Origin of the sequence: Vibrio sp. CUB2 (genome assembly GCF_001557945.1) — a bacterium.
GTDB lineage: Bacteria > Pseudomonadota > Gammaproteobacteria > Enterobacterales > Vibrionaceae > Vibrio > Vibrio owensii.
In genome coordinates this window covers 230686-288356 of sequence record NZ_LNRB01000003.1, presented here as the reverse complement: position 1 = coordinate 288356, position 57671 = coordinate 230686, and the positions used below count along the sequence as shown (strand labels likewise).

Here is a 57671-nt window from a genome sequence, read left to right as displayed (position 1 = left end):
AAGGAACAGACCGAAGTTTTGGTTACGACCGATGTCTAGCTGGTACTTCAAGCCACTTTCTTCAACCACAGGTCGAGCATCTAGCTCACCCAACAGAACTTCTGAAGGTGCACCGTCAGCGTAACGGTACTGAATCACGATCGTGCGACCTTGTTTCTCTGCCCAAAGAGCAGATTCAGCTAACGCGTTCAATCCTGCTTTTAATTCGCTAAGAAACGTCTCATCCACTTCTTTAAATAGGTTGATGATCAACTGACCTTGTAACCAATCACATGTGATTTGCTCTAAACCTTCGAAGCGGCGACCACGACCGTGAAACAGTCGGCGGATTTCATTGGGAGCTTGTGTTAGCTCGGCTTCTAGATGCTGAAAAAACAGCGGAAGTTGTGATGCTTGCATCGAATTCTCTTATTAGTTTTCTTTGTGATGGTTATTTAATCGTAGGCCAGTTCAGCTCCCACGGAGAGAGCCAAGTGTCGAGACCTTGGGATACCGTTTCATTGTGCCATTTGCTGCCAAGCGCTTTGTGTTCACGCGGATCGCAAACAAAGCAATGTGTTTCATCTTGATATGGGAAACACAGTGAAAATGCATGCAAGTAGCCACGGTCAGCTTCATTGCCTGCATTATAAATAGGATCGCCAACAATACCCGAACCAACGGATTTTAATGCCACGCGAATTTGGTGTGTTTTGCCAGTATGTGGCTTACATAAAAACAAGCGCTCTCCCGGCTCTGCAGCGAGGGAGAAGAATTGGGTAATCGCGGGATTCGTTTTACTGTTAACCAATTTCCATGACGAACGACGAGAGCGTTCCATGTCACCCACTACCAGTCCTTGCTTCTTCTTAGGCTTTTTCGAACCAATCGCAAGGTAGAACTTCTCAACTTCACGATCTGCAAATGCTTGCGACAACGCACTTGCTGCTTTTGCGCTGCGACCCAAAAGCAAAATTCCAGACGTCATTTTGTCGAGACGGTGGATAAGATACAACTGCTCATCACCACTTTGTTTCGCTACTTCTTGCAGCAACATGGTATCACCATCGTCCTTATGTACTGAGACGTTGGGATGTTTATTGATGATCAGAAAATCTGGATGGGTGTGTAGAATGTCGAACATAAAAAACTGGCTCCACGTTTGGAGCCAGAAGTATACCGATTCTAAGCAATTAGGCGAGCTTAAACTTACCCACCAGCGCTTCCAATTCTTGAACTTTACGGTTCAGACCTTCTACGCTTTGCGAGCTGTCATTCGCCAATTGTAATGAACGGTTTGAGATATCGCTGATCGAGGTAATGTCAGCCGCAATTTCTTTCGTCACTGCAGTTTGCTCTTCCGCTGCCGTCGCGATTGAGTTCACCATGCTTTGGACATGCGCCGCACCAGAAACGATTTCTTCCAATGAGTTCACCGCACCCGAGCTTTGACTCACACCAATCTCAACCAAACGACAGCCATCTTCCGTGTAAGTCACGGCCTCTTGAGTGCCCACTTGAATCGCTTGAATGATCTCACCGACCTCTTGTGTTGCCTTTGTTGTGCGTTCAGCCAGAGCGCGTACTTCATCGGCAACCACAGCAAAGCCACGACCAAACTCACCTGCACGCGCGGCTTCAATTGCCGCGTTCAATGCCAGAAGGTTCGTCTGCTCTGCAATGTCTTCAATCACTTTGATAACCGCGCCGATCTTCTCACCATGAGAGCCTAGGCTGTTCATCTGCACCGACATATCCGACATTTGCTGTGATACTTGCTGAATGCTTTCCACCATCTCAACAATCACGTTGCGACCTTGTTCAGCGGTTGATTCCGACTTGCGTGCTTCTTCAAACGTCGCAGCACCTTGCTCGGCAACTTGAGAAATGGTCAAGCTCAACTCTTCTGCCGCAGTCGCGATCAAGTTTGCTTTATCAGATTGGCTGCTCGCACCCGACACAATATCTTGGCTCACAACGGACAGTTCACCGGTAACAGATTTTACTTCTTCCGATACGAGCGAAATTGAACCAATAAGGCTAGTCAATGATGCTTGCATCTTATTTAGGGAAGTCGCTAGGTTAGCCAACTCGTCACCCGATTTATCTTCAATCGGTTCTACCGTTAAATCACCTTCAGCGACACGTTGCGCCAGCTCGTCCAGCTTACTTAAACGAAGAGTAATCGAGTTAGACAACAAGTACGCAATAACCGCGGTTGCAATAAGCGCAATCGAGCCAAGTACATAAATCGTCAGCTCAATGCTGTTAAATGAATCAGAAAGATCCAGTAGCGCTTCACTGGTACTTTGGCGACCATCCGTTGATGCTGCATCAAGGATAGATTCAATCGGCGCTAGGTTAGCGTCATAAAGAGAGCGAAGGCGCGCAACGTTTTCTTCAACGTTTTCTAAACCAAGGTTGGTTAGCACCTGAGATTCAAAATCTTGGGTGAAGTTCGCCATGTAACGTTCCATCTTCTCGATGTTACGGTAATCTTCCCCACCAACCGTCTCAAGACGTTTCACTTCTTCAATTGCGGCTGCGAACTCTAGCTTATTGGATTGGTAATCCGCTTGAGCACCCGCAACATTAACGATGCTACCTAAAGCATCGCGGTACACGTCACCTGCTTCATCAATCAAGATTAAGTAGTTAACGGTTTCAGGAACATCGTCCGTTCTCACCTCATCAGCTACTTTGTGCGAGTTCAACACTTCTAATGTAATGATCCCTATCATCACTAGCATGATTGCCAAAATGCCACCGAAACTCGCGTACAGTTTTTTACGAACAGACATTGTCACTAATAACCTTCCTTACCCTTGTCTTCTATTTTTTAACTTGGTTTATCCACACATTTACACATGCTTTGTAAGGATTATCGGAACGAACAACTGCAACTTTAATACATTTTTTTGTGATCTAAATCTCTTTGCGAGTGATCTCACAATTAATACCCATAATTAATATGAATTAACTCATTCTTATAAATGATAAATATAAAAAAGCGGGAGCCTGTTAAGACTCCCGCTTTCTATCGTTTGTTTAATCTAGATATTTATAGCTTTCTAGAGAAGATACCAGCGACTGCGATGATACCAATACCTAGTAGCATGATTTCGCCTTTACCGCTGTCGAAACCAGACTTGATACCCATGAAGGCTACGATTGCGATAGCAACTGGGATTACGTATTTAACTAGGTTGTACCAAAGACCAAACAGTGGGAAAGATACTTTACCGTCGTTAGTAATTTCTTTCTCTAGGTCAGCACGGTTTAGACGCCAGCCTGCGAAGATACATACCAACATACCGCCAACTGCTAGGAAAATCTTATCCGTTAGTAGGTCGAAGATATCAAATGCGCCCGTACCGAATAGTGTTGGACCAACACCACCAAGTGATAGCGATGCGAACACACACAGTGTCGCCATTAAAACACTTGCAGAGATAACCGCTGTTGAACGCTTCAGACCTTTCTCATCAATTAGGTAAGAAACCACAACCTCTAGTAGAGATACAGAAGACGTCAGTGCCGCTACTGTTAGACCAATGAAGAACATCAGAGCAAATAGAAGACCAATTACGCCGCCCATTTCAGCAAACAGTTGAGGTACAACTACGAATACTAGACCTGGACCTGCTGCTGGCTCCATACCGAATGCGAACATTGCTGGGAACATTGCTACACCCGCTAGGATTGCAACACCTGTGTCCATTGCCGTAACCATACCGGTTGTTTGAACTAGGTTCTCTTTCTTCTTCAGGTAAGAACCGTAAGTCATCATACAACCCATACCTAGACTTAGAGAGAAGAATGCCTGACCTAGCGCCGCTAGAACGACATTGCTGTCTACTTTCGAGAAGTCTGGCATGAATAGGAACTCAAGACCTGCCATTGCGCCCGGTAGCATCAGACCTTTCACTGATACAACGATCAGGATAAGGAATAGAAGAGGCATTAGGATTTTACCCGCTTTCTCGATACCGCCAGAAATACCTTTCATTACGATAACGATGTTTAGGAACAGGTAAACACCCATCCACATTAGCGGTTGAACTGGATCAGAAATGAATCCGCCGAAGCTGTCACCAATGGCTTCAGGAGCACTTAGTAGACCACCACCTACTTTAAAGATGTACGCTAGCGCCCAGCCACCTACTACAGGGTAGAAACCCATGATCAGTAGACCACTTAGTACGCCGATAACACCCGTAAATGTCCAACGACGGTCAGTAGATTTGAAAGCACCTACTGCTGAAAGACCTGTCTTACGACCAATAGCGAATTCAGTAAGCATTACGCTAAAGCCGATAAAAATAACAAATAGAAGGTAGATTGCAACGAACGCACCGCCGCCGCTCTCACCAGCTGTGTAAGGGAATTTCCATATATTGCCTAAACCGACAGCGGAACCCGCTGCTGCCATTACGAAGCCTAGTTTAGACCCCCACGTATCACGTGGTGCTGCTGTATTTGTAGCCACGCTTTTTCTCCAAAATGTATTGTTGTGTTTGCATAGAGATAGGCGTCTAGAATATGTTCGTGTAAAAAATAATGTACACTTTATAAGATGTTTGTATGACGCTCTATGTATGGCAAGTAAAGCAGTTTCAATTTAAAATTGGAACCCCGATCAGCACATTTATCGCACAAATGTATCATTGTTCACGCTAAATGCTGCTTTTTTTGCGCAAAAGTTAAAGTTTCATCCAACTTTTCACACCTCAGTAACACAAACCCCCGTTATAAAATTCATTTCACAACACAAAATCACTTATCCGTGATGGTATGAAAATAGTTTCCCGTTCCGCCATTTACGCTTAATATCCATATTGGGCTTATTACTTTTGGCGTATATGGACAAGTTCTATCACTTTCTCACCCTAGCCAGCATCGGACTTTATTGGTTCCTAGTCGCTGGTGTTACTATTCGTGTCGTATTAAAACGTCGCGCTGTCAGCGTTTCTCTCGCATGGCTCATGATCATCTACATCCTTCCGGTGCTTGGTGTTGCCTGTTACTTCCTGTTTGGTGAGCTCAACCTTGGCCGAAAACGTGCGGAACGTGCCAAAGTCATGTTCACACCGTTCCAACAATGGTTCACTCAGTTAAATGATTGTAACGCGCATGTTCCAGAAGCCATGGGCCGTCACATCTATCGCATCGATGAGTTATGTAACAACCGTCTTGGCCTTCCAGCACTGAGTGGTAACACGCTTTCACTTCAACAATCGCCGGATGAGATTCTCCATTCAATCATTGAAGATATCGAAAACGCACAACACAGCATTCGAATGGTGTTCTACATTTGGCATCCGGGCGGCTTGGCCGACTCTGTTGCTTCTGCATTGATTCAAGCTGCGAAGCGTGGCGTGGATGTTAAGCTGCTGCTCGACTCAGCTGGTAGCCCTCGCTTCTTCCGTAGCCCTTGGTACAAGATGATGAAGGATGCAGGCATCGATGTGGTGCAGGCATTAGAAGTAAAGATGTGGCGTATTTTCCTTCGCCGATTGGATTTACGTCAGCATCGGAAGATCATCGTGATTGATGACGAGATAGCCTATACAGGTTCTATGAACTTGGTTGATCCTGCTTTCTTTAAACAGAATAGTGGCGTGGGTCAATGGATCGATATCATGGTGCGTGTTACAGGGCCAACGGTAAACGTATTAAGCGCTATCCATTGTTGGGATTGGGAAGTAGAGACTGGCGAGCGTCAGTTTCCAAAGCACCCAGAGTGCCGCATTGACAACAGCGATGAGTTTCAACATCCAATTCAGGTGGTTCCATCTGGTCCGGGGATGCCAGAGTACTTAATTTACCAAGTGCTTACGCTGGCCATTAACCAAGCAAATCGCTCTGTCAGAATCACGACGCCTTACTTTGTGCCGAGCACAGACTTATTGGAAACGCTTAAAATGACCGCACAACGCGGTATTGAAGTGGAACTGATCATTCCGCATAAGAACGATTCGATGATGGTCCAGTGGGCTTCACGTGCGTTTTACAGTGAGTTACTTGCTGCAGGCGTCAAAATCTATGAATTTTATGGCGGTTTACTACACACGAAATCGGGGGGGGTTGACCAACAATTCTGTTTGGTTGGTACGGTCAACATGGACATGCGAAGCTTGTGGCTGAACTTTGAAGTGACGCTTGCGGTAGACGACGAAGAGTTCACAAGACAAATGTCGTGGCTACAGGATACTTACATCAGTCAGTCTCATACGGTTGATAAAGTCGAGTGGGAAAAGCGCAGCATTTTTTCTCGATTCCTAGAGCGTGTTTTCTATTTATTTAACCCATTACTGTAATAAATAGATTAAAACCGATAAATCCATACAAAACCGACAGATTCACGCTGTCGGTTTTCTTTATCCCCCTCTTTACTCCTCATGTTCACATGATGCTCTGACGAGCCCTGTCATTTCCATTTTTCCCTTGCAAACCACCCTTGGTCCATGTTTTAAATATTGAAAATCGTAATTTAGACAGGGAATTTTTATGTCAGAAGGCAAAAAGACCAAATTCGTTACCGCAGGTCGAGACAAGAAATGGACTAACGGCGTGGTAAACCCACCAGTACAGCGCGCTTCAACCATCGTTTTTGATACGGTTGCTGAAAAGAACCAAGCAATGATCAACCGTACAAATAAAACACTCTTCTACGGACGCCGTGGCACGAATACGCACTTTGCTTTCCAAGATGCCATGGTTGAGATCGAAGGCGGTGCGGGTTGTGCCCTATACCCATGTGGTACTGCTGCGATTTCTAATGCCATCCTGTCTTTTGTTGAAACGGGCGATCACATCTTAATGGTGGATACCTGTTACGAACCGACTCGCGACTTCTGCGACACCATCATGAAGAAGATGGGCGTCGAGACAACTTACTTTGACCCTATGATTGGTGAAGGTATTCGTGAGCTTATTCAACCGAATACCAAAATCTTGTTCCTAGAGTCTCCTGGCTCGATCACCATGGAAGTGATGGATGTCCCAACGATGGCGAACATTGCTCATGAGCAAGACATCATCGTCATGTTGGACAACACTTGGGGTGCCGGTGTGAACTTCTCACCATTCGAGCACGGCGTTGATATCTCTATCCAAGCTGCAACCAAGTACATTGTTGGTCACTCAGATGTAATGTTGGGTACGGCCGTTGCGTCAGAGAAATACTGGGACCAGCTGCGCGAGCAAAGCTACCTTATGGGACAATGCGTTTCTCCTGATGATGCATACCTTGGTCTGCGCGGTATTCGTACTTTGGATGTTCGCTTACGCCAGCATGCAGAGAACAGCCTGAAAGTCGCACAGTGGTTGGCAAGCCGCCCTGAAGTCGATCACGTTCGTCACCCTGCCCTAGAAAGCTGCCCTGGTCATGAGTTCTTTAAGCGCGACTTTACCGGTGGTAATGGCTTGTTCTCATTCGTATTGAAAAGCTCGTACCCGAAAGCAACTACAGCATTGTTGGATGGCATGAAACACTTCAGCATGGGTTACTCATGGGGTGGTTTTGAGAGTTTGATTTTAGCTAACGAACCAAAGAGCTTTAACAGTTTGCGCACAGTGGCGAATCCAAACTTCGAAGGCACACTTGTCCGCCTTCACATCGGTCTTGAAGATGTTGAAGATCTCATTGTCGATCTTGAAGCTGGCTTCGAGCGATACAACGCACTCGTACTAGAAAAAGAAGCCTCATTATAAGCATTCAGAACAACTATTAAATAGCCTCGTACTGCGAGGCTATTTTTTTGCCCCTCATTATAGAGTTACTAACTCATTGTCTTAATTAGAATTAACTAACATTCTAATATTCATCAATCCAATGTTAATTGAATCTGTTGATTTTCTTTTGAGTAATCACAGATTAAAACAATGTGCCACAAACGAACTTCTCAACCGCAAAACTTATCTCCTATTTTATAAAACTCATAAGAGGTCATACCACAAGGAGATGGTTTTGAAACTCAGATTCATAACAACAATGCTTTTCGTTTTAAGCACCCTACCCTTTGCATCTGCCAACGCCAGTGGTTACACGGAGACTAAATATCCCATCGTTCTTGTTCATGGGTTGTTTGGCTTTGATACCTTAGCCGGTGTCGATTACTTCTATGGCATCCCACACTCTCTGACCAAAGATGGCGCAACGGTTTATGTTGCCCAAGTGTCTGCGACTAACAGCAGTGATGCTCGCGGTGAGCAGCTTTTGGCACAGGTTGAAACACTGCTTGCTGCAACAGGCGCACAGAAGGTCAACTTGATTGGGCACAGTCACGGGGGCCCAACAACACGTTATGTCGCCTCCATACGCCCAGACTTAGTGGCATCCGTTACCAGTATCGGAGGGGTAAATAAGGGCTCTAAAGTTGCAGATATTGTGCGCGGTACGGTGCCTGAAGGCTCTATTAGTGAAGGCGTGGCCGTGAAGTTGGCAGAAGGACTCGTCACACTGATTAACTTACTTTCTGGTGGCACAGACCTCGACCAAGATCCTTTGGCCTCTTTAGAAGCTCTAACCACCGAAGGTTCTTTGGCGTTCAACCAATATTATCCGGAAGGCATCCCAACCAGTGAATGCGGAGATGGTGATTTATTGGCATCCAATGGCGTGTATTACTACTCATGGACGGGCGCTTCAAACTTTACCAATCTGTTTGACCCAACAGACGGCGCAATGGTCGTATTAGGCTTGGCATTTGATGGTCCAAACGATGGCCTTGTTGGGGCATGCAGTACTCACCTAGGTAAGGTGATTCGAGACAACTACAAGATGAATCATCTGGATGAAATCAACGGATTACTTGGCATTCATCACTTATTCGAAACTGACCCAGTCACACTATATCGTCAGCATGCAAATCGCCTGAAACTGCAAGGTCTATAAAAAGGAACTTATCATGAAGAAAGCCGCTCTTGTCATTGTGTCCGTTGTATCACTCGTTAGTGTAGGAGCGGTTTATTTGTTTCAACCTCAGTCAGCGAAGCCAACAAAGGCGCATTCACAACAAGACACTACAGTTGATCTTTCCTCCCAGAAAGACTTCTTTGAGTACTCATTGAGCAGTCTTGGGGAGCAAAGCCTTGAAGAAATCAAAGCCAACGTAAAAGCCGGCGAATCACAATCAAATTCACTGGGTATCAACGCTGAGCTGTTCGAAACTTATCTCGCCTACAAAGAAGCGTTATCCAAGCTAGAACCGTTCGAAGGAAATTCACTGTCATTGATGGAATTGGAACAACTGAACAACGCCATCTTGTCGATGCAGAGCGAATTTTTTACCGACGAACAAATTGATCAACTTTTCGATGAAGAAAATCGCTTACGTCAGTTAGCAATAGATAAACTCGCCATTCAAGAAACTGAATTAGACGCGGATTCTCAACAACAAATGCTCGAAGAAAATCTCGCCTCTCAACCTGAATATATTCAGCAAAGTGAGCGCAATAACGCACTAGTGATTGAACTAAATCAGACCTCGGAAATGTCTGCACAAGAGAAGTATTTGGCTCGTGTTGATTTGGTGGGTGAAGAAGGCGCCGAACGACTACAGGCTTTGGATGAACAACGAGCCTCGTTTAATGCATCACTCAACGATTATTTAGAGAAACGAGCGGAGATCATCAACAATGATTTCCTCGGCGAAGAAGAAAAGAAAACAGAAATCGCCGGATTAAGAGAACAAAGCTTCGAGCAAAACCAATGGCGTCGCGTCGAAGCTTTAGAAAGAATTCATGATAGTGAGTCACCAAACTAGATACTTAAAGTCCAAGAGTCATTAAGGAAAATATCAAAAAACGTAAAGTGTCCGGAATCGCCCATTAAAGACGCCTTGCATTTAAAACCTCACACCTCTGAGATATAAAAAAACCAAGCGTCATTTCTCTAAAAATGTGCTCTATTCAAGGGGTATATGGGCGGCTAAACTCGCTTCTTCTAAGCATTTTTCAACACAAATTGTAAAAATAGGAATTATAAAAACTGTAAATAGATTTAATATAATGCGCATTGATAGGATTCGCTCCTATTCAAACATATCAGATAAGTAAAAATGAAAAGGTTATTTCTAGCATCTCTTGTGTCAGCGACGTTGATTGGTTGTGGTGGTTCAGACGGTGGAGCGTCTCCTCCCACTCCTCCGCCTGTTGATGATAACAAGCCGCTTATTCCTCTAGAGCCTTCAACACCAGTTGTTCCACCTACTGATTTGGTTCCTGTTAACTATGCGCCTGTTGTTTCTAGTGTTCCTAACTTTAGTCTTAGCTCAGATGAGGTTGCCTACCACCAAATAGAAGCTTCTGATGCTAATGGTGATGAACTATATTACACAGCTCGCAGCGGTTCAGAATTTATTACTGTTGATTCGAATGGTTACATGGTTATCCACGGTGATCCTAACTATGCTGGTACACATGAGATTTCTGTGGCGGTGTCTGATGGCTCTTTAACAACTATAACTAACACGTTTGAAGTCCGTGTATCACTTCCAATGACAGATATCGAACCCGCCCCTATTCCACCAACAGAAGATTGCGGAATAGGTGGTGAGTGTTTAGAAGATGAGTTTGAAGTGGATGCTACCTTTGCCGAACTTGTGAATCTAGATCTATCAAATAAAGCTATCAATGAAGTTCTAGCTTTGTGCCAAATGAGTGACGGTGTTTGGTGTGGCATTGATCATGCAAATGACATGTTCTTTGTAGGTTACGGGGCGACTCGTTTCTATCCAGAAACCAGAACTTTCTCTGACTCTTACCAGCTGGCAACGAACGGAAACAAAGAAGGCATTGAGTTTACAGTAAAAGGATCTTCTTTGAAGTACAACTCAGACCAATCTGAAGAATCTGAGCATGTAGTTGAAATCTTTGACGATAATGACGTGTACGCCGTGATGATGTTTGAGACTGACATTGTTGAAATCTATCAAATCATTAACCACGGAGATTCATTCGTAATGAGCGGTGAGATGACCATTGAGAAAACACTGGACGGTGTTTCTATTGAAGATACCCACACTGTGAGCTTCTATGTATCTAATTCGTTAGCTCGAATTGTTAATGTTATTGCTGAAGATATCTACGGCGGAACAAAGGCTTACCACCAAGAGCTTGCTTCTCGTTTAAATGCTGACATTGATGAGTTCGACACCATTTGTAACACCAAGGGTTATACTTGCTACGGTATGCCATCTGGTGCTGCGAACGTCGCTAACTACAACAACGGTGTTATGTATTACCTAAACGATGAAAGTTCTAGTCTACGTTTGATGCGGGAGTTCGAAGTAACTCAAGATTATGTGGATAACTACTACACGTTCTCTACTGAAGCGCATATATGGTTTGAAGATGAAAGCTGGTACGAAGTCAACCATTCTACAGCTTCACATTACAACAATCTCACATTTGAGACTTACCACAAACTAATTTTAACTCCAGAGTTTCTTAGTGGTGTTGAAAACGGTCAAGTGGTTAACATCTCTGGCAAAACCCTTTATGCAGATAATGAGTTCACATACCAAGATTCGTTCGTGATTGAGAACGATGTTCTATTCAATACTTTGAAGCAAGAACTAGCCAAGTAATATACTAGAAGTCATTGGAAACAGTGACTTCTTTGAAGAATACTTTTTTGTTAAACGGACAAATGAAAAACAAGATTAAATTTAAATAAACTAGCCGTCAGATAAACCCAGAGAGAATGCAACATAACCCTGATACTGCTTAATCATCTGGCGCTATGGGTATCCTTAGTGCTTAAAGTGTAGCATCATTTCAATGAGTTCATTCCCCCTCAATATATTTATAGAATGATAGTTTTTAAAGCTCAAACCCTATATTTATCAAGTAAATTACAGCTATACACTTAATGACTAGACCAAATAGCTAGAATTAAAAACTAATTCGGCTTTTTAGGACAGCCAACAATGTGGTCATCGACCATGCCTACTGCTTGCATTAAAGAAATTGCTTAGCATAGTTTAGAAAAACGGCCTACCTGCTTGGAGTTCGGACGCAATAGCACCAGAGCAGGAACCATGAAAGCCGTGGGGCTTACTCACTCCAAACAAGCAGGTTTCCTGTTTTGCAAATAGACGTTAAACCTCCCTTTTAAATCTCACATTTATCATTTATAAGAAAATGCCGACCTATGTGATATTTGTGCTATTTGTGAGATTTGGAGATAAGCTTTTGTAAGATAAGCTTTTTGGGGTACGGTGGCACTATAAAGCGTGTTATGGATCTGCACTCTCTTTCATAAAGGGGGAGGTGGGGTGTTGCATAGGTGTTAAAGAAGTGTAGCGACCAATTGTTTTGGGTGTAGGTGTGCCGTCCTCACTGATAACAGAGGCATAACATAAAGAGCGGCCCTATGACTATCTGATAACAAACCATGCAGTGTCTATCGTGTAGCGTTACATTCTTCACAATGATCTAACAATCCTGCTTAGTATTTACACTGAAATGTAAGTAAAGCTGGTGGAAATGTTATTACATTGTTGCACTCCTCTCTATTCCATTCACTTAGGAATAACAAATCTATACAGACCATTAACAGCTACAACCATTCCATAACAAAGAACGATGGTTTTTTAGTCGATCTAGTATTGTATCACAAGTTCAGTCCACCAGCAACCCATGCCATTAAGTGCATACATAAACCCCTATCAGATGGGTATGCCCTAGCGATAATGTATGTGCGGGGGTAATCACCTATCAAAACCCTATCATTTAGAGTTGACAGGACTTAAATGAGAAATTATCATAAAGCCCTAACCCAAACGATAGAATAAAAGAGAATGAGTACAATCAATGCCAACCACCTAGGCTACCAGTACACGAATGAAGCAGGTGTGGTCGTAAAGGTCAGTGCAGCAGAACGTGAAGCAGAGCAGAAAAAAGTTGTGCAGGTCTGTGGTGCTAATTGGTCGGAGGTTAAATCTATTCCGGCTCAACAACGTGTGGTTGTGGTTGGTGAGATGTGGCAAGCACTGCAAGAAGAAGAAGCAGCAGGTGACGCGACACAATACATTTATGCTCGTGTGTCTACGAAAGAGCAGAACGTAGAGCAGCAAGTTAAGAAGCTGCAAGAAGAATACCCAAGTGCCGTGGTGTTTTCTGAAAAGGAGTCGGGCAAGAATGTAATAGGCCGTGAGGAATTTCAAAAGCTGCGTGGCATTGTTAAGCGTGGTGATCTTATTGCTGTACTGTCAATCAGTCGTCTAGGCCGCAACACTGGTGATGTGATCTCGTTTGTTGATGAGATGAAGTCGAAGGGTGTGAAAGTGTACGTCAAAGATATCGGCATGGATGTTACAAGTACTATGGGTAAGGTCATCATGACGACTATCGCGGCTATTGCTGAGATGCAGCGTGAAGATATGCTAGATAAGCAGCGTATTGGTATCGACCGTGCCAAAGAAGAGGGCAAGTACAAGGGCAAGCAGCAATCAAATAAGACACGTAAGAAGTTGGAAGAAGCGATGGAGTACGTTGCCAAAGGTATCTCGAAAGAGAAGGCAGCAAAGGCAGCGGGGGTTGGTGTGGCTACACTGTACCGACACATCAAAGAGATGCAGCAATAGATCACGCGAACAATTAAGTGCAATGGGCTATCCGGTTGGGTAGCCTTTTTTTGTATCTCTAAACAACTGGAAAAATGTATTGCCACCAGCATTTTCGTACCCTTAATTTTTGTTTGCAGTCTGGGTCTTGATCTGGGCTAAAAACGATTGAGAGTTAGGATCAAAAGTGTAAATTAAGAAGCACAAAAAATCACTGTGAAGCCTTATTGCATAAGGGCTGAAGGGACAAAAAAGGGCTTTCCTTCTTAGGTGCCAGAGAGGGCTAATTGTATGGCTTTAGATAAGCCTAAACACTGTAAAAAGTGCAATAAAAAGCACAAAGATTTCTATGCAGATGGCAAGTGCAAACGTTGCAAAGCTGCACGGAATAAGAAGTCAAACAAGAAAAACAACAAGAACCGGACGACTGAGTATCGTCAGGACAACCGAAACAAGAACCGACCACAATACACCAGTGATAAGTTCGAAATTGAATCTGCTATCAGAGCAAGACTACCGGAGGATCTAGTAGTGTCTTTTTATGGAAACAAACAAATGTATGCACTGACACAAGACCGTAAAAACCTTGTTGTTACTTTGAATGGTGACACTGGCAAAGCCGATTGGAGTGCGGATCATTACGTGGCAGTTGGTAAGTTGCAGCAGGATAGCCAAGGCCGTTTCTGGTCTGGTTCACATCAAGCCCCGAACCTGATTGTTACGACTATCGAATACAACCGTCAACGTTCTGCACGTCCCGTTAGTGATGAGTACTTGCGACCACCGTTTGCTATCCAAAGAGATCCGGAGCAGTTCAGAACGGAGGCCGTGAAGACTTACGCGAAGATGCGTGGTCTGGTGCGTCAACGTCTGGACTATGATCTGTCTGGTAAGAAAATCAAAGAACCGTCAATGGGTACACCAGATCCAAACGATTGGGTGTTGCTGACTCCGGAGGACTTCGTATTCCCTGAATGGGGTGCGGAGTATTCCCGTTGGTCTGACGCTGAGAAGGAGGCCTTTAGCCGAGAGCAATGGTTGTCCGAGTGTGCTGAACTTGAGGCCGCAATTGCTGCCGAGTTTGAGTATAAGGCACGTAAAAACCGTGTCCCTGCCTTTAATCGTATTGAGGGCTATGCCCTTATTTTTGACCGCGTGGCACCGTTGGCAGATGCCAGAGACTTGGCCGAGTTTGCAGAACGTCAGGACTGGATACACATTCTGAATGGCCTGTTGTCTGGTTCAATCAAGAAGTTGTCAGAACGTCGTACCATGTACGGCAATCCAACTTATAAAGACCTGCTATTGGCTAAGCGTGAGATGGGTCATTACTCTGAGCTGATTCAACTTGGCAAGCCTGTTAAATGGGCTGATTGGGGTTGGTCTATTCCGGGTGAGCCAACGTTGCAGCAGTATGCGGTTGAAAGTATCAACATGGACGAGGCAATGGCCTTTGCGGATCACTGTTTCAATGAGTACAAGGCCAACGGAAACAAGCACCCAAGGGGTGAGAGTTCGTTTATCCGATGGACTCCACCTATTGACCTTAAACCCCACGGTAAAGAGCATAGAGCAGCGGTTGCGGCTGAACTTAAAGCCGAGAGCCAAAGGCAGAGTTTGCAAACCTGTTGGTCTGGGATACTGCCGAGGCCGAGCAAGCTGAACCTGTAGAACGTACAAACCCTGTTGTGCCAGAGTTGACAGCACCTAAGACCAGAGCAGAAAAAAGACGACTAGCCAAGGCCATGAAAAAGTTCGTGCGTTCTGATGGTCGTATGATCGGGATGGGTTCAGGCTCACACTATGCCACTGAACCGAAACAAAAAACTGGTGTGCGTTATGTGACGAAAATTTGCTCGAATGCAGATTGTGAAGCACTGACAGACTCACCTAAAGCACGGTGCAAATGGTGTAAAAGTCCGTTTGTGCCATACACTGGAGCACCTATTGAAATAGAGGCCTAAATGGAATTTAACCCTGAAATAATGGCAGTCGGGAAGACTTGCCGAACCTGTTGGAATGCAGGCCACAAGAAGACAATACGATACAAGGCAGCACCTAAAGCGTGTGTCCGTTGTCGTGCTGTTGCTAATGCTAAATACAATAAAACCACCAAGGAGGTGAACTCATGAGAGATTCAAACGGAAGATTTGCAGCAGGGAATACCTACGGCACGGGTCGAAAAATAGGCAGTGAGAACCGTCTCACTAAACTGATACGCGAGCGTCTTGAACTAGAGGCCAACAACGACACGTTTCACGTTGGTGACTTCTTGATTGAGGTTGTTAAGGATGAGGATCAGCCTGCCGAGTTGCGTGCTAAATGTGATTCGAAGTTGCTCGATATTGTTGCCAAAACAGAGGACGAGGTCACTGAAAAGCAACAGTTAACACCCGAAGAAATGGACTTGCGAATAGCTCAACTGTTAAGTGAGTTCGGAGACAAGATCGTCCCTGCTGACTGGGTGTGTCATCCACCGTCAGAACCGTGTCCGTGCGGTGTTAACATGACTGTTTAATGCAGTTGTACCAGTAATTAATGACAAGCCCTGTGGTGTGATGCTACGGGGCTTTTTAAGGGGGTTAACATGCCTATACTTGATTATAAGAAACATGAAGATGGTGATTTCGATGCGTCATTCATGGCACGTATGGAGAAAAAAGATCGATGCACTACTGTAGACGTTTTTTCTGAGCCTGAACCGGAGACGGAGGATCATTGCGTGTACTTGGTCGATGATGGTTCAGGGTTGCAGTTTAGGTCTGCACCGTGTGAACCTTTAAACATTCCAGAACGTGTGAACTCACATAGACTGGCACTGCAATCGGCCAACCATGAGATCCGTAGGTCTTGGGGAGGTATGAAGTTGAAAAATTGGATGATGAATAATGCTAATTGAGTTTTACGACAAAAAGAACAAGATCACCGGACTTCAAGAAGTTGACGGGATGATAAAGCACCAAGTCATTAACCTGAGTCCTGAGATACGTCTGCATGTTAAAGAGGTGCAGTCTATTAGCAAGGGCTATTGCGGCAAGGTTATCGTAGAATTTCATGATACCAGTGTACCAGTTCCAAGTGAGGAATGGGTGTGGATTGAAGTAAGAAAATAACACTTTTTTAAGAAGAAAAAATCCCTGCAAACCCTTGTGCCATAAGGCCTGAGAGCTTGCGGGGATCACTGAAAAAGGGCTTTCCTTCTTAGGTGCCAGAGAGGGCTAATAGTTCCAGATTTTTCCGGTGAGTTTTCGTGTCTTGTGGTACGGGTTTTTCACTGCCGTGTAGGTCTTCGACTCGTTCTGTGCGGTCTTAATTTCAAACGTTACGATATCGTTTTGGCCTTTGTGGATGATGAAGTCTTTAAGCTGTGCTAATAGGCCTGTTAACTTGGTACGGGCTACAAAGTTTTCGACTTCGTTACGTTCCGAGAAGGCCAAGTCCACCAGCATTTGACGCTCAAATTGTGCTGCCTTTGTCTGGTTGTATGGGGAGAGTTCAGAACGTAAATCGTCTAATTTGGTCTGGGTTTCTACCTTCTTGGCTGATGTCTCTAATAGTTGGCTGTTGATGGTTGGGTCAAGTGTTGCAGCGTATGCAGCAGCAAGACCGGAAACGGCTTCTGTGAGCTTTTCCAGTTCACTCTCTAGCGTGGCTAGTTCCTTTGCTTCGGGTACGTCTGAGAGGCTGACAGACGCGAAATCTGATGTGATCCACACTTCGTTTAACCAGTCGTGCAAGTATCGGATGCTGACAGGTCGAGAACCTTTACATTCAACCGAGCACTGCAAGTAATACAAGTGTTGTTGTTGCTTTAGTCGGATCGTTCCGTTGCAGCAGCCACAATGTGCGATGTGTTTTAAGACGTTGCGGTATGTCTTGGTTGAGTTGCGGTTATTTCCTTTATGACGGCCACGGAGGGCTGATTGTACTTGGTCGAAGTAATCAGAATCCAAGATCACTGGATAGTTTTGGATAGGTGAACCGATAGGTTTTTCAGAACGTACACCGTCAACAATCACACGTTGTTTAGGTTGATATTCCCCAAGTACTGCACGGTTGTTAAGTACTTTGGTGATGGTTGCTGTAGACCATAGGCCACCACGGGGAGCAGTGATGCCAGATGAATTAAGTTCCTGAGCAATTACTCGCGAACCTAGGCCACCAAGTGCCATTGCGTAGATTTGGTGTACTGTTTCGATGTACTTGTTAACTTCGTAATCAGTGCGATCTTTATTGGGGGTGAGCCAGAACGGGCAATTTTTGTGGATGAATTTTCCGAGGGTTCGACGTTCTTGCCACTTTTCCTGTAGACGTTTTGACTTGGTTTCGGACTCTTCGTGTGCTCGTTGCATGATGAGACCTGCCAACATTATGTCCTCGAAATCCATGTCCTTTGTGTAAATGCGGCCATCAACCAGAGTCACAACGTGTACGTCTTGGTCTGTGATATCCCAAAGTTGTCTCATTGCGACTTTGATTTTAGCACGCGATAGACGATCCAAGTTTTCAACCAATAGCGTGCATGGTGTGGTGATCTTGCCTTCACGTAGAGCAAGCAGGAATTGGCCTAGGCCTGCGTCTTCACTGGCATTGGCAGCACGATAAGCCGATACCCCTAGGTCTTCGAATGATGTGTCACTGAGAGTTAGGCCATGCTGTGTAGCGTAGTCTTGGGCTAGTTTGGTCTGACGTTTCAGAGATGAGCCGAACTTCTGTGTTAAGAAAGAAAATCGACGGTAGCTATAAGCCTGTTTTGGTAGGTCTTGCATTTGAAAGCCTTGTATTTAAAGGGGTGCAGAGCTTATCACCTAAACCATACAAAGCAAAAACTTTAATGAAGGCGTAGCAAATCGTCTCGCCCACAAACTTAAAGCCTTTCTTTTTAAGGAATTTGCTCATCGCTTTGGACTGCTCTGTCGATACTGGCACTTGGCTCATGTCTGTCCAGTGATTCACAATTGGCTTGCCATCAACAAATTGCCATAGCGCAGCGGAAAGGCTTCCGTATTCTTCTATCAATTGCTTGGCCGCTTTGGCATTGCTAAATACCGAATTGATTTTACCGCGATGTTTAACGACGTCGTAGTTCTCCACGATGAACTCTGTGCGCTCTTCATCGCGTTGAATTAACTTATCTAAGTCATAGTGCTCAAATGCTTCACGATAGCCTTCTCGCTTTTTCAGAATCGTAATCCAACTCAAACCAGCTTGCGCACCTTCTAACGTGATGAACTCAAACAACACGGTATCATCATGCACAGGGATGCCCCATTCTGCATCGTGATATTCTCGTTCAAGTGGATGGTTCATTGCCCATGCACACGTATTCTGTTCCATATTTAATCCTTATAAAAACGCCCCTGACGGTTAGCCAGAGGCGCTTTAGAACGTTCTTAAAACTCAGTCGTTACTTCGGCACTGCCACCTTGTGGAATAGACGATACAACACTGGCACAACAATTAGTGTCAGTACAGTCGCAAAACCCAAACCAAACATGATGGTTACAGCCATTGGTTTAAAGAATATATCCGGTAATAGAGGAATCATACCAAGAATGGTAGTGATTGCCGCCATACATACTGGGCGCACACGACTTACCGCTGCATCCACAACCGCGTCGTACGCATCTTTACCTGACTTCATCTCAATCTCGATCTGGTCAAGCAGTACGATACCGTTTTTCAATACCATGCCCGACAAACTCAAGAAACCAAGCAGTGCCATAAAGCCAAACGGCGTGTTCAAGGCGAGCAGACCGGTTGTTACACCAATCAATGCCAGAGGCACCGTTAACCAAACAATCAGCGGCTCTTTGATCGAGTTGAACAAGAAGATGGTGATCAAGAACATGAACAGGTAACCCATCGGCATCGTAGTGAACAATGACGCCTTCGCATCACCTGATGACTCATATTCACCACCCCACTCTAGTGAGTAACCCGGTGGCATTTCAATCGCTTCAATCTGTGGTTGTAGACGAGCTTGCAATGTTGCTGCAGTCTCTTCACCCAAGATATCTGGATCAGCCATCACCGTTAGCATGCGCTTACGGTTTTTACGAACGATGATCGGGTCTTCCCAACGCATGTCGTAACCCATCGTCACTTGCTGTAGCGGGATAAACTCGCTCTGTGCAGGGCTCCAGATCTTCATGCCTTCGATGTTACGAATGTCGATACGCTCATCTTCAGGAAGGCGAGCTACGATTGGCATCAGCGTTGTGCCATCGCGGTACAAACCGATATTCATACCTGAGAACGACATAGATAGGAAATCATCCACATCAGACTTAGTGATACCGTAACGACGTGCTTGGCTCTCGTTAAATTGAGGCTCTAGCACTTGAGTACGTTCACGCCAGTCATGACGAATGTTGGTCGCGCCAGGATCGGCATACATCACGTCCATCACTTGCGCTGCGATAGTACGAAGTACAGTTGGATCTGAACCGATAACACGCGCTTCAATCTTCGCACCGCCGCCAGGACCCAATTCAATTTGCTTCAACTTGTAGTTGATTTCTGGGTAATTGGTTTTGATGTGATCTCTAAAGCGGTCCATCAGTGGTGCCAACGCTTCGTAGTTCTCTACACGCGTCGTGATTTCACCGTAGGCTGCGTAACTCTTCTCTGGTGAGTAAGTCAGCATGAAGCGTTGTAAGCCTTTACCCGCAGTAGTGGTAATGTGCTCAACGTGATCTTGCTTAGCTAGCCAACCTTCAAGCTCTTTCAGTTTGTCGTTTGTCGCGCGAATGTCTGTACCTTCAGGCAACCAAACGTCTAATTGGAAGATAGGAGTGGTTGATGATGGGAAGAAGGCTTGTTTTACATGCGTAAAGCCGTACACACTTGCCGCAAGACCTGCCACCAAAACCACAACCGTAAACCATGCTCGGCGCATACAGAAGTTTAAGAACTTTTTGTACACCACGAAGATGATGCCGTTGTAAGGGTCGTTGTCTTCCCCTTCACCACTCTTGATTTTCTGACCTTTAAAGAAGATGTCAGCAAAGAATGGCGTTAGCGAGATCGCAGTAAACCAACTCAGCATCAGAGAGATAAGTAATACAGTAAACAAGGTACCACAGTACTCACCCGTCGAGTCTTCTGACAGACCGATTGGAGCAAATGCCGTAACGGCAATCACGGTTGCACCTAACAAAGGCCATTTAGTTTGCGTTACGATGTCTGTAGCAGCTTGAAGTCTCGTTCGTCCTTTCTGGGTACCGATGAGTATCCCTTCCACGACCACGATGGCGTTATCCACCAGCATACCCAGTGCGATAACCAGAGCACCCAAAGAGATCCGCTGTAGGTCGATGGCAAAGTACTTCATAAAGATGAAGGTACCTAATACCGTCAACAATAGGATCAGACCAATGAGAAGACCCGAGCGTAACCCCATAAAGAAGAGCAGAACGACAATTACGATGCCCACCGCTTGCGCCAAGCTGACAACGAAACCACTTACCGACTTATCTACTTCTTTTGGCTGGTTATAAATTTCTGAGATCTCGACACCAACTGGCTGTTGGTATTTAAGCTCTGCCACTCGGCGGTCAAACGCTTTGCCCACTTCAACTACGTTAACGCCTTGGGCAAACGAAATACCCATGTTGAGCGCCAACTCGCCATTGTAGTTAATGATGTTGGTTGGAACATCGACATAGCCACGTTTGATTTCCGCTACGTCTTTCAAGAAGATCAGACCTTGCGCGCCCGACTCTGTCAGTAGCAAATCGCCGAGTTCGTCAACGCTCTGGAACTCACCGGTTGGCTGAATACGAATGTACTCATCACCAATTCGGATCGCACCTGCGTCAGAAACGACGTTTTGTGTCGATAGTAGGTTAAATACCGTGTTCGGAGATAGACCTAGGCTGCTTAGCTTCTTCATCGAAATCTCAATGAAGACTTGCTCTTGCTGTTGGCCAGATACAGAAACCTTACTCACTCCGTCGACTAATTCGAGCTCACGTCTCAAATAGTCCACATAGTCGAGCAGTTCTTTATAGCTGTACCCATCACCAGTTACGGCCAACAAGATGCCATATACATCACCAAAGTCATCAATGACCGATGGATCATTAACACCCGGCGGTAACGTGCCTTTTAAGTCGTTGACTTTACGACGTAACTCATCCCAAATCTGCGGTAAGTCATCCGGACCATAGTTGTTTTTCATGGTCACAGTAATTTGCGATAAACCGCGGCTGGAAATGGAGTTAACCTCATCCACATAGGTTAATTGCTGAATCGCTTTTTCGATTGGATAGGTTACCTCTTCTTCGACCTGTTGCGGTGTCGCACCAGGGTAAGAAGTGACAACCATTGCGTCTTTGATGGTAAAGGCTGGGTCTTCAAGACGACCTAGGCCAAAGAACGCAGAGATACCACCGATTAAGAAGATCAGCGATACCATCCAACTAATTACACGGTTACGAATGAAATACGCCGCGATGCCCGTTACGTTTTCATCATCATCTTTTTGAGGCGCAACGTTATTTTGTTCACTCATTGAGTTGCCTCCTGCTTAACCACTTCCACTTTCATGCCATCTCTTAATCGGGACACACCAGCGACAACCACTTTGTCGTCAAGCTCTAAACCATCAAGGATTTGAACCGAGGTTTGTGACGCTTTACCAGCACGCACTTGCTTGCGAGTTACGGTATTGTCGTCATTCAAGACCCAAACAAATTTGTTTTCACGATCCAGATCATCACCATCAGCATTAAAGATGGCTTCAATTGGCACGTTGATACCGATGTTGAGGTCCAGACCGGTCTTTTCATCTTTAGAGGTCACATCCACCGCCATACCATCAAGAATATATTCGTTGTCTGGCATAGGCAGAGACAGCGTCACCGTAAAGGTGCCAGTGTTAGGATCTGGCTCTGTGGTGAACTCTTTGATTTGAGCGTTGTATTCATTGCCGCTTGGTACACGAACTACGGCATTGATTCCCGTCAGATGTTCTTCAGTCGGAGGCTGATTAACGTACAAACGGTCAGGAAGCTGAATCAGTACTTCGACGCGATCCACACTGTGAATGTTTACGATGTACTGACCAACTTGAATGTTTTCAAACTGGTCTACGTTTACGCGCGAAATAACACCATCAACCGGTGCTTTTAGCTCTGTAAACGACAAACGAAGCTTGGCGAGTTCAAGTTCAGCAAGTGCAATTTGACGCTGTGCTGCAATCTCATCAAATTGTGATTTTGCCAATAGACCTTTTTTCACTAGAGGGGCTGAACGGCGGTATTGGCTGTCAACCACAGAAAAACGCGCCGATGCGTTATCAACATCAAGCTTGTAATCGGTAGGGTCCAGCGTCGCAATAACATCACCTTTTGTGACCTTATCACCTTCTTTGACCAAGACTCGACTGACCTCGCCCGCAACACGGAAGCTTAAGTGTGAACGGTCAGCAGCATTGGCGACAGCAGGAAAATACAGGTTATCGTCAACCTTCTGACCTTCCAGAGAAGCCACTCGAACGCGCGGCGTTTCAAGTTCTCGCTCCGGCCCTTTGTCACCACAACCTGCCAATAGCATTGCTGAGCAAAGTGTGGTTAAAGCTAAGATTCCTTTCATACTACAGTCCTCGCTCCTTAACCCACTCACGCACTTTGATGCCAGGCTCAATCACGTTGACGCCAGAGATAATGATTTGGTCACCGTCTTCTAGGCCGGACGCAATCTGCTGTTTCTCGTTCAGCGTTACCGTCACTTTCTCAACGATGCCTTGGTCATTCACACGCCAAACACACGTTTTATCGTTCTCAGTAAACAGTGCTGAATTCGGAATTCTTGTGGCACCTGCATTTTCAGACACCAAATGCACATTGCCGGACATACCCGGTAAGATACCCACCCCTTCTGGGCGCGCCATCACCATGGTGACTTTGTAACTGCCCGTTTTAGGATCGGCTTCGGTATCAATTTCTTGGAAGGTCAATTCAAAAGAACGCTCTGGGAACGCATCAAACGTCATTGACGCATGTGCGTTGGCACCTTGCGTAAACTTACTCAACAAGTGATCTGGTAATTGGAATAACACCTTCATCACTTGGTTGGTTTGAATGTTCATGACGCCTTCTTTTGCCGCCACGTATTCATGGTTTTCCGCTGGCAGGTAAGAAATAGTGCCATCGTAAGGGGCAACAAGCTTGGTGTATCTCAGGTTTGCTTTAGCCTGATTCCACTGTGCTTTTGCAGAATTATGATTAGCTTTCGCTGCATCAAAATCTTGCTCAGACACTACTTGCTCTTTACGAAGCTTTTTCGAACGTTCGTATTGAACATCCGCTAGGGTGTAATTCGCACGAGCTTGTTTTTCGAGTAGTGAATACTCGTCAGGGTTGAGTACAGCAAGCACATCGCCTTTGTTGACCATCTGCCCAGCATTGACTTCAATCGACTGAAGCAAACCAGGCACACGGAATGCGAGTACTGCTCGGTCGCCGGCTTCTGTGGTGGCAGGAAAATGTCGTTCAAACTGAGCATTGCCTACAGAGACCGTGAAGAGTTTGGCGGGCCGAGATTCGGGTTCAGGGACTGGTGGCAGCTCTTTTCCACACCCAGAGAGAACCGTCATGACAGCGATTGGAATGAGCGCTTTTCTCATGTTAATTCATCCATTTAAGATCCATTCCTTTTAAAGTAGATGAATTTATGGTGTTCTTCTAGAGCATCAGAGCAAAAAATTTCTTTAAAAATAGCAATTTGAGACAAAAATAAAGCAGGCCGAAGCCTGCTTTATCAATAAATTAGTAACTAATCACTAGAGCTTATTAAACTCTCTGTTTACGCGATAAGTGTCAGAAGTGACATACGCTTCCATGTTGCGAATTTTTCCATCGAGACGGTTAAAGTCATTTTCAAGCACGCTTAACAGCTGATCTGGACTCTGTCCTTTTTGCCACGGTTTGCTCTTCAACGTATGTTCTTCGCGTGACTTAATGTTCTCGGTGTAAGTCATTGGTTGCTTCTCTAGCATGAAGGTCATTGCGATGTAAGCCAACAAGACTAAAAAAGTACCACCTAGCAAGGCTGCGGAGATCACGACGATACGAATCAACCAAACTTCCGCGCCAAAGTAGTTTGCGACTCCAGCACACACACCGGAGATTTTGCCGTTTACTGGGTCACGATACAGTTCTCGTCTATTCATACTTTCGTCTCCATGTTGGGGACTCTGAGTCTAGAATACGCTCTAATGTTTCAACTCGAGACTGCATCGCTTCCGCTTTTTCAGACAGTACCTGAAGGCGATCTAGATCTTGGCTCGACAGTGCACTATCTGCTTTGCGTTTGCTGCGATAGTGTAAGAAGAGCCATAGTGGAGCGACAAAGATTAAAAAGACAATCAATGGTCCAGTAATAAAAAATGTCGACATAAATGGCTCCTTTCTTATTTATCGTTCGATGACATCTGTTCTTTCAGTTTTGCCAACTCTTTTTCAATTTCGTCTTGTGCTTGTAGCTCAGCAAACTCTTGGTCTAGCGACTTTGCATTACCCGTTTTTGCGTATAGATCCGCTTCCGCTTCCATCTCGTCAATCTTACGAGAGTATTGCTCGAACTTTGCCATCGCTTCGTTTGTACGACCTGCATGAAGTTGCTTTTGTACATCACGACGGTTCGATGCCGTTTGGTTACGAATCGCTAGCGCTTGCTGCTTCGCGCGAGTTTCTGTGATTTTTGCTTCTAGCTTACCGATTTCACCAGTCAGTTTCTCAATGGTTTCTTCGACTAGCGTTTGCTCAGTGTGAAGACCTTTAATCACTTGCTCGAGCTTTTGCTTTTCAATCAGAGCAGCACGTGCCAAATCTTCACGCTCTTTCACTAGAGCTAGGCTTGCTTTCTGACCCCACTCAGTGATTTGCTCTTCTAAAGCTTCAACTTTGCGAGCCAACTCTTTTTTGTCTGCAATCGCTTTAGCCGAGTTAGTACGCACTTCTACAAGCGTGTCTTCCATTTCTTGGATGATAAGACGGATCATTTTTTCAGGATCTTCCGCCTTGTCTAGCAATGCACTGATGTTTGAGTTAACGATGTCTGCAAAACGAGAAAAAATACCCATAACGGAACTCCTCTTTTTTCCTATTTAAACTCGACAAGGTGGTGATTCACCTTGTGTCTCCCTTTAGGTATAACAAGTAGCGTGCCAACTTTTATTTTCTTTAATAAACAGTACGTTACGCATTTTGTTGTCGTTACACTCCGTTATGCTATGATGGTTTTTACCAACTGTTGGTAAATTTCACCAACTCCAATACTGTAAATCGTGGCTAGATAGAAAATAAGAAGGATTTTATGAAGCAGAACCTCATTGGTGAATCGCCCGCTTTTCTCGCCGTACTAGATAAAGTATCACAACTTGCGCCGATTGAACGTCCTGTTCTCATCATTGGGGAGCGAGGTACAGGTAAAGAACTCATCGCGCAACGTTTACACTATTTATCAAAGCGTTGGGATAAGCCACTGCTTTCTCTAAACTGTGCAACATTAAGCGAAGGTCTGATTGATTCAGAACTGTTTGGCCACGAATCCGGTTCATTTACTGGCTCTAAAGGTAAGCACAAAGGCCGCTTCGAACGCGCAGAAGGTGGTACCTTATTCCTTGATGAATTGGCGACGGCTCCTCTTCTTGTTCAAGAAAAACTTCTACGCGTGATTGAATATGGTGAGTACGAACGTGTTGGCGGACATACTGCACTGACTGCAGATGTGCGCTTAGTTTGTGCAACCAATGCCGATTTACCAAAACTGGCGGAACAAGGCGATTTCCGCGCAGATTTACTCGACCGTTTGGCGTTTGACGTCATCATGCTTCCACCACTGAGAGAGCGAAAGGAAGACATTCTTTCCCTTGCCGAGCATTACGCGATCAAGATGTGCCGTGAATTGCAGTTGGAATACTTTGTTGGCTTTACGGAAGAAGCACAGCAATCACTTTTGGATTACGCGTGGCCGGGCAACGTACGTGAGTTAAAGAACGTGATTGAGCGTGCGATTTATCGTCATGGTTTAAACTCTGATCCGATAGAACATCTTATCTTTAACCCATTTGAAGCGGGTTGGGATAACGCGTTGGGCCATACAGCAAATCAAGAAGAATCAGAACTTGAAGAAACGGCGCCGAGAGCTGAGATTCGCTTCCCTCTGGATTACAAACAGTGGCAAGAAGACCAAGATATCGAACTGCTTAACCGCGCTTTAGAAGAAGCGAAGTTTAATCAACGCCAAGCGGCAGAGCTGTTAGGGCTAAGTTACCACCAGCTCAGAGGCATGGTCAGAAAATATGGCTTAGTTGGTCAAGGATAAATAGCACCTGCCCTCTCACTCTAGCTTTGTCTCACTATACTAAGGAAAACAAGCCGTTTCCTAACCAGCGGCAAATCACACACATAGTGAGCAATTTGAGAGGCAAATAAGGTCGCCAACCAGAAATGATACGGTAATTTGATCTAACACCTCGCTACACAACGATTTTATGTTTGGAGCGAGTTGGCAAAGGTGATAAATTAGCGGGATCATTTTCGCTTGTCAGCCCTGATGCAAAAAGCAGAAGGAACAAGCAAAGTCCAATGACCATTTCATATTATGAAAGCTTTTATAAGACTATCGCTGAGCCTTATTGGTATTAGCTTACTCACCGCATGTGGTGACGAAATCGATCACAATGATATTCGAGAGAATGGCTTTGTGTTTTGTGGGCAAGGTAAGCCAACCACGTTTAACCCTCAGCTCATTGACAGCGGCATCACAGCCGAAGCATTAAGTCCTCAGCTGTACGACACGCTGCTCACTCTCGATCCTAAATCTCACCAACCTATCGCAAACCTTGCGGAAAGTTGGTCGGTTAACGACGAAGGCACGGAATACACGTTTAGCTTAAAACAAGGGGTCGCGTTTCAAAAAACCGCTTGGTTTACACCGACTCGTCCGTTTAACGCCCAAGATGTGGTATTCAGCTTTAAGCGAATCATTGATGTAGACCATCCGTTTCACGACGTCGGTGGTGGTTTTTATCCATGGTTTGCAGGTTTGGATTTCCAAAACCTCGTGAAAGATGTGATTGCTCTGGATGACCACACGGTTAAGTTCGTACTTTCTCAGCCTAACTTTGCTTTTTTAGCAAATATTGCCACTAGCCATGCTGTTTTGCTTTCTGCCGAATACGGGCAGCAGTTGGCAGAGAAGGACGAAAAAGCACAAATCGATATGCTGCCGATTGGTACCGGTCCTTACCAACTAAAAGAGTATCAAGTAAACGATTTGATTCGCTTAGAACGTCATCCAAAATACTGGAAGTCACCGGCGAAGATGGAACAAGTGGTATTCGACATTTCTCACCGCGGTACTGGCACGCTGGCTAAGCTATTGAGAAACGAATGTGATGTTTTGGCGTCACCGATTTCTAGCCAGATCCCAATCATTCAAGAAACGGAAAACCTTGAGTTAACCGCAACACCTGCGAACAACGTTTCTTTTATTGCGATTAACACTGGTCACCCTGCGCTTCGCGATCCTCGTGTTCGACAAGCACTGAATCTCGCGATCAATCGTCAGAACATTCTTGATTCGGTTTACTACGGAACAGGTACTCAAGCCTATACCCTACTTCCACCTAATTCTTGGGCTTACCAAAAAGACAGCGTAAAAATCCGTTACGACCGTAACTACGCCCTAGCCCTATTGCGAGAAGCAGGTTACGAAAAAGGGCTTCAGTTAACAATGTGGGTGCCTTTAGAACCACGCGCATTCAACCCAAGCCCACGCAAAACCGCTGAACTGATTCAAGCTAACTTTGCGGATATTGGCGTTGATTTACGACTTCTGACCGATGACCGGTTTGAGCGTACTCAGTTAGAAACCATCAATGATGTCGATTTACTGCTAACGGGCTGGATTGGTGATACAGGCGATCCGGATAACTTCTTCCGCCCACTGCTTTCTTGTGAATCAGAGCGCGTTGGTTTGAACGTTTCGATGTGGTGTAACGATGACTTCGACTTCTTGTTGGATCTTGCGTTAGAAACAGAGCAACAACGTTACCGTTTGAATTTATACCGCCAAGCGCAAAACATATTGAACGAAGAGTTCCCGGTGATTCCGCTAGCTCATGGTGTTCAATTCCGTGTTCACGATAAATCGCTGAAAGGCTTTAAGTCGAGCCCTTTCAATGCACAACCTTTTGATAGAGTTGAGAGAATTCATTAATGTTTTGGTACGCCGTAAGACGTCTTAATCTGTTTGTCATCACTTTGATGATTCTCACGTTAGTGGGCTTTTCACTCCTGCGTTTGGATCCCACTTCCCACTGGGCAAACGTTGAATTTTGGTCGGGTTGGCAAAGTTATTTAGTCGAGTTGTCTCAGCTTAACTTCGGCATCAGTAAAAATGGCAATCCAATTTACGAAGAGCTCGCTGTCGTTTTCCCTGCGACGTTAGAGCTGTGTTTCTTTGCATTCGTAGTGTCGTTACTTATCGGTATCCCACTGGGTACCATTGCAGGCATGAAGCAAGGTAAATGGCTCGATACCAGTATCTCGTTTGTGTCGATGTCGGGTTACTCTGCGCCAATCTTCTGGGTTGCTCTCATGCTGATTATGGTGTTTTCACTTCAGTATCACGTGTTCCCAGTTGCAGGGCGCTATGACCTACTCTATGAAATCGACCACGTAACAGGATTCGCTATCATTGATGCTTTCATGGCAAAAGGTGAATACCGAGCGCATGCGCTGCAAAGTGTTATTGAGCACATGATTCTGCCATGTTTGGTATTGGCCTTAACGCCAACCACTCAGGTCATTGGCTTGATGCGAGCATCAGTTGCAGAAGTGATGAGCCAAAACTACATCCGTGCCGCGCGAATCAAAGGTTTGTCGAACCGTGAGATCGTGACTCAACACGTACTTCGTAATGCGATTCCCCCCATCATTCCAAAGGTTGGGGTTCAGCTTTCTAGCATGATTACTCTGGCAATCATTACTGAATCCATCTTCAACTGGCCAGGCATTGGTCGCTGGTTGTTAGACGCCCTTTCCAATCAAGACTACGCTTCGATTCAAGCGGGTGTAATGGTTCTAGCAACCCTTGTTTTAACTGCCAATATCCTTTCGGATCTGATTGGTGCCATGATTAACCCTCTGGTGAGAAAGGAATGGTATGCTAACAAATAACGTTTATCAGGAAGAACGCATTCCGACTCAGTTCGAACGTTTCTGGCGCAGCTACCGTGCGAACAACTTGGCAATGTTCGGCTTGTGGTGTTTAGCTTTCGTCGTACTGATTACCATTTTTGCTCCTCTGCTAGCACCTTACGATCCGCAAGCGCAATCGGGCGAATTACTGGTTCCGCCATCATGGGCACCAGCAGGCACTGTTGATTACTTTTTAGGAACCGATGACTTAGGTCGTGACATTCTTTCACGTCTTATCATGGGCTCTCAGTTGACGTTTGGTGCAGCGGTTGCAATCACAGCAATTGCAGCTCTTATCGGTTGCTTTATTGGCGTGTTAGCAGGTATGACCAAAGGTCTTTTATCTAGCACACTGAACCACCTTCTCGACACCGTCATGTCAATTCCATCACTGCTGCTTGCCATCATTTTTGTGGCTTTCTTGGGCTTTGGGGAATTCAATATTCTATTGGCGATATGTTTGGCTTTGATTCCACGCTTTATTCGCTCGGTTTATATTGCCGTGCATACCGAAGTTGAGAAAGATTACATCATGGCTGCTCGTTTGGATGGCGCTAACGACTTCTACTTACTTTGGAACTCGATTCTACCGAACGTGTTAACAGTCATCGCCGCAGAAATCACCCTAGCACTATCTGTTGCGATTCTTGATATCACCGCACTGGGTTTCCTTGGTCTTGGTGCACAGGCGCCAAGTACGGAATGGGGTGCAATTCTTGGTGACTCTGTCGAACTGATTTACATCGCACCTTGGACGGTGACGCTACCCGGTCTCACCATTATGTTTACTGTTGTTGTTCTAAACTTAGTGGGTGAAGGTGTACGCCAAGCGCTCAATGCGGGGATCGAATAATGCCGTTATTAGATATTCGACATTTAACCATTGAAATTGAAACACCGTCAGGCTTGGTGAAAGCTGTAGATCGCATGAGCATTACCCTAAACGAAGGGGAAATACGCGGTCTAGTAGGCGAATCAGGTTCGGGTAAAAGTCTCGTCGCCAAAGCAATTGTTGGGGTTTGTAAGGACAACTGGAAAGTCACCGCTGACCGAATGCGCCTTGGTAACATCGACTTACTTCAATTGACGCCGAAAGAGCGCCGACGAGTGATTGCGCGTGACATCGCGATGATCTTCCAAGAGCCTTCAACCTGTCTGGACCCTTCTGAAGAAGTAGGACGTCAGTTGATCGAATCGATCCCTTCTCGCTCTTTCGAAGGCAAATGGTGGGAGCGCTTCAAGTGGCGTAAAAAGCAGGCGATTGCCCTACTCCACAAAGTCGGTATCAAAGATCACAAACGTTTGATGGGCAGCTATCCGTACGAGCTGACAGACGGTGAATGTCAAAAAGTCATGATCGCAATGGCGATTGCAACCAAGCCGAAAATCTTGATTGCCGACGAGCCAACCAACGACCTTGACCCTATTACTCAGTCACAAATTTTGCGTTTGTTGAGCCGAATGAATCAGCTTAACAACACCACGATTGTGTTGATTGGTCATGACTTGACCACGATTACTCAGTGGGCGAATCGTATTACGGTAATGTACTGCGGCCAGTCGGTAGAATCCGCCGATACAGAAAAACTGATTGCGGCTCCAAAACACCCGTATACCGCAGCACTGCTCAAAGCGATGCCTGACTTTAATGACTGGATCCCTCATAAACAGAAACTGCAATCGCTGCCGGGTTCCATCCCTCCTTTGCAGCACTTACCAATTGGTTGTCGCTTAGGGCCGCGTTGTCCTTATGCACAAAGGCAATGTGTAGAGATTCCACATACTAAGCGTATTAAGAATCACAAATTTAGCTGTCACTTCCCATTGAACACGGAGAAACATTCATGAGTGCGTTGCTTGAAGTCGATAACCTATCGAAACAGTTTGTCACGCGCTCAGGTCTGTTCAAACGCACAGTCAAGGAAGCGGTAAAACCGGTTAGCTTTACTCTAGAGCCGGGCCAAACCATTGGCTTTATCGGTCAAAACGGTTCAGGTAAATCAACCCTAGCGCGTATGCTTGCTGGTGTAGTTGAGCCAAGCTCCGGCGAGATTCGCGTGAATGGTGAACGTCTAGAGCACAAAGATTATTCGACGCGCTGTAAGCTGATTCGTATGATTTTCCAAGATCCAAACACCTCTTTGAATCCACGAATTCAGATCGGGCGTATTTTGGAAGGCCCGCTTAAGCGAAACACCAACATGCCGCCGGATGCACGAATGAAGCGTGTGAAGGATACTTTGCTACGCGTAGGTTTGTTACCGGAGCATGCTTACTTCTACCCTCAGATGCTGGCAGCGGGTCAAAAGCAACGTGTGTGTCTTGCTCGTGCTTTGATTCTTCAACCGTCTATCATCGTTGCTGATGAGGCACTAAACGGTCTCGACATGGCAATGCGCTCTCAGATCATTAACCTGTTCTTAGAGCTACAAGAAGAGATGGGATTGTCGTTTGTTTACGTGTCGCAACATATCGGCATCGTGAAGCACATTACCGATAAGGTGATGGTAATGCATGAAGGCGAAGTGGTCGAATTTGGTGAAACAAACCAAGTGCTGACCAACCCAGAGCATGCGATTACTCAGCGACTGGTAGAGAGCCACTTCTACAAAGCGCCAAACCACTAAAAATTGAGCGAGTGGTAAGTCTCTAGTATTCGCTTCCTCAAAAAACCGTCTTCTAAAAACAACAAAGCCTGCATCAACGCAGGCTTTTTTTATTCTCTGAATTTGAGAGCACGATTTGTAGTGTCTAGCGACGGCTCTCTTGTTTACGAAGCTCGAAATCAAACTCGTCAGGGAATAGAACTACGCCTTCTTCGTTCTGGTTTGGGAAAACCACAACAGACAACTCATCGTCCTCTAGGCCAGATGTCCAACGGCTGTGCCACTTATTCAAAGAGATAGCTTCTGGTTCACACTCTTCCCAGTCACCTGTCGCCCACTGTTGTGCGAACTCTTCGTTTGGCCACACAGGCACACAATCGTCATCTTCTGTATTTAGCATCACGCAGCCGTGTTCATCTTTCAGAATCCACACTTTGCGGTTTGCTACGATTTCCTTCACACAGTATTTCAAACGCTGCTCTTCGTTGTAGCGATTGATGGTGTCCATTTGCTCTTGGGTTAATGCTTCAGACATGTTTGTCTCCTATTCCCATAGAAAAATGCCCACCTATTGGCGGGCATTTAAAGTATACGTTGGTAATAATGAAATTACACAAGCTCAGTTTGAAGCCAAGGCCAGCCTTGCTTCTTACGGCTTAGAGTGTTTTCCATCATTAGCATGCCGTCTTTCTCGTGCTTAACAAGCTTCTCAGCCCACTCACCTTTGTAAAGAAGACGAGTTTGAGCAGTAGTGATGTCTGTTAGCATAACAGCAGCAAATGCTAGGTTGTCGTTTGCACAACGAGCTTCTAGATCCGCTTCTAGTGCTTCGATCATGCCGTCAACTTGCTCTAGAGTCGCAAGTTCAACCTGACCTACTACTACGTCACGACCGTTGAATGGGTAACCTTTAAGGTCTTTTTCAACAAGTTCAGCCGCAGTTAGACCTTCGATGTTTGTCTTAGCAATTAGAAGATCTTTAGTGAATGCGTCAACATCTTGTACGTCTGCGATAGCCGCTAGCTCAGCTACAGCATCTTTGTCTTTTTGAGTACAAGTTGGAGAAGCGAAACCTACTGTGTCAGAAAGAATCGCTGACATCATTAGCTTAGCGATTTGAGGCTTGATCTCGTGACCTTCAATCTTGAACATGTTGAACAGTACTGTGTTAGTACAACCAACAGGCCAGATCCATGCTTCCATTGGGTTTACTGTCATCACGTCACCTAGACGGTGGTGGTCAACAATACCTGCAACTTCTGCTTCAGCAATATCGTCTGGTGCTTGCGCTAGATCTGAGTAGTCTACTAGCCAAACAGTTTCACCCGCTACTGATGTACGAAGTTCTGGAACTTCTGCACCAGCTACTTCTAGGATGTGCTGAGTTTCACGGTTAATTTCGCCTTGGCGGATTGGCATTGCTTCAACGCCACGCGCCTTTAGAAGTTCAGTTGCAACTAGTGCACTACAGATGCTGTCACTGTCTGGGTTCTTATGACCTACAACTAGAATCATGTTTCTTCCTATTCAAGTCAGTTTGATGCGCTTCCTAAAAGGGTGAATTGCATAACGAATTACACCTTAGAAGCGGGTTTGCTCACAAAGGCCGATACTTTACCTGATTTGAGGGAAATTGACACGAAGAAAAGTTGTTACCGCCTATTGCGAATAATTCTCACTTTCATATAATGAGAATCATTCCTATTTGCATTTGAGCCTACTATGAACGCAACAAAAATTTTCCACTCGGCGCATCAGCTGCTGCAGCCAACTCAATTTCGTCTAGCCTATAAGAGGCTATTGCTGCCTATCGCATTGCTCGCTCTGTTAGCTAGTGAAACCACAAGAGAAGTCACCGTCGCTACCCTATCTGATTCTTTCTGGGCGGTTTCTTGTTACGTTGCAGCTACCTTAGCTATCTACCATTACCTTTCGAACTTCATGTCGAAGACAAATCGACTCACTGCGCTTTACCACAGCTCTCGTAGCCATCAAGTTTTCTTTGCAGCACTCCTTGGAGCTTTGCCTGGTTGTGGTGGTGCTATCGTTGTCACCACTCAGTTCATCAGTGGCCGAGTTGGCTTTGGTGCTATCGTTGCAGTATTAACCTCGACCATGGGTGATGCTGCCTTCTTATTACTCGCAGCAGAACCTGCAACAGGGTTTGGTGTGATTGCTTTAGGTATTGTCGTAGGCGCAATATCTGGGTGGGTAGTGAATGCATTCCACGCTGATGACTTCTTGCGCCCAAAGCAAAAAGAGGATGTTGCACAACCTCAATGCTGTAATAGCCATAGTGATACGCACACGCCAGTCGAGCAACGTGCTATCAATCTTCAAGGAGCATTCTGGAAATGGCTGCTCATACCTGCAAGTATCATTGCCGTTCTGGGCTCATTCCAAGTGGATACCAACCAATTACTTGGCCTCAAAGAAAACAGTATGGAATGGTTAGGTGCGACATTTGCAGTTGTCAGTATGTTTTTGTGGGCGATGACCAAAGAGCTAGGTGATTACAAATCAACGGTATCTGAAGATGACAAAATCATCGATTCACACCCGATTCAAAAAGCGGCTCAAGACACAAACTTTGTTAGCGCGTGGGTTATTTTGGCTTTCTTAGCCTTTGAACTTACCACCTATTTCTCGGGTTTAGACTTGGGAGCGACGTTCTCAAACTGGGGGATCTGGATGCCTCTCATTGGTTTGGCTATTGGTATTTTGCCAGGCTGTGGCCCGCAAATTCTCGTAACGAGCCTTTATATCTCTGGCGCAGCGCCATTATCAGCACAGCTTTCTAATGCCATTTCCAATGATGGTGATGCCTTATTCCCTGCGATTGCAATGGCTCCTAAAGCTGCGCTTGTCGCCACTATCTACTCTGCGATACCAGCCTTGATTGTCGGGTACGGCTACTTTTTCCTATTCGAATACTAGCTTTAGGTTCAGATGCAATGGATACAAAAAGAGCCTCAATCGAGGCTCTTTTGTTTTTCGGAAGCGCGCAAGGTTAAGCTGTCACGATCGCTTTAGCATTGAGGCCTTTGTCTAAACTCACCAACAACAACTGGCATGGCTCTTGGTTGAGCTTCTCTCCTGTCCAGTAATCGTACCAATCTGTTGGCTGGTCTGCGGTGAGCGTAAACTCTGTCGCTTCATCATTGGTGTAATTAAATAAGCAGTGCAGATCGTTTTTAGATGTTAGCGGCAGGAAAGCATGGTTTAAACCTAGCGCGGTAAACTTGGCCGATTCCTGATTACGACGCTGACGCAACATCAATTTCGCTAGCGTCTTACTCGCAAATGGAGTGATTTCTGGTAGAGGATCACCAGAAAGCAGCAGACCACCACATGCTAGCAGCACGTTACGATGGAATTGGTAATCTTCACGTGAGGCTGCTTGGTTAGGTAATGAAGTGAACGTTGCGCAATCTGGGTCAATTTGCCATAACTTACGATGCTGCCAACTACGGAAGAAGGTTTCTTTCGCAATTTGTTCAAAGCGATGGCTATGGCGCTCTACGTCGTCAGAGACACGCATTGCATCAACTAAGCCCAAAGAAGGCCACATTGGCGCGTTACAACCTAACAGCCATGCATCCCCTGCCCCTTTAGCGATCGCTTCCATACCCATGCGGTAGGCTTCTACACCGGTGACACCCGATTGGCTTCGCTTACCTTTTAACGTGCCCCAGTAGTTTGCGTCTAATTTGAATAGCTCAACGCCCCACTCTTGACGCATGACAGAAACCACATGAGTCAGGTGATCTTGCCCTTCTGGGTTTGAAGTATCGAGGATATACCATGGTGTACAGCGCCAACCGCCGTAGGTGACACCTTCTGCTTTTAATAGGCTGCCATCTTGGTGACGCACAAACCAATCAGGATGCTTTTGGAAGATCTCCGATTCTGGTTGAGCAATGAATGGCGCCATCCAAATCGCTGGTTTTTTGCCTTTAGCGCGAATGTTGTGAATCAGTTCTTTCACACCGCCAGAAAACTTATCTGAAGGCGTTAGCCAATCCCCCATAAATGCTTGGTAACCGTCATCGAGCAGCACCCATTCCAGCTCAGCTAGGTTGTCTTGCATGCATTCGACGTTTTCTAATACGTTATTTTCTGTCACATCCGCATAGTATGCGTACCAAGAACACCAGCCAATAGGCGCATCTTGCGTGACACCGTTACGGATTGGGTGATGCTCGGCAAGCATCTCACTGTACTGTTTGTATAACTCAGAGAGAGAATTGCCACGTAATACTGCAACAGATTCCAGCTTGTTGTGCTCCCAATCAGCCACTTGGGTCTGCTCTCCGTCGATAGAAGCAGAAAGAACCCAATGCTCACCATGCTGCTGCACTTCAAAATAGCCTGCAAAGCGATGACAAGAGGTAAAACCGAACAAGGTATAACCTGCGGCGTCTTCAACAGCTAGATAGTTGTAGTAACGCTTTGGGGAATTCTCAGGGTAAATACGGTAAGAGTTGTTGTTATCCGGGCAACGACCAACGTCGACAGGTTGAGAAATGGTGCCGCTGGTCTGCGCCAACATTTGGAAACCGTCGCCTAACACGGTTGCGCCCTGTTCGTAGAGGAAAGGCATTTCAAACAGGACTTCACGATCGGTGAAGGTTTTGTTGTGGATCCCTGCAAACGAAAAATGAACTTGGTTGCCCATCACTTCAAACAGAAGATCATTATCATGCACCGTTAGTTCGGTGTGATTGGCCAATTGAATGGTTTGAGCCATAGAAAATCTACTCACTTGATTATTATTGTTTAGTTTGGCTCATTATCCTCCGCTTCTCCTACCCAATTCGTTATCAGCATCACGAATCTAGCGGTCGTGCAGATACTTAGATTTGGTATTGAGAGAGTGCTCACTGAAATTTTGGTTAAAAAAATACCAGCCCGAAGGCTGGTATTTCATTTAAAGCTTAGTGCTGTGATTAAGCAACTTCGATTGGACCACCGAATGAAGTCACTGGTGGAACTTTACCAGTGAATTTCTCGAAGTCTACGATACATGTGTTTGCAGAAGTCGCCTGTGCTAGCTCAGAAGAACCGATATCTTGAGTTAGTGTGTTAGGGTCACCGTAAGTACAGATTGCACCTACTTTCTCGTTTAGAGGACCGTACCACGCACCTTCTTCGATACGCACAACACCACGTGGGTAGCTGTCTGTTAGAACCGCACCAGCAAGAAGTTGACCACGGTCGTTAAATACGCGTACCAAGTCACCGTCTTTAATGCCTTTTGCTTTCGCATCAGCTGGGTTGATGTATACAGGCTCGCGACCTTGAACAGCGTAAGTAGCACGGAAATCTTCAGATTCACACATCTGAGAGTGCAGACGCTTGTCCGGGTGGCAAGATTGTAGCCAGTACGGGTGTTTGTCAGAGCCAGGGCCACCGTGTGAACGTTCTGATTTCTCAAACCACATTGGGTGTTCTTGACAGTGTTCGTAACCGTAACGACCGATCTTACGAGAAGTGATCTCGATAAAGCCAGAAGGCGTACCCAATGGGTTGATTTCCGGATCTTTACGGAAGTCCGCATGACGAACCCAAGGCTTACCTTCACCGAAGTCTAGTACGCTTTGTTCCCAGAACTCATCAAATTCTGGCATTTCAAACTTACCGTCGTTCGCTTTCTTACAATCGTTGTAAAGACTGCGGATCCACTCCATCTCGCTCATGCCACGAGTGTACTCGTCGCGACGACCAAAGCGTTGAGTCAGTTCACTCATGATTTGGAAGTCTGGCTTAGATTGGAACAATGGGTCAACTAGGCGATGCATCGCGATAAGACCTTTGTTCGAGTATGAACCGTATACGTCAATGTCGTTACGTTCCCACTGCGTACATGCAGGTAGAACGATGTCTGAGAAACGACAAGTCGCCGTCCAAGCAAATTCAATAGTCACAACCGTTTGAAGCTTCTGGAACGCTTGCTTCATGCGGTTACGATCTTGGTGGTGGTGCCATGGGTTGTTACCCGAGATCACCATCATCTTGAAGTCTGGAAGCTTAACTTTACCACCGTTGTAGTTGATCTCTTTACCTGGCTCTAGAAGACAGTCGATCCAACGTGCAACTGGGATAGTACGGCTGTAACCGTTAAAGTCGTTGTTGTCCCACTTCGGTTTCATACCTGTATCTAGGTTACGAGGGAAACCACCAGGGCCTGCGAAACCAGTTGAAGGTACACCGATACTTGAGTAGTGGTGACCGTAAGAGATACCACCGCCAGGTAGACCGATTTGACCAACCATCGCTGCAACTACTGCTGCTGCCCAGTATGGCTGCTCACCGTGCTCTTGACGCTGGATACACCAACCCATAAGGATCTGTGTACGGCCGTTCACTAGCATGCGTGCGAATTCACGAATCTTGTCCGCTTTCACACCACAGATAGGTGCAGCCCACTCTGGAGTCTTAACAACTTTGTCTTTCGTTTCACCTTGAACGTACTTGATGAAGTCTTCGAAACCTAGACAGTAAGTCTCAATGAACTTCTTGTTGTGCAGATCTTCGTTGTAAAGTACGTGCGCTACAGCAAGCATGAATGCTACGTCTGTTAGCGGGTTGATGTATAGGTGATCGTTCTCTAGGTAACGTTGAGTCTTGTTCTTAACTGGGTCTACAGATAGAACGTTGATCTCGCCTTTCGCTACTTTTTCTTTCAGTTGCGCTAGGTACTTGAATGACTCGTGCGTTTCACAGTTCCAACCTACTTGTAGGTTTTTCACTGGGTCGTTTGCCCAAAGAACGATGTTGTCTGAGTTTTCTAGGATTTCAGACCAAGACGTACCTTGTGCGTAAACTTCTGTTGAACCTAGTACGTAAGGCATGATGGTTTGACCTGCACCAGTAGAGTAGTCACCTACTTTAGTGATGAAGTTTCCGTGCATACCTACCGCACGTTGCATGTGCGCTGTACAGTTGTTGAACGCACCAGTTTGGTTCCAACCTGTTTGACCTGCGTGTAGAGCCCATGGACCGTATTCTTTCTGAACACGCTCTAGCTCACGGTAGAACAAGTCTAATGCTTCATCCCAAGTAACACGGATGAAACGGTTGTTACCACGCGTTTCCGCGCTGTATTTGTGCTTCTTTAGCCAATCTAGACGAACCATTGGGTAACGAACACGTGATGGGCTGTAGATAATACCCTTGATGCCGTTCAACATTTCTGTTGGGTTCTTGTCTAGTTCTAGCGGTTTGATCTCTTGAACTTTACCCGCGTAGATGTGGGCGCGGAACGCGCCCCAGTGTGAACCTGTTACTTTCCAAGTACCTGTAGTCTCAGCTGCGTTCGCAGATGCTGAAGCCAATAAGCTTGGACCGATAACTGACGCTGCACTTGTGGTTGCTACACCTTTAAGAAAACTTCTTCGTGTAATAGCCATTTATATTTACTCCAATCCGACGCTTATTAGTGGTGACCTTCAGCATAATCTGAAGAGTGCTTCTGTAGGTACTTCAAGATCAGTGCTTCACTGTCTGTATCTAGGTTAACGAACGCTAGCATACCGTCGAACATACCTGGCCATGTGTTCGCATCGAAGTGCGCTTCAGCTGGTTGTGTGTGACATACAGAACAGTTAGTTTTGTAAGCTTCTGCAGATTTTTCCCATACAGGGTTGATGTCGTTTAGCATAGATTCTTTCTTGATCCATACTTTCGCAGCTACTTTCTCCCAAGGAAGACCAGTTAGCTCATCAACTTTCTTCTCACCAGCAGTAACTACTTTAGCGTCTGTTGCTGCTTCTTTTAGTAGCGATGCTACTGCAATGTTCTTACCGAAGTCTTCTTGGATTACACGACCGAAGCCTTTCGCTTTACGCCAACCATCGATTTCGATTTCAACGTAGTCGCCTTTATCTTCAAGAACTTTAACTGTTGACGCAGGGTTTAGAAGACCTGCTTCTTCAGTACCTTTATCGTCGAAGTAGATTGGTAGGTGACGAACACTTACTAGTTGCTGACCAACACCGTAATCTGTGTTTGACGTCATACCTTCTAGGTCACCAACGATACCACCGATGCTGTCCATGCCAGCTGGTAGTTTGTGTGCGATACCTTTGTGACAGTCAACACAGCTTTGATCTTTCTCAGCTGCTTGCTTCATTTGGATACGAGCTGTTGGAGACATTTGCTCGAAGTCCATTGAATCGTAGTTGTGACAGTTTTTACACTCTAGGGATTTGTTTGCAGAGAAACGATCCCATTCGTGTTTAGCAAGTTCGATACGACGCTCTTCGAAAACACCCGGTTCGTCGTAGTTGCCAAATACTTGTGCAAATACTTCTTTAGACGCTTGCATTTTACGAGCGATCTTATCTGTCCAGTTATGTGGAACGTGACAGTCAGGACAAGTAGCACGAACACCAGAGTGGTTTTTCCAGTGAACAGTGTCTTGTAGTTCAACGTATACGTTGTCACGCATTGTGTGACAGCTAATACAGAATTCTTCTGTGTTGGTCGCTTCTAGGGCTGTGTTAAAGCCACCCCAGAAAATAACACCAGCGATGAAACCGCCCATAGTCAGCACGCCAAGGCTGATATGAACTGCCGGGCGCGTCATCGTACGCCACAGTTTAATGATTAATGATTTCATTATTTGCTCTCTTAAAATCTTTTCTAAAGTGTGGTTGTGAGCTCACTGGCTTACATGCCGTGAGCACCTGGAGGACCAAAGAAGAACACTTGTAGTGCCCAAACGATAAATCCGTAGCCACCTACGAAAGCCACACTCAGAATTGGGAAGAGAACAACTGCAATGAAGAGGAAAGACTTCCACTCCAGTGAGCGTTTTTCACCACTCTCAATTTTGTTAACATCACTCATACATTTGCCTATTTTGTATCTAGTGTTATTGAAAAGCTCGCGTTACCAAGCTTAAGTTTTTTACAATCTCTATTGGAAAATGTTAGACCATACTAACAGTAAGGTTCAATCAAATCTGACGCTCCAGCCCTTGTTATCCAACACTTTTTTGAGCTCATCCAGAGATGTGTTTGATTGATATTCTTTGTGAAGAAATATTAATGGATGTGAAGAAATAAGTCTTTTGCATACATGTTAAGAATACAACATAAGATTAACTTTGTTTACATTTTTATGGATTTTTCCGTGCTACTAAATCGCTATTTTTTCGACTAAAGACAAGAAGTTGTGATCCAAATGTTAATAAAACCTCACCAAATGTCTGCTTTTTTCTGGACATAAGATTGCAAAAAAACAGAGTTCTGCAATTCATAAACCAAATGAGCTCCGTTAAAATCAGACGGGTAATTTTGGGAGAAGGTTTATGAATCAGGTTGTCGATATAAATTGGTTTGAACTCGCACTTTTTAGTTTGATTCTTATCGTTCCCCTTACCATTAATGCTCGATACAAATTAGGCATAGCCAAAGACACTGCCATCAGTGTTGCCCGTATGACCGTGCAATTAATTTTGGTTGGTGTGTACCTTGAGTATCTATTTGAACTGAATAGCTTGATGGTGAACTTAGCGTGGTTAGCGATTATGGTAGTGGTTGGCGCGAGCTCAATTGTGGGTAAAGCAAACCTCCCTAAAAAGCCCCTAATGATGCCCCTTATCACCGGATTGTCATGCAGTTTACTTCCACTTCTTGCCGCCATCGCATTGGGCCTTGTAAAGCCTGAGCCTTTCTATAACGCACAATACATGATCCCTCTAGCGGGAATGCTACTTGGCAACAGCTTGAGTAGTAACATCGTCGCACTACAGAACTTATTCACCGCTTTCGAACAGAGAAAATCTGAATATGAAGCAGCCATTTCTCTTGGGGCGGCACCTAAGTACGCTTCCTTCCCTTTCCTTCAAGAAGCGCTTCGTAAATCTCTTGCTCCAATCCTTGCTTCGATGGCGACTACAGGGTTAGTAACCCTACCTGGGATGATGACAGGTCAAATTCTCGGAGGAGCGAGTCCTATGGTGGCAATCAAGTATCAACTGGTCATCATGTTGGCGATTTTTGTCATGCTAAGTGTGTCGGTAGCGATTACCTTAGAGATGACGCTTACCTGTGTACAAACTAAAGAAGGACGCATAAAAGTGAAGTTTATCAACAAAGAGAAAGCCTAACGTGCTCACTAAATAGTCATATAAGCATCTCATTTTATGAATTTTTCTGGATCACAATAGATACTCACGATCTTTGCGACAGGTTATCCACAGAAAATGTGGATAAACCCCTAAAACCCATAAGCAACCAGAAACATAAGCGTCATTTCGGTCGACCCTCTTCTGAGAAATTTAATGGTCATTGATTGGTCATTGAACCGTCACTTTACTCCTCTAAAGTGCGGTTAACCGACAACGGGAGAGCTCACATGGATATGTTAATCACACGAGAAAAGGTCGAAGACTTATTATTAGAAACGCCAGTGGATTGGCTAGTGCAAGAACCCTCAGAGATGACGTCTCACTGGACGCCAAACGAATATGGCGTCAATGAAGAGTTGGTTTAAACACTAAGTTTGGAAAGATCAAAAAAAGGCAAGCCACTGGGCTTGCCTTTCTTAAAAATTACTTAAGATGCTTGTCTTCATCACGTAGGTAAATCATCCAGTACCACATGCCAACGAAGACACCACCACCGATGATATTACCAATCGTTACAGGGATAAGGTTGTTCACCAAGAAGCCCATCATGTTCAGATCCGCATAGTCTGCGATGTTTGCACCTGTCATTTGCCAGAACGACTCTGGAGCAAAGTACTTAATACCGATCGCCATTGGTACTTGGAACATGTTCGCAATACAGTGCTCAAAGCCAGCAGAAACGAACATAGCAACAGGCAAGATCATTACTGCGATTTTATCCGTTAGTGTGCGCCCACTGAACGTCATCCAAACTGCGATACAGACCAAAACGTTACACATGATGCCCAGCGCGACTGCTTGGAAGAAACCGTGATGCAGTTTGTGTTGCGAAATTGCCATCGCGTTCAAACCGACTTGACCACCGTCGAACATGTATTGCTTAGTGATCAGCATACACACAACCAGTAAAACTGCGCCGACCATGTTACCGAAGTACACGACCACCCAGTTTTTCACTAAGGCTTTCCATGAAATCTTGCCGCTTGCACGAGCCACCAGCGTAAGAACCGAGCTAGTAAATAGCTCACCGCCGGTTACCACCACCAAGATCAAGCCAAGGCTGAATGCCAAACCACCAATAAGGCGAGTTATGCCCCAAGGGAGATCACCGGCACCTGTGGTTACGGTTGTATAAAAAATAAAAGCGATACCAATGTGAAGACCTGCAGAAATAGCCAGCAGGAAAGATTTCATCGGAGCTTTAGTTGCTTTGCCAACACCTACTTCGGCGGCACGTTCAGCAGCCTGAGGTGGTAATAGTGAGTCAAACTGATTGAAGTTCATGGAAGTGTAACATTTAGAAACAATTAACGAGGCGCGGATAATCGCTCCATTTCCAGACTTTTTCAAGGGCTATTTTTCATGTTTACTAAATTTGTTGTTGCTGAGAGAGTAATCGATAAAATTCAACTATGAGTTCTTGTCTTAACCATTATTAATATTTGGGTCAAATGTTTACCTTAGAATAAAAAAACCGCGTTATATCAGGCCTATAGCGCGGCACTTAACATTTCTAAGTGTTTTCTATTGCTCAACCTTAGTTTTCAGACTAGCTTGGATAAAAAAGTACGAAGGAAATATCTATGAAATATTCAGCTGACCACATTGCCGAACTGAACCTACTTCTTCAATTCGATTTAAGCAGCGCAGCAACGGGCATCAAAGTCCACAAAGAAGCTTCAGAAGAAATGCAGGCAGCGGTTGCTCGTCTGTATGAGAAACAACTTTGCACACAGCCGGACGGCGGTTACCTAACTGATGAAGGCATCGAAGTTGCAGAACACGCCGATAAAATTCTTCGCGTACTAACTGCAGAATAAGCTCATATAAATAAGCAAGTTCTAAAATTAAAAGCCACCATACTTGGTGGCTTTTTTGATAATTATATTTATCTAGACTCACTATATTAAGCGATTAATTTTCTCATTTTTCCAAAAGGCTGAATTTTATCGTAAGCCCAGTTAAAGCCCGTTGCATAAAATAAGAAGAAAATTAGAAAACCAGCTTCCAATGCAAGCGCTTGTAATAAAGTTATTTGCAAGAACCACGCAATGACCGGAATCGATAGGAAAATCAATCCGCCCTCAAAGCCAAGTGTGTGACCAATTCTCATTGCTAAGCTACGGTCCTCTCGGTTCGAGCCAAACCATTTATCAAAGTACAGGTTATAAATGTAGTTCCAAACTACGGTGTAAAGACTCAAGCCAATACCTACCACTGCCAAGTCACTCGATCCCTTCCCTGTTATCAAAGAAGCCGCAGGAATGATGATCGCCAATGCAATCATTTCAAATAGTACAGCGTGAAAGATACGTTCGTTACGAGTCATGATGTTTTACCTAAATAGTTCTACTCAATGACTGGCATTTTATCTATCATTTAGATAAGTAAAAGTTAGATACCATCGGTAAAAGCGATATGTTTACTATTGAACAACTTCAAGCGTTCGTCACCACTTCAGAAGCCGGATCTTTCTCCGCAGCAGCGCGTAAGCTTGGGCGAGCTCAATCGGTGATCAGCCAACACATCATGAATATGGAACTTGATTGTGGCGTTGATTTGTTTGACCGTACAGGCCGCTATCCTAAACTGACCGAGAAAGGCCATCAGTTGATGCCCTATGCCCTCGCCACCTTAAGCCAACTGGATCGACTGAATAACAAAGCATCTCAACTCTTTTCTGCACCAGCGAGTAAGCTCGTTCTTGCGGTTGATGAGGGGATTCCATTAACCCGCCTCCCCATTGCTTTAAAACATTTGGAACAAAAGTTTCCTAATCTTCAAGTGGAATGTCTCACGGCTTCAAGTCCAGATATCATCGAGTTGGTGAAATCAGAGCGTGCTACCACAGGCATTATATTAAGTGACTTACAGATGCCTAAAAACGTCGACCTATCTAACCTAGGTCATATCGGCTTTGATGTATTTGTCTCTTCAGAACATCCACTCGCACAGCAAAAGATCCGCAACATCGATGAACTCAAGCAACATCGTCAACTCGTTATCCGCTCAAAGAGTGAAGATGTAAGCGGTCTTAATCAGGCGTTTAGCCCGGATATCTGGTACGCTGATGATTACTACATATTATTAGAACTGGCGAACAAGGGATTTGGTTGGTGCTTTCTTCCTGAGCATTTGGTGTCTTACGCACCGAATACGTTGATCAAAATTGGCGAAGAATTCACAAAGCTGGCTTGGCAGGTCAACATTGACTTGATACAACATCAGAAATGGCATTCCGATCCCCTACACCAACAAGCCAGATTAGAATTACAAACCCTGTTTGAGTGATCTCAGGGCTAACAGTAGGAACACACAGATGGCAAATACATTGATCGTAGGTGCAGGCTGGTTAGGCACCCCACTTGCACAAACTTTGATTGACCAAGGACATCAAGTTACGGTGACACGTCGAAGCCAAACCAGGCTAGATGAGTTCCCGCTCACTTCCGTTCAACCTGCTCTACTCGATCTCAACGAACCACACTCACAGCAACAGCTTATTGAGCTTATCGAACAACATCAGATTGAACGCATGGTTGGCGCTTTCCCACCAGGATTTCGTAAAGGCAACGGGCAAGAGTACGCACAGCAGTGGCAACGCTTAGTCTCAGCAGCCAAACAAAGCAGTGTAAACAAACTGCTCATGGTGAGCTCCACCACGGTATATCCAAACCTTGCTGTCGATATGAAAGAAGAAGACGCCACACTCGCCTTGGCCCAAACGAGCGAACACTTCTCAGACAACGCCCGCATCATGCTACAAGCCGAGCAATACGTGATTGATTCCGGAATCGACTATGCCATCGTTCGTTGTAGTGGTTTGATTGGCTCTGACCGCCACCCTTCTCGCTTTGCAATGCGATTAAAACAAGTGAGCCGTAAGGCCCCTGCAAACATGGTGCATCAAAACGATGCGGTAGCCGCGACAGCTTTCGCGCTTAATCAAATTGATAACGAAGTGGTAAACGCCACAACACCAAATACCGTAAGCAAAGCCGAATTTTACCAAGCGGCGATTACCCAAAGCGATTTAGATATAGCACTTCCGCCAGTCACAGAAACCGCAGATAAACGAATCCTAGCAGACAAACTTGTCGCACTTGGCTATCAGTTCCAATTCAACTCAACGCTGGACGCACTATGAAGCTATATCAACACATTGAAACCCTGTGGGATTACATGCAACTCAAGCAGGAGCTAAAACCTGCCAACTGCTTATTTGTTATGTGCAGCAATGACTTACGTGTTGCCGAATACGCGGCCAAACTCTACAAACAAAAACTTGCGCCACTCATTGTGTTTTCTGGTGGCGAAGGGCGTTTTACAGATGGCTTGTTTGACAAAAGCGAAGCGGAAACATTCGCAGAAATTGCAAAACTAGCGGGCGTGCCAAGTGAAGCAATCTTAGTAGAGACAAAATCCAGCAACAGCGGCGAGAACGTTCGCTTCACCGAACAGTTGTTGAAAGATAAAGGGATTAGCTGTGATTCTCTCATCTTGGTTCAAAAGCCATTTATGGAACGACGCGCCATTGCAACCTTTGAAAAACAGTGGCAATCGCCTTATTCACAACTCCAAGTGACTTCTACTGCGCATCCTTTCTTTGAATACATCAACGAAGAAATGCCCCTGATGATGGTACTGGAAGCATTGATGGAAGATTTTTCTCGTGTGAAGACTTACCCAGAAAAAGGCTTTCAAACAGAACAAAAAATCCCTGCTCACGTTGAATCTTCTTACCAAGCACTGAGAGAAAAGTTCGAATTTGGTCTCGCTTAATCCTTCGTTCAGCGACCAACAATCAGACAATAAAAAAGCCACCGAATTCGGTGGCTTTCTCTTATCTAGATTGGCTTACTTACCAAGTGCTTCTTTGTAGTGCTGACGACAAACCGATACGTAACGGTCGTTACCGCCAATCGCGACTTGATCACCTTCTTTGATTGCAACACCGTGCTCATCAGTACGGATAACCATGTTTGCCTTGCGACCACAGTGACAAATCGTTTTGAGTTCAACCAATTTGTCTGCCCAAGATAGCAGGTACTTGCTGCCTTCAAAAAGTTCGCCTAGAAAATCGGTACGAAGACCATAGCAAAGTACAGGAATATGCAGCTTATCAACCACTTCTGTTAGTTGGTAAACCTGTTCTTTCGACAAGAACTGACACTCATCAATTAGGATACAGTGACGTTTTTCAACTTCATGCAGTGCTGCAATCTCTTGGTAAAGGTTGGTATCTGGACGGAACAAATGCGCGTCTGATTGCAAACCAATACGAGAGCTCACTTTACCTACGCCGTAGCGATCATCTAACGCTGCTGTGAAAATCACAGGCGTCATACCACGTTCTTGGTAGTTAAATGAAGATTGAAGAAGAGTTGTCGATTTACCCGCATTCATTGCCGAGTAATAGAAATACATCTGAGCCACAGAGCACTACCTTCGTTAAAGTTTAGAATTTATAAAAGCTTGTAAAGAAAAGGGCTGAATCATCAGCCCTTTAAAAAGATTCGATTACTTACGACGCCACGTTGTGCCTTCTGGACCATCTTCCAGAACAATGCCCATTTCCGTCAGCTTGTCACGAGCCATATCTGCGTTAGCCCAATCTTTTGCTGCACGAGAATCGTTACGTAGCTTAATTAGTGCTTCGATTTCAGCCACTTCATCGTCGTCGCCTGCATCGCCTTTTAGGAAAGCTTCTGGATCTTGGTGAAGAATACCGATCACGTCAGCCAGTTCACGCATTAGCGCACCTAGCTCACTCGCTTTCTCTAGGTTTTCTGTCTTCAGACGGTTTACTTCACGCGCCATGTCAAAAAGTACTGAGTAAGCTTCTGGTGTATTGAAGTCATCGTTCATCGCTGCTGTAAAGCGAGTTACGTATTCTTCACCACCTGCTGGCGCAGCATTTAGATCCAGACCACGTAGAGACGTGTATAGACGCTCAAGAGACGCGCGTGCTTGGTTCAGGTTATCTTCGCTGTAGTTTAGCTGGCTACGGTAATGACCAGACATTAGGAAGTAACGAACGGTTTCAGCATCGTAGTGACCTAGAACGTCACGGATAGTGAAGAAGTTACCTAAAGACTTTGACATCTTCTCACGGTCTACCATTACCATGCCGCTGTGCATCCATGTGTTCACGTATTGAGTGTCGTGTGCACAGCATGATTGCGCGATTTCGTTCTCGTGGTGTGGGAACTGAAGATCAGAACCGCCGCCGTGAATGTCGAAGTGGTTGCCTAGGATTGACGAGTTCATTGCAGAACATTCGATGTGCCAACCTGGACGACCTGGACCCCATGGTGATTCCCATGTTGGTTCACCCGGTTTAGACATCTTCCAAAGTACGAAGTCTAGCGGGCTACGTTTTGCCGTTTCGATATCAACACGCGCACCAGCTTGAAGCTGATCAAGGTCTTGCTTAGACAGCTTGCCGTATTCGTTGAACTCACCTACTTCAAACATTACGTCGCCATTGTCTGCAACGTAAGCGAAACCACGCTCGATTAGTTTTTCAACCAATTCGATGATTTCAGCAATGAACTGTGTCGCACGAGGCTCAACGTCAGGACGTTTCATGTTCAGGGCATCGAAGTCAGCGTGCATTTCACCAATTAGACGCTCAGTCAGTGAATCACAAGACTCACCATTTTCTGCAGCACGCTTGATGATTTTGTCATCGATGTCAGTGATGTTACGTACAAATGTTAGGTCATAGCCAAGGTAACGAAGGTAGCGAGACACTACATCGAAAGAAACAAATGTACGACCGTGACCGATGTGACAGAGATCGTAGATGGTAACTCCACAGACATACATGCCAACTTTGCCGGCTGTAATTGGTTTGAATTCCTCTTTCTGTCTTGTGAGTGTGTTATATATCTTTAACATGATCTCTATCTATGCTTGTGAATGAATTACGAGAAGAAGGAGTATAACAACTCCGACCTTATTAGGTAATAGCAATTAACGGATAAAACGATAATCGGCTAAACTTCAAGCACAAAGCGTATATTTTCATTGTCCTGAGTTTTCCATGCGTATTAACTTAGGCTAGAATCCCTCTTTGAATACAACACAGTAAAGGAAAATAGCATGATCACCCTTCACACTAATTTTGGTGACATCAAGATTCAACTAAACGAAGAGAAAGCGCCAGAAACTAGCGCAAACTTCCTTCAATACTGCCGCGACGGTTTCTACGACAACACGCTTTTCCACCGTGTTATTGACGGCTTCATGATCCAAGGTGGTGGTATGGAGTCTGGTCTACGTGAAAAAGCTACACGTGCCCCTATCAAGAACGAAGCAAACAACGGCCTTAGCAACAAAGTGGGTACACTTGCTATGGCACGTACTATGGAGCCGCATTCAGCAAGCTCTCAGTTCTTCATCAACGTAAACAACAACACATTCCTAGATTTCCGTAGCGAAAGCCTAGACGGTTGGGGTTACTGTGTATTCGGTGAAGTAATCGAAGGCATGGACATCGTGAACAAGATCAAAGGTGTTAGCACTGGTTCTTACGGCATGCACCAAGACGTACCTCTAGAAGACGTAATGATCACTGGTACTACAATCGAAGAGTAATTCTTTGAAATTGCTATTAAGAGATAAGTTTGTGGGGAGGCTTAGCCTCCCCTTATTTCTATGACGACATTATTTATATCTGATCTCCACCTGACCCCTTCTCGTCCAGACATTACGGAATGTTTCGTGACGTTCATGCGTAATGAAGCGATCCATGCCGACGCACTGTACGTGCTTGGTGATTTGTTCGAGTTCTGGATTGGTGACGATGACAACACCCCTTTTGCAGACCAAATCCGCGCAGAATTTAAAGCACTGACGGATACCGGTGTGCCAACTTTTTTCATCCAAGGCAATCGAGATTTTTTACTCGGGAAACGCTTTTGCAAAGAAACCGGTATGACATTACTCGATGATGTCTGCACGATTGATCTTTATGGTCAAAAAGCCGTAATCCTACATGGCGATACGCTTTGCATTGACGATGTGAAATACCAAGAGTTTAGAAAAACCGTTCACAAGCCATGGCTACAATGGTTGTTCAATCGCATTCCATGGTTCGTTAAAAAAAGAATTGTCGCTAAAGTTCAATCTGACATTCGAGACGACAAAAAAAACAAGTCTCTCGACATCATGGACGTCAACCAAGGCGAAGTTGAACGAGTATTGTCTCAAAATTGCGTCAACCTGATGATTCATGGTCACACGCATCGACCAAATACACATATTTTTGAGCTAAATGGTGCTAAAAACACTCGTATTGTTTTAGGCGATTGGTATACCCAAGGCTCAGTTTTAAAAGTAAATTCTGACCATTTTGACTTGCAAACACGACCGTTTGACACAGAATTGAAGTAAAGCATGTCGAGCGTGTTGAAGATTGACGCGCAAAGCATAGAAATTTTGAAAAAAATCGCTATTATCGTATTACTCAGTTAAACAGAACAAAGTACCGCATTGAAGTATTCATACGTAGCTCGCCAGCCGATATTGGACAGAGAAAAGCGTACCATAGGGTATGAGCTTCTCTTCCGTGACGGTCCGAAAAATACCTTCCCAGAAGTAGAACCCGAGCTGGCTACTAGTCGACTTCTATCTGATCATTTCCTTACCACACACTACAGTACTCTGGGCGACAAGCTCGGCTTTGTTAATTTTCCTTACCAAAGCTTGGTTAACCTCGTTCCTACCCTGTTCCCTAACGAATCATTAGTTGTTGAGGTATTAGAAGATTGTGAGCCGACTGATGAACTGCTTCATGCGATAAAACAACTGCATGCATCCGGGTATCGTGTTGCATTAGATGACTTTGTTCCAACCAAAGCTTGGAAGCGATTTTTACCTTACGTCGCGATAATCAAATTCGACATTCGCTTAATCCCGATCGAAAAAGCGGCCATTTACATTCAGTCGTTAGGGCATTTTGGCATCGATTTCTTAGCTGAGAAGGTCGAAACCTATGAAGAATTTGAACAAGCGATGGACGCTGGTTTTGACTTCTTTCAAGGATACTTTTTCAGTAAACCTGAAATGATTCAGAAGAAGCGCCTTAATCCCGCGTTTCTAACAGTGATTCAGCTATGTAAAGAGATCGCAGATAAACCTATCGACTTTAATGAGGTCGAGCGTTTGTTCTCTATTGATGTCACTCTATCGTACAAGCTACTGACGTATGTAAACTCGGGTTACACGCTCACAACGAAGATCAAATCGTTCCGACAAGCATTAGTGTACCTTGGTGAAGACCGCTTAAGACGTTTCATTTCACTTGTCGCGATCGCTTCGGTGCATGAAGACAAGCCTGACTCTCTCTATTCATTAGCGATTCAACGTGCACGGATGTGTGAGATTCTGTTGAGTCAAATGCACACCAAGTACGATCCTGGTCAGGCGTTTCTTACTGGAATGTTTTCACTGTTGGGCCCTCTCCTCGATCAACCTCTTGAAGATGTGATCAGTGATATTCCAGTCGATGAAGAAATCAAACATGCCTTAACCGGACACAAGGGCGTTTTGGGTTACCTTCTATCTATGATCATCGCTTACGAGAAAGCGGATTGGGAAATGACAGAGAAATACTGTACCGCCCTAAAACTCACTGAGCCACAATTAGCCAAAGCGTTTAGCCAATCCACGGCTTGGGCTCAAGAACTGCTGTCTCAAACGCCCTAAACGGCTATAATGCCCCAAAGAATACCTGCGACCTCACTTATGTGGGGTTGTTTGTTTTTACCGCTTAATTAATCGAGATTTCATTTTATGGCTTCTTCTTGTCCTTGCGGCTCTAACCGCACCTACCAACAGTGTTGTGAACTTGCCCACAATAACCACGCTGACGTCACCACTCCGGAGCAGCTAATGCGCTCTCGTTACAGCGCGCATGTGTTAGGTCTAGTGGATTACGTGGTGAACACATACCACCCAAGCTGTAATGCAGAAGAGCAACGTGAAGGCATTGCCCAATCTATCGACAGCGATTGGTGCAAGCTTGAGGTAGTGAAAGCTGAAGCGGGTTGTAACGAGAATGAAGGTTTTGTTGAATTCAACGCTTACTTTGACGAAGACGGCAAACGCTACTGCATGACCGAGCGTTCTCGTTTCGTGAAAGAAGGTGGGCTTTGGTACTACATTGACGGCACGTTTCCTGAAAAAGAGCCAGAAGATGAACCAGTACAAGATCCGCGTTTGAACCAGCCAGTGAGTAGCCTAAAAGTAGGTCGCAACGACCCGTGTATCTGTGGAAGCGGTAAGAAATTTAAGAAGTGTTGTGGGTAAAGCATCCGTACCTAGCTTAATACGCTGGATTTAATTGGATTCTTGGCCTCTCTTAGGCTCATCGGAATGACGTGAATAAATGTACCTGTTTGACGTAAATAACTCTACTGCAAGCACTATTAGAAAATATACCGTCATTCTGAGCAGCAAGGGACGAGCGTGATTCAGAATCTAATCGCCACCAGCACTGCTGCCGGGTTTTCCTCCGAATCAAGAACACTAAAGTAAAAAAGCCCCTAGGCTCGAGAGCATAGGGGCTTTCATTTATCTATAGCAGGCTTATTTATGACGCTCTTTCAGTTTATTCACTACGTCATTCATCGATAAGCCTTGATCTTGAAGCAATACCAGCAAGTGGTAAACCAAGTCTGCTGATTCACACACTAGCTCCGCCTTATCGCCCGACGTCGCCGCAAGCGCGACTTCAACGCCTTCTTCGCCCACTTTTTGCGAAATACGCTTGGTGCCACGGGCATAAAGACTGGCAGTATAAGAGGAATCTGGGTCGGCACTCTTGCGGGCAGCCAATAGCTGCTCAAGTTGATGAAGCCACACCATTTGTGACTCCTCTTGAGGGTCCACATCCCAGCAAGTTGTGTTACCCAAGTGACACGTAGGGCCAATGGGATTCACCTTCACCAGTAGCGTATCGTTGTCACAATCGAGCTGCATGTTCACCAATTGCAATACGTTGCCAGAGGTCTCACCTTTCGTCCAAAGACGTTGCTTGGTACGAGAGAAGAACGTCACTTGACCTGTTTCGCCCGTTTTTGCCAACGCATCTTGGTTCATGTAACCCATCATCAGCACTTGGCTTGATTGGAAATCTTGTACGATGGCAGGTACCAGACCATCCACCTTTTCCCAGTTGATTCGCTCAGCTAGCGAACTTACTTCGGCGGCTTTCACACTCATAGTCGTACCTCAATGCCTTGTTGTTTCAAATACTGCTTTAGTTCACCAATATTGATGACTTGCTTGTGGAATACCGATGCGGCAAGCGCGCCATCCACATTTGCTTTTTGGTAGGCTTCTGCGAAGTGCTCCATGGCACCTGCACCACCCGATGCAATCAATGGCACGTTACACACTTCACGCACCATATTAAGTTGTTCAATATCGTAGCCATTACGCACGCCATCTTGGTTCATCATGTTCAGTACGATTTCACCAGCGCCGCGTTTTTGTACTTCTTGCACCCAATCACGCGTTTCCCATTGAGTTGCTTTGGTGCGTTCTTCATCGCCAGTAAACTGGTAAACCTGATACTTGCCGGTCTCTTTGTCGTAGTATGAATCGATACCAACGACGATACATTGCACACCAAACTTATCAGCAAGGTCCGTAATCAGTTGCGGGTTCGCCAATGCAGGTGAGTTGATAGACACTTTGTCTGCACCAAACTCAAGAATGCGCGCTGCATCTTCCGCTGATTTAATGCCACCAGCCACACAGAAAGGAATATCAATCACTTCAGCAACGCGAGCGACCCAACTTTTATCGACGACACGACCATCACTTGAAGCGGTAATATCGTAGAACACAAGCTCGTCAGCGCCTTCTTCTGCATAACGCTGTGCCAGAGGAACGATGTCGCCAATGATTTCGTGGTTACGGAACTGAACGCCCTTCACCACTTGTCCATCACGAACATCAAGACATGGAATTATTCGCTTTGCCAGCATGCAAACGCCTCCTCTGCTGTGAATTTACCATCTAACAGCGCACGACCAACAATCACGCCAGCCACACCGCTGCCTTTTAGCGCTTCGATATCTGCTAATGAGCCAATGCCACCTGAAGATTGAAACTGCACTTGTGGGTACTGTTTGCATAGGTCAACGTAAAGCTCTACGTTTGAGCCTTCTAGCGTACCGTCACGAGAAATGTCCGTGCAAAGCACGTGTTGTAGACCTACCGTTAGGTAATCGTTGATCAGAGCTTCGATAGTCACGCCTGAATCTTCTTGCCAACCAGAGATCGCCACTTTACGCGTGCCGTCTTGATCGATGTTGATGTCTAGCGCGAGAACGATTTTCTCTGCGCCGTATTTTTCCATCCAACCTTTCACAAGCTCTGGCTGTTTTACTGCTGTAGAACCAACAACAACACGCTGAGCACCAGCTTCTAGCAGGTCAATCACGTCTTGCTCTGTACGTACACCGCCACCGATTTGGATGTTCGCTGGCGTGCTTGCTAGTAGCTTTGCAATCAAATCAAGCTGGCGTGCTGTCGTGTCTTTTGCGCCAGTTAAATCCACCAAGTGCAGCCAGTTAGCACCCGCTTGGTGGTACAAGTTGAACTGCTCTGCTGGGTCGACTTTGTACTCGGTTACTTGGCCGTAATCACCTTGATAAAGGCGAACCACCTGTCCTTCAATTAAATCAAGAGCTGGAATAATCACACTAAATCCCTTTTATAATTCTAAGAAGTTTTGAATAAGCTTCGCGCCCGCTTTTGAAGAACGCTCAGGGTGGAATTGCACGCCGTAGTAGTTACCGCTTTGTACTGCTGCTGTGAACGGGTTGCCGTACTCGCATTCCGCAATCGTGTAATCCCCAACAGGCATTGCAAAGCTGTGCACGAAGTAGAAGTACTCACCTTCTTCAATACCTTTGAAAAGTGGATTACCTGCTTTTGCTGACACTGTATTCCAACCCATGTGCGGCAACGGCAAATCGCCAGTTTGTAGTAGCTTCACTTCGCCATCACAAAGCCCAAGACACTCAACCAACTCGTCGGCTTTCTGCCCTTTCTCTTGAGACACTTTGCCCAACAGTTGCATACCTAAACAGATACCTAACAACGGCTTTTCTACCTGTTTTACCAAGCTGATAAGATCGCGTTCTTCTAGGTTCTTCATCGCTTCGCTGGCGGTTCCCACACCCGGTAGGAATAGCTTATCTGCCGACAATACGACTTGCGGATCTTTTGAAATAGTTACGTCATAGCCTAGGCGTTCAATAGCAAACTTCACCGAAGAGACGTTGGCACAGCCAGTATCGATAATGACAACTTTCTGTTCTGTCACTGTTTTTCTCCTTGCTAAGGTTAGCCTTAAAGCACGCCTTTACTACTTGGTAGCTCAGTGCCTTCTACTTTGATTGCTTGGCGCAAAGTACGACCAAACGCTTTAAACAAGCTTTCAATGATGTGGTGATCATTGTTGCCCGCAGAAGACAGGTGCAGCGTACACGCTAGGGTGTCAGTCAGAGATCGGAAGAAGTGAACTACCATCTCTGTTGAAAGATCACCCACTTGCTCACGGCTGAATTGCGCGTCGAACTTTAGGTAAGGACGACCAGATAGGTCTAGTGCGCATTGTGCCAAACACTCATCCATTGGAAGGCTAAAGCCAAAGCGACCAATACCACGCTTGTCACCCAGTGCTTCTTTCAACGCTTGACCCAACGCAAGAGCGGTATCTTCTACCGTGTGGTGATCATCAATGTGCAGGTCACCTTCCACTTTGCACACCATTTGGAATCCACCGTGCGTCGCGATTTGATCCAGCATGTGGTCAAAGAAGCCAAGACCTGTAGAAATATCGTTCCCGCCTTGCTCGTCAAGATTAACGAATACTTTGATGTCCGTTTCTTTTGTGGTGCGAATGACTTCAGCAACGCGTGCCTTCACCGTTAGATCTTTCAAGATCTGTTTCCAACCCATGGTTTCTGGGTTGTATTGAATGCCACGAATTGCCATGTTTTCTGCAAGTTGAAGATCGGTTTGACGATCGCCAATCACAACAGAGTTTTGGAAATCCACTTTGCCACCTTGAAGGTACTCTTTTACCAAGCCCAATTTAGGCTTACGGCAAGAGCAGTTATCTTCATCGAAGTGAGGACAAATCAGCACGTCATCAAACTTCACACCTTGAGATTCAAAGATCTCCATCATCATGTTGTGTGGTGCATCAAAATCAGCTTGTGGGTAGCTGTCGGTACCCAAACCATCTTGGTTCGTAACCATCACTAAACGGTATCCTGCATCCTGCAACGACAACAGGCTTGGGATAACAAATGGCTCTAGTTTTAGTTTGTCTAAACGGTCTACTTGAAAATCAATCGGCGGCTCAACAATTAAGGTGCCATCACGATCAATAAAAAGGATTTTTTGTTGTTTGCTCACTCGGGAACTTCCTTATTGCTATTCTTTTGGCGCTCCCGCTTTTGAGCAAGAGCGATTAATTTGTCTCTACTTATGCGTAGTAGTTTCTAATAAATCCAAGCGTTTTTTCACACTCGTCGCGGTTACCAACACTGATACGTACACAGCTCTCAATTGGCGAGTTACGCAAAATAATGCCCGTATCCCAAGCCGCTTTGAAAAGATCATCGCCATCTGGGAATTTCACCAATAGGTAGTTCCCCCACCCTTCAAACACTTCTAAACCCGGAATCATTGAAAGGCCAACTTGCAAGTAAGCACGGTTTGCATTCAGATCAAGAACTTGGAACTTCGCTCGCGCTAAACCAGCTTCCGAAAGCGCCTGAGTCGCAATTTCTGCCACTGGAACCGGGACTGGATATGGTGCAATAACTTTAAGAAGTACATTAATCAGCTCTTCGTTCGCAAGCGTAAATCCACAACGCAGACCAGCAAGCGCGAAAGCTTTCGACAGAGTACGCAAAATCGCAAGATTCGGGTATTGCGCCAGTAGGTCTACCGTTGACGCTTCTGGACAAAAATCGATGTACGCTTCATCCATCACCACAATTGCACGGTCTTTTGTCATCTCAAGCAGAGACACAATGTCCTCACGCTTAACCAAGTTACCTGTTGGGTTGTTTGGCGAACATACAAAAACCAGTTTCACGTTATCCAGATTAGCTTCGAT

General features: G+C 45.3%; 55 protein-coding genes (2 of these 55 only partly in view). 27 read left to right on the top strand and 28 right to left on the bottom strand.

Going from position 1 to position 57671, the window contains the following annotated elements; translation table 11 throughout:
• From ATB78_RS06090 to ATB78_RS06075, 4 genes are all read right to left on the bottom strand, one after another.
• Nucleotides 1-399, bottom strand: the 5' portion of a protein-coding gene (locus ATB78_RS06090) for a class I SAM-dependent methyltransferase (protein WP_041055300.1). Its footprint begins 534 nt before the window's first position; only the first 399 of its 933 coding nucleotides appear in the window; its start codon is at nt 397-399; its stop codon lies off the left edge, out of view.
• A 31-nt stretch (nt 400-430) separates the two neighbouring features.
• On the bottom strand, nt 431-1123 hold the full coding sequence (locus ATB78_RS06085; RefSeq protein WP_061008105.1) for a TIGR01621 family pseudouridine synthase: 693 nt from the start codon (nt 1121-1123) through the stop codon (nt 431-433).
• A gap of 49 nt (nt 1124-1172) precedes the next feature.
• Nucleotides 1173-2786 carry a methyl-accepting chemotaxis protein gene (locus ATB78_RS06080; protein ID WP_061008104.1) on the bottom strand — a complete coding sequence of 538 codons (1614 nt, stop codon included), beginning with the start codon at nt 2784-2786 and terminating at the stop codon, nt 1173-1175.
• A 254-nt stretch (nt 2787-3040) separates the two neighbouring features.
• A complete protein-coding gene (locus ATB78_RS06075) occupies nt 3041-4468 on the bottom strand; it encodes a sodium-dependent transporter (RefSeq protein WP_081096568.1) in 1428 nt (475 codons plus the stop codon).
• A gap of 373 nt (nt 4469-4841) precedes the next feature.
• Between ATB78_RS06075 and cls the strand changes: the two genes are divergently transcribed.
• The 10 genes from cls to ATB78_RS06020 all read left to right on the top strand — a co-directional run bounded on the left by cls (nt 4842) and on the right by ATB78_RS06020 (nt 16666).
• A complete protein-coding gene (gene cls / locus ATB78_RS06070; protein ID WP_061008103.1) occupies nt 4842-6299 on the top strand; it encodes a cardiolipin synthase in 1458 nt (485 codons plus the stop codon).
• A 190-nt stretch (nt 6300-6489) separates the two neighbouring features.
• Nucleotides 6490-7695: a cystathionine beta-lyase gene (locus tag ATB78_RS06065; protein WP_061008102.1), complete on the top strand. Its 1206-nt coding sequence runs from the start codon at nt 6490-6492 to the stop codon at nt 7693-7695.
• A gap of 280 nt (nt 7696-7975) precedes the next feature.
• Entirely contained in the window at nt 7976-8878 is a 903-nt protein-coding gene (locus ATB78_RS06060; protein WP_061008101.1) for a triacylglycerol lipase, read from the top strand.
• A 13-nt stretch (nt 8879-8891) separates the two neighbouring features.
• A complete protein-coding gene (locus tag ATB78_RS06055) occupies nt 8892-9749 on the top strand; it encodes a lipase secretion chaperone (protein ID WP_061008100.1) in 858 nt (285 codons plus the stop codon).
• A gap of 294 nt (nt 9750-10043) precedes the next feature.
• Nucleotides 10044-11573, top strand: coding sequence for an Ig-like domain-containing protein (locus ATB78_RS06050; protein ID WP_061008099.1), 1530 nt, complete (start codon nt 10044-10046; stop codon nt 11571-11573).
• A gap of 1215 nt (nt 11574-12788) precedes the next feature.
• Nucleotides 12789-13574 (top strand): recombinase family protein, encoded by a 786-nt coding sequence (locus ATB78_RS06045; protein ID WP_240537365.1) that lies wholly within the window; start codon nt 12789-12791, stop codon nt 13572-13574.
• A 270-nt stretch (nt 13575-13844) separates the two neighbouring features.
• Nucleotides 13845-15224 (top strand): hypothetical protein, encoded by a 1380-nt coding sequence (locus tag ATB78_RS06040; protein WP_061008098.1) that lies wholly within the window; start codon nt 13845-13847, stop codon nt 15222-15224.
• Nucleotides 15225-15681: 457 nt separating this feature from the next.
• On the top strand, nt 15682-16071 hold the full coding sequence (locus tag ATB78_RS06030; RefSeq protein ID WP_061008096.1) for a hypothetical protein: 390 nt from the start codon (nt 15682-15684) through the stop codon (nt 16069-16071).
• 69 nt (nt 16072-16140) lie between these two features.
• Nucleotides 16141-16452: a hypothetical protein gene (locus ATB78_RS06025; RefSeq protein ID WP_061008095.1), complete on the top strand. Its 312-nt coding sequence runs from the start codon at nt 16141-16143 to the stop codon at nt 16450-16452.
• A complete protein-coding gene (locus ATB78_RS06020) occupies nt 16442-16666 on the top strand; it encodes a hypothetical protein (RefSeq protein WP_061008094.1) in 225 nt (74 codons plus the stop codon). The genes ATB78_RS06025 and ATB78_RS06020 overlap by 11 nt, the downstream gene beginning before the upstream one ends.
• Nucleotides 16667-16771: 105 nt before the next feature.
• Here ATB78_RS06020 and ATB78_RS06015 read toward each other — a convergent pair whose 3' ends face one another.
• The 8 genes from ATB78_RS06015 to pspA all read right to left on the bottom strand — a co-directional run bounded on the left by ATB78_RS06015 (nt 16772) and on the right by pspA (nt 25644).
• Entirely contained in the window at nt 16772-18322 is a 1551-nt protein-coding gene (locus ATB78_RS06015) for a recombinase family protein (RefSeq protein WP_061008093.1), read from the bottom strand.
• On the bottom strand, nt 18294-18890 hold the full coding sequence (locus ATB78_RS06010; RefSeq protein ID WP_061008092.1) for a DNA-3-methyladenine glycosylase I: 597 nt from the start codon (nt 18888-18890) through the stop codon (nt 18294-18296). Before ATB78_RS06010 ends, ATB78_RS06015 begins: the two co-directional genes overlap by 29 nt.
• Before the next feature lie 70 nt (nt 18891-18960).
• On the bottom strand, nt 18961-22071 hold the full coding sequence (vmeI, locus tag ATB78_RS06005) for an efflux RND transporter permease subunit VmeI (RefSeq protein ID WP_039842538.1): 3111 nt from the start codon (nt 22069-22071) through the stop codon (nt 18961-18963).
• On the bottom strand, nt 22068-23153 hold the full coding sequence (locus ATB78_RS06000; RefSeq protein ID WP_061008091.1) for an efflux RND transporter periplasmic adaptor subunit: 1086 nt from the start codon (nt 23151-23153) through the stop codon (nt 22068-22070). The genes vmeI and ATB78_RS06000 overlap by 4 nt, the downstream gene beginning before the upstream one ends.
• 1 nt (nt 23154) lies before the next feature.
• The gene (locus ATB78_RS05995) at nt 23155-24186 is read right to left on the bottom strand and encodes an efflux RND transporter periplasmic adaptor subunit (RefSeq protein WP_005437278.1); all 1032 of its coding nucleotides are present in this window, start codon (nt 24184-24186) and stop codon (nt 23155-23157) included.
• Nucleotides 24187-24342: 156 nt separating this feature from the next.
• A complete protein-coding gene (gene pspC, locus ATB78_RS05990) occupies nt 24343-24732 on the bottom strand; it encodes an envelope stress response membrane protein PspC (RefSeq protein WP_005437277.1) in 390 nt (129 codons plus the stop codon).
• Complete coding sequence (pspB, locus tag ATB78_RS05985; protein ID WP_061008090.1) at nt 24725-24958, bottom strand: envelope stress response membrane protein PspB; 234 nt, start codon at nt 24956-24958, stop codon at nt 24725-24727. Before pspB ends, pspC begins: the two co-directional genes overlap by 8 nt.
• 14 nt (nt 24959-24972) lie before the next feature.
• A complete protein-coding gene (pspA, locus tag ATB78_RS05980; RefSeq protein ID WP_005425704.1) occupies nt 24973-25644 on the bottom strand; it encodes a phage shock protein PspA in 672 nt (223 codons plus the stop codon).
• Nucleotides 25645-25877: 233 nt separating this feature from the next.
• On the opposite strand from pspA, the gene pspF reads away from it, so the two are divergent.
• The 6 genes from pspF to ATB78_RS05950 all read left to right on the top strand — a co-directional run bounded on the left by pspF (nt 25878) and on the right by ATB78_RS05950 (nt 32397).
• A complete protein-coding gene (gene pspF, locus ATB78_RS05975; protein ID WP_061008089.1) occupies nt 25878-26888 on the top strand; it encodes a phage shock protein operon transcriptional activator in 1011 nt (336 codons plus the stop codon).
• Between the two features lie 279 nt (nt 26889-27167).
• Nucleotides 27168-28787, top strand: a complete 1620-nt coding sequence (gene sapA, locus ATB78_RS05970) for an ABC transporter substrate-binding protein SapA (RefSeq protein WP_041055268.1) — start codon at nt 27168-27170, stop codon at nt 28785-28787.
• On the top strand, nt 28787-29749 hold the full coding sequence (locus tag ATB78_RS05965; protein ID WP_005437264.1) for an ABC transporter permease subunit: 963 nt from the start codon (nt 28787-28789) through the stop codon (nt 29747-29749). The genes sapA and ATB78_RS05965 overlap by 1 nt, the downstream gene beginning before the upstream one ends.
• A complete protein-coding gene (locus tag ATB78_RS05960) occupies nt 29736-30623 on the top strand; it encodes an ABC transporter permease subunit (protein ID WP_061008088.1) in 888 nt (295 codons plus the stop codon). The genes ATB78_RS05965 and ATB78_RS05960 overlap by 14 nt, the downstream gene beginning before the upstream one ends.
• A complete protein-coding gene (locus tag ATB78_RS05955; protein WP_039842531.1) occupies nt 30623-31618 on the top strand; it encodes an oligopeptide/dipeptide ABC transporter ATP-binding protein in 996 nt (331 codons plus the stop codon). The genes ATB78_RS05960 and ATB78_RS05955 overlap by 1 nt, the downstream gene beginning before the upstream one ends.
• A complete protein-coding gene (locus ATB78_RS05950) occupies nt 31615-32397 on the top strand; it encodes an ABC transporter ATP-binding protein (RefSeq protein WP_005437261.1) in 783 nt (260 codons plus the stop codon). The genes ATB78_RS05955 and ATB78_RS05950 overlap by 4 nt, the downstream gene beginning before the upstream one ends.
• Before the next feature lie 124 nt (nt 32398-32521).
• Here the strand turns inward: ATB78_RS05950 and ATB78_RS05945 are convergent, their stop codons facing one another.
• Complete coding sequence (locus tag ATB78_RS05945; protein ID WP_005437260.1) at nt 32522-32911, bottom strand: DUF2750 domain-containing protein; 390 nt, start codon at nt 32909-32911, stop codon at nt 32522-32524.
• A 74-nt stretch (nt 32912-32985) separates the two neighbouring features.
• Nucleotides 32986-33891 carry a manganese-dependent inorganic pyrophosphatase gene (locus tag ATB78_RS05940; protein ID WP_061008087.1) on the bottom strand — a complete coding sequence of 302 codons (906 nt, stop codon included), beginning with the start codon at nt 33889-33891 and terminating at the stop codon, nt 32986-32988.
• Between the two features lie 207 nt (nt 33892-34098).
• Here ATB78_RS05940 and ATB78_RS05935 point away from each other — a divergent pair, with 207 nt between their 5' ends.
• Nucleotides 34099-35313 (top strand): putative manganese transporter, encoded by a 1215-nt coding sequence (locus tag ATB78_RS05935; protein ID WP_061008086.1) that lies wholly within the window; start codon nt 34099-34101, stop codon nt 35311-35313.
• A gap of 73 nt (nt 35314-35386) precedes the next feature.
• Here the strand turns inward: ATB78_RS05935 and ATB78_RS05930 are convergent, their stop codons facing one another.
• From ATB78_RS05930 to torE, 4 genes are all read right to left on the bottom strand, one after another.
• On the bottom strand, nt 35387-37126 hold the full coding sequence (locus ATB78_RS05930; RefSeq protein WP_061008085.1) for an alpha-galactosidase: 1740 nt from the start codon (nt 37124-37126) through the stop codon (nt 35387-35389).
• A gap of 199 nt (nt 37127-37325) precedes the next feature.
• Nucleotides 37326-39788: a trimethylamine-N-oxide reductase TorA gene (torA, locus tag ATB78_RS05925; RefSeq protein ID WP_061008084.1), complete on the bottom strand. Its 2463-nt coding sequence runs from the start codon at nt 39786-39788 to the stop codon at nt 37326-37328.
• A 26-nt stretch (nt 39789-39814) separates the two neighbouring features.
• The gene (gene torC / locus ATB78_RS05920; RefSeq protein ID WP_038894748.1) at nt 39815-40999 is read right to left on the bottom strand and encodes a pentaheme c-type cytochrome TorC; all 1185 of its coding nucleotides are present in this window, start codon (nt 40997-40999) and stop codon (nt 39815-39817) included.
• A gap of 50 nt (nt 41000-41049) precedes the next feature.
• Complete coding sequence (gene torE / locus ATB78_RS05915) at nt 41050-41229, bottom strand: trimethylamine N-oxide reductase system protein TorE (protein WP_005450728.1); 180 nt, start codon at nt 41227-41229, stop codon at nt 41050-41052.
• A 463-nt stretch (nt 41230-41692) separates the two neighbouring features.
• On the opposite strand from torE, the gene ATB78_RS05910 reads away from it, so the two are divergent.
• Nucleotides 41693-42493 (top strand): ABC transporter permease, encoded by an 801-nt coding sequence (locus tag ATB78_RS05910; RefSeq protein ID WP_041055232.1) that lies wholly within the window; start codon nt 41693-41695, stop codon nt 42491-42493.
• A 248-nt stretch (nt 42494-42741) separates the two neighbouring features.
• Nucleotides 42742-42879, top strand: coding sequence for a hypothetical protein (locus tag ATB78_RS29820; protein WP_165935428.1), 138 nt, complete (start codon nt 42742-42744; stop codon nt 42877-42879).
• Between the two features lie 58 nt (nt 42880-42937).
• Here ATB78_RS29820 and focA read toward each other — a convergent pair whose 3' ends face one another.
• Complete coding sequence (focA, locus tag ATB78_RS05905; protein WP_039984459.1) at nt 42938-43798, bottom strand: formate transporter FocA; 861 nt, start codon at nt 43796-43798, stop codon at nt 42938-42940.
• Nucleotides 43799-44097: 299 nt separating this feature from the next.
• Between focA and ATB78_RS05900 the strand changes: the two genes are divergently transcribed.
• Entirely contained in the window at nt 44098-44334 is a 237-nt protein-coding gene (locus ATB78_RS05900) for a TIGR02647 family protein (RefSeq protein WP_005437251.1), read from the top strand.
• A gap of 86 nt (nt 44335-44420) precedes the next feature.
• On the opposite strand, the gene ATB78_RS05895 is transcribed toward ATB78_RS05900, so the two are convergent.
• Nucleotides 44421-44843, bottom strand: a complete 423-nt coding sequence (locus ATB78_RS05895) for a PACE efflux transporter (protein WP_009705768.1) — start codon at nt 44841-44843, stop codon at nt 44421-44423.
• An 89-nt stretch (nt 44844-44932) separates the two neighbouring features.
• On the opposite strand from ATB78_RS05895, the gene ATB78_RS05890 reads away from it, so the two are divergent.
• Genes ATB78_RS05890 through ATB78_RS05880 form a run of 3 tightly spaced genes read left to right on the top strand, consistent with a single transcriptional unit; the run spans nt 44933 to nt 47296 of the window.
• Nucleotides 44933-45805: a LysR family transcriptional regulator gene (locus ATB78_RS05890; protein WP_005437248.1), complete on the top strand. Its 873-nt coding sequence runs from the start codon at nt 44933-44935 to the stop codon at nt 45803-45805.
• Between the two features lie 28 nt (nt 45806-45833).
• Nucleotides 45834-46661: an NAD(P)H-binding protein gene (locus tag ATB78_RS05885; protein ID WP_061008083.1), complete on the top strand. Its 828-nt coding sequence runs from the start codon at nt 45834-45836 to the stop codon at nt 46659-46661.
• Entirely contained in the window at nt 46658-47296 is a 639-nt protein-coding gene (locus tag ATB78_RS05880) for a YdcF family protein (protein WP_061008082.1), read from the top strand. Before ATB78_RS05885 ends, ATB78_RS05880 begins: the two co-directional genes overlap by 4 nt.
• A 75-nt stretch (nt 47297-47371) precedes the next feature.
• Here the strand turns inward: ATB78_RS05880 and ATB78_RS05875 are convergent, their stop codons facing one another.
• Nucleotides 47372-47950, bottom strand: a complete 579-nt coding sequence (locus tag ATB78_RS05875) for a thymidine kinase (RefSeq protein WP_005450744.1) — start codon at nt 47948-47950, stop codon at nt 47372-47374.
• Between the two features lie 84 nt (nt 47951-48034).
• Nucleotides 48035-49417, bottom strand: a complete 1383-nt coding sequence (gene cysS, locus ATB78_RS05870) for a cysteine--tRNA ligase (RefSeq protein ID WP_061008081.1) — start codon at nt 49415-49417, stop codon at nt 48035-48037.
• Between the two features lie 204 nt (nt 49418-49621).
• Here cysS and ATB78_RS05865 point away from each other — a divergent pair, with 204 nt between their 5' ends.
• The 4 genes from ATB78_RS05865 to ATB78_RS05850 all read left to right on the top strand — a co-directional run bounded on the left by ATB78_RS05865 (nt 49622) and on the right by ATB78_RS05850 (nt 52831).
• Entirely contained in the window at nt 49622-50116 is a 495-nt protein-coding gene (locus ATB78_RS05865) for a peptidylprolyl isomerase (protein ID WP_005437228.1), read from the top strand.
• Nucleotides 50117-50176: 60 nt separating this feature from the next.
• A complete protein-coding gene (lpxH, locus tag ATB78_RS05860) occupies nt 50177-50914 on the top strand; it encodes a UDP-2,3-diacylglucosamine diphosphatase (protein WP_045478685.1) in 738 nt (245 codons plus the stop codon).
• Between the two features lie 99 nt (nt 50915-51013).
• On the top strand, nt 51014-52228 hold the full coding sequence (locus ATB78_RS05855; RefSeq protein ID WP_061008080.1) for an EAL domain-containing protein: 1215 nt from the start codon (nt 51014-51016) through the stop codon (nt 52226-52228).
• A gap of 87 nt (nt 52229-52315) precedes the next feature.
• The gene (locus ATB78_RS05850) at nt 52316-52831 is read left to right on the top strand and encodes a YchJ family protein (protein ID WP_061008079.1); all 516 of its coding nucleotides are present in this window, start codon (nt 52316-52318) and stop codon (nt 52829-52831) included.
• 279 nt (nt 52832-53110) lie between these two features.
• Here ATB78_RS05850 and hisIE read toward each other — a convergent pair whose 3' ends face one another.
• From hisIE to hisC, 6 genes are all read right to left on the bottom strand, one after another.
• The gene (gene hisIE, locus ATB78_RS05845) at nt 53111-53746 is read right to left on the bottom strand and encodes a bifunctional phosphoribosyl-AMP cyclohydrolase/phosphoribosyl-ATP diphosphatase HisIE (RefSeq protein ID WP_020196969.1); all 636 of its coding nucleotides are present in this window, start codon (nt 53744-53746) and stop codon (nt 53111-53113) included.
• Nucleotides 53743-54516, bottom strand: coding sequence for an imidazole glycerol phosphate synthase subunit HisF (hisF, locus tag ATB78_RS05840; RefSeq protein ID WP_004749837.1), 774 nt, complete (start codon nt 54514-54516; stop codon nt 53743-53745). Before hisF ends, hisIE begins: the two co-directional genes overlap by 4 nt.
• Nucleotides 54498-55235 carry a 1-(5-phosphoribosyl)-5-[(5-phosphoribosylamino)methylideneamino]imidazole-4-carboxamide isomerase gene (gene hisA / locus ATB78_RS05835; RefSeq protein ID WP_005390889.1) on the bottom strand — a complete coding sequence of 246 codons (738 nt, stop codon included), beginning with the start codon at nt 55233-55235 and terminating at the stop codon, nt 54498-54500. The genes hisF and hisA overlap by 19 nt, the downstream gene beginning before the upstream one ends.
• Before the next feature lie 12 nt (nt 55236-55247).
• Nucleotides 55248-55862, bottom strand: coding sequence for an imidazole glycerol phosphate synthase subunit HisH (hisH, locus tag ATB78_RS05830; RefSeq protein ID WP_005389830.1), 615 nt, complete (start codon nt 55860-55862; stop codon nt 55248-55250).
• A gap of 26 nt (nt 55863-55888) precedes the next feature.
• Nucleotides 55889-56962 carry a bifunctional histidinol-phosphatase/imidazoleglycerol-phosphate dehydratase HisB gene (hisB, locus tag ATB78_RS05825; RefSeq protein WP_020196971.1) on the bottom strand — a complete coding sequence of 358 codons (1074 nt, stop codon included), beginning with the start codon at nt 56960-56962 and terminating at the stop codon, nt 55889-55891.
• Nucleotides 56963-57032: 70 nt separating this feature from the next.
• Nucleotides 57033-57671, bottom strand: the 3' portion of a protein-coding gene (hisC, locus tag ATB78_RS05820; RefSeq protein ID WP_061008078.1) for a histidinol-phosphate transaminase. It continues 402 nt past the right edge of the window; 639 of the gene's 1041 nt are visible here — the last part of the coding sequence; the start codon falls outside the window, past its right edge; the stop codon is at nt 57033-57035.

Excerpts from the sequence above, each read along its gene's own strand:
- pspC (WP_005437277.1), bottom strand. The coding sequence starts at position 24,732 with ATGAATAGACGAGAACTGTATCGTGACCCAGTAAACGGCAAAATCTCC.
- ATB78_RS05935 (WP_061008086.1), top strand. The coding sequence starts at position 34,099 with ATGAACGCAACAAAAATTTTCCACTCGGCGCATCAGCTGCTGCAGCCA.
- ATB78_RS29820 (WP_165935428.1), top strand. The coding sequence starts at position 42,742 with ATGGATATGTTAATCACACGAGAAAAGGTCGAAGACTTATTATTAGAA.
- ATB78_RS06050 (WP_061008099.1), top strand. The coding sequence starts at position 10,044 with ATGAAAAGGTTATTTCTAGCATCTCTTGTGTCAGCGACGTTGATTGGT.
- focA (WP_039984459.1), bottom strand. The coding sequence starts at position 43,798 with ATGAACTTCAATCAGTTTGACTCACTATTACCACCTCAGGCTGCTGAA.
- ATB78_RS06010 (WP_061008092.1), bottom strand. The coding sequence starts at position 18,890 with ATGGAACAGAATACGTGTGCATGGGCAATGAACCATCCACTTGAACGA.
- pspB (WP_061008090.1), bottom strand. The coding sequence starts at position 24,958 with ATGTCGACATTTTTTATTACTGGACCATTGATTGTCTTTTTAATCTTT.
- ATB78_RS06040 (WP_061008098.1), top strand. The coding sequence starts at position 13,845 with ATGGCTTTAGATAAGCCTAAACACTGTAAAAAGTGCAATAAAAAGCAC.
- ATB78_RS05865 (WP_005437228.1), top strand. The coding sequence starts at position 49,622 with ATGATCACCCTTCACACTAATTTTGGTGACATCAAGATTCAACTAAAC.
- ATB78_RS05940 (WP_061008087.1), bottom strand. The coding sequence starts at position 33,891 with ATGATTCTAGTTGTAGGTCATAAGAACCCAGACAGTGACAGCATCTGT.
- hisIE (WP_020196969.1), bottom strand. The coding sequence starts at position 53,746 with ATGAGTGTGAAAGCCGCCGAAGTAAGTTCGCTAGCTGAGCGAATCAAC.
- ATB78_RS05995 (WP_005437278.1), bottom strand. The coding sequence starts at position 24,186 with ATGAGAAAAGCGCTCATTCCAATCGCTGTCATGACGGTTCTCTCTGGG.
- ATB78_RS06065 (WP_061008102.1), top strand. The coding sequence starts at position 6,490 with ATGTCAGAAGGCAAAAAGACCAAATTCGTTACCGCAGGTCGAGACAAG.
- ATB78_RS06025 (WP_061008095.1), top strand. The coding sequence starts at position 16,141 with ATGCCTATACTTGATTATAAGAAACATGAAGATGGTGATTTCGATGCG.
- vmeI (WP_039842538.1), bottom strand. The coding sequence starts at position 22,071 with ATGAGTGAACAAAATAACGTTGCGCCTCAAAAAGATGATGATGAAAAC.
- hisF (WP_004749837.1), bottom strand. The coding sequence starts at position 54,516 with ATGCTGGCAAAGCGAATAATTCCATGTCTTGATGTTCGTGATGGACAA.
- ATB78_RS06020 (WP_061008094.1), top strand. The coding sequence starts at position 16,442 with ATGCTAATTGAGTTTTACGACAAAAAGAACAAGATCACCGGACTTCAA.
- cysS (WP_061008081.1), bottom strand. The coding sequence starts at position 49,417 with ATGTTAAAGATATATAACACACTCACAAGACAGAAAGAGGAATTCAAA.
- ATB78_RS05960 (WP_061008088.1), top strand. The coding sequence starts at position 29,736 with ATGCTAACAAATAACGTTTATCAGGAAGAACGCATTCCGACTCAGTTC.
- torC (WP_038894748.1), bottom strand. The coding sequence starts at position 40,999 with ATGAAATCATTAATCATTAAACTGTGGCGTACGATGACGCGCCCGGCA.
- ATB78_RS06055 (WP_061008100.1), top strand. The coding sequence starts at position 8,892 with ATGAAGAAAGCCGCTCTTGTCATTGTGTCCGTTGTATCACTCGTTAGT.
- ATB78_RS06015 (WP_061008093.1), bottom strand. The coding sequence starts at position 18,322 with ATGCAAGACCTACCAAAACAGGCTTATAGCTACCGTCGATTTTCTTTC.
- ATB78_RS06060 (WP_061008101.1), top strand. The coding sequence starts at position 7,976 with ATGCTTTTCGTTTTAAGCACCCTACCCTTTGCATCTGCCAACGCCAGT.
- ATB78_RS06085 (WP_061008105.1), bottom strand. The coding sequence starts at position 1,123 with ATGTTCGACATTCTACACACCCATCCAGATTTTCTGATCATCAATAAA.
- torE (WP_005450728.1), bottom strand. The coding sequence starts at position 41,229 with ATGAGTGATGTTAACAAAATTGAGAGTGGTGAAAAACGCTCACTGGAG.
- ATB78_RS05930 (WP_061008085.1), bottom strand. The coding sequence starts at position 37,126 with ATGGCTCAAACCATTCAATTGGCCAATCACACCGAACTAACGGTGCAT.
- ATB78_RS05885 (WP_061008083.1), top strand. The coding sequence starts at position 45,834 with ATGGCAAATACATTGATCGTAGGTGCAGGCTGGTTAGGCACCCCACTT.
- pspF (WP_061008089.1), top strand. The coding sequence starts at position 25,878 with ATGAAGCAGAACCTCATTGGTGAATCGCCCGCTTTTCTCGCCGTACTA.
- ATB78_RS06000 (WP_061008091.1), bottom strand. The coding sequence starts at position 23,153 with ATGAAAGGAATCTTAGCTTTAACCACACTTTGCTCAGCAATGCTATTG.
- ATB78_RS05950 (WP_005437261.1), top strand. The coding sequence starts at position 31,615 with ATGAGTGCGTTGCTTGAAGTCGATAACCTATCGAAACAGTTTGTCACG.
- ATB78_RS06030 (WP_061008096.1), top strand. The coding sequence starts at position 15,682 with ATGAGAGATTCAAACGGAAGATTTGCAGCAGGGAATACCTACGGCACG.
- ATB78_RS06045 (WP_240537365.1), top strand. The coding sequence starts at position 12,789 with ATGAGTACAATCAATGCCAACCACCTAGGCTACCAGTACACGAATGAA.
- lpxH (WP_045478685.1), top strand. The coding sequence starts at position 50,177 with ATGACGACATTATTTATATCTGATCTCCACCTGACCCCTTCTCGTCCA.
- ATB78_RS05890 (WP_005437248.1), top strand. The coding sequence starts at position 44,933 with ATGTTTACTATTGAACAACTTCAAGCGTTCGTCACCACTTCAGAAGCC.
- ATB78_RS05850 (WP_061008079.1), top strand. The coding sequence starts at position 52,316 with ATGGCTTCTTCTTGTCCTTGCGGCTCTAACCGCACCTACCAACAGTGT.
- ATB78_RS05955 (WP_039842531.1), top strand. The coding sequence starts at position 30,623 with ATGCCGTTATTAGATATTCGACATTTAACCATTGAAATTGAAACACCG.
- cls (WP_061008103.1), top strand. The coding sequence starts at position 4,842 with ATGGACAAGTTCTATCACTTTCTCACCCTAGCCAGCATCGGACTTTAT.
- sapA (WP_041055268.1), top strand. The coding sequence starts at position 27,168 with ATGAAAGCTTTTATAAGACTATCGCTGAGCCTTATTGGTATTAGCTTA.
- ATB78_RS05910 (WP_041055232.1), top strand. The coding sequence starts at position 41,693 with ATGAATCAGGTTGTCGATATAAATTGGTTTGAACTCGCACTTTTTAGT.
- ATB78_RS05965 (WP_005437264.1), top strand. The coding sequence starts at position 28,787 with ATGTTTTGGTACGCCGTAAGACGTCTTAATCTGTTTGTCATCACTTTG.
- ATB78_RS05880 (WP_061008082.1), top strand. The coding sequence starts at position 46,658 with ATGAAGCTATATCAACACATTGAAACCCTGTGGGATTACATGCAACTC.
- ATB78_RS05895 (WP_009705768.1), bottom strand. The coding sequence starts at position 44,843 with ATGACTCGTAACGAACGTATCTTTCACGCTGTACTATTTGAAATGATT.
- ATB78_RS05900 (WP_005437251.1), top strand. The coding sequence starts at position 44,098 with ATGAAATATTCAGCTGACCACATTGCCGAACTGAACCTACTTCTTCAA.
- pspA (WP_005425704.1), bottom strand. The coding sequence starts at position 25,644 with ATGGGTATTTTTTCTCGTTTTGCAGACATCGTTAACTCAAACATCAGT.
- torA (WP_061008084.1), bottom strand. The coding sequence starts at position 39,788 with ATGGCTATTACACGAAGAAGTTTTCTTAAAGGTGTAGCAACCACAAGT.
- ATB78_RS05945 (WP_005437260.1), bottom strand. The coding sequence starts at position 32,911 with ATGTCTGAAGCATTAACCCAAGAGCAAATGGACACCATCAATCGCTAC.